Raw genomic sequence first — 44,389 nt, forward strand, 5'->3', positions numbered from 1 at the left:
CCACGAGCGCATGGACGATACCATCATCCTTGATGGCGCCAGCCGCCGTAACCTGGAACTGGACACCAACCTTGCCGGTGGCCGCGACAACACCCTGCAATCGGTGATGGACCGCTGCCAGACCGCCATGGGCACGCGCCTGCTGACCCGCTGGTTGAACCGTCCCTTGCGCGACCTGAACATCCTGCTGGCGCGGCAGAGCTCGATCCGCTGCCTGCTGGAAAGCTACCGCTTCGAAAAGCTGCAACCGCAGCTCAAGGAAATCGGCGATATCGAGCGGATCCTTGCCCGGATCGGCCTGCGCAATGCTCGGCCCCGGGACCTGGCGCGCCTGCGCGATGCCCTAAGCGCCCTGCCCGAGCTGCAAGTGGGCATGACCGAGCTGGACGCCCCGCATTTGCAACACCTGGCTACCACCACCAGCACCTATCCGGAATTGGCCGACCTGCTGCAACGCGCGATCATCGACAATCCGCCTGCGGTGATTCGCGATGGTGGCGTGCTGAAAACCGGCTACGACGCCGAACTCGACGACCTGCAATCGCTGAGCGAAAACGCCGGGCAGTTCCTGATCGACCTGGAAACCCGGGAAAAGGCCCGCACCGGCCTGGCTAACCTGAAAGTCGGTTATAACCGTATCCACGGTTACTTCATCGAGCTACCGAGCAAGCAGGCTGAACAGGCGCCCGCTGATTACATCCGCCGCCAGACCCTCAAGGGCGCGGAGCGCTTCATTACCCCTGAGTTGAAAGAGTTCGAAGACAAGGCGCTGTCCGCCAAGAGCCGCGCCCTGGCCCGGGAAAAAATGCTTTACGAAGCCTTGCTGGAGGACTTGATCGGCCATCTGGCGCCCTTGCAGGACACCGCGGGCGCTCTCGCCGAACTGGATGTGCTCGCCAACCTGGCCGAACGCGCGCTGAACCTGGATCTCAATTGTCCGCGTTTCGTCGACGAGCCGTGCATGCGCATCGACCAGGGCCGGCATCCGGTAGTCGAGCAGGTCCTGACCACGCCTTTCGTGGCCAATGATCTGGCCCTGGACGACAGCACCCGCATGTTGGTGATCACAGGTCCGAACATGGGCGGTAAATCCACCTACATGCGCCAGACCGCTCTGATCGTGCTGCTTGCCCATATCGGCAGCTTCGTTCCGGCCGCCAGTTGCGAACTGTCCCTGGTGGATCGCATCTTCACCCGCATCGGCTCCAGTGACGATCTGGCCGGCGGGCGTTCGACCTTCATGGTGGAGATGAGCGAAACCGCCAATATCCTGCACAACGCCACGGACAAAAGCCTGGTGCTGATGGACGAAGTCGGCCGCGGCACCAGTACCTTTGACGGTTTGTCCCTGGCCTGGGCTGCGGCGGAATGTCTCGCCCAGTTGCGCGCCTATACCTTGTTCGCGACTCACTATTTCGAGCTGACGGTTCTGCCGGAAAGCGAGCCCCTGGTGGCCAACGTCCATCTCAATGCCACCGAACACAACGAACGTATCGTCTTCCTGCACCGGGTACTGCCGGGGCCGGCCAGCCAGAGCTACGGCTTGGCCGTGGCCCAACTGGCGGGGGTTCCAGCCCGTGTCATCGGTCGCGCCAAGGAGCATCTGCAGCGCCTGGAAACCACCAGCCTGCCCCACGAGCAGCCGAAAGCCAAGCCAGGGAAACCGGCAGTTCCGCAACAAAGCGACCTGTTCGCCAGCCTGCCGCACCCGGTGCTGGAGGACTTGAGCAAGGTCAAACTCGACGACCTCACGCCGCGTCAGGCACTAGAGTTGTTGTACACATTACAAACTCGCCTGTGACGCAACCGGTTACAAGCTGTTAGAATCCCGCGCGGTTTGGGAAGCTGACAGCTTTTAGCCTGGCTGAGCAGATGATCCAAGCCGCGTGATGAGCGGGCGAACCAAGGGCGTGGCGCAATAGCGCTGGCCAAAAGCCTGTTTTTCATACGGTACGGGGACTCCCGAATCTAGCAGCCCCACCCGTAGGGGCCTTGCTGCCGCCGCCTGAGGAGAGAATTAGAAATGACCTTCGTCGTCACCGACAACTGCATCAAGTGCAAGTACACCGACTGCGTAGAAGTCTGTCCGGTGGACTGCTTCTACGAAGGCCCGAACTTCCTGGTGATTCACCCGGACGAGTGCATCGATTGTGCGCTCTGCGAGCCTGAATGCCCTGCCAACGCGATCTTCTCCGAAGATGAGATACCGGCAGGCATGGAAAACTTCATCGAGCTCAACGCCGAGCTGGCTGATATCTGGCCCAACATCACTGAAAAGAAAGAAATGCTGCCCGACGCGGCGCAGTGGGATGGCAAGCCAGGCAAGATCGCTGACCTGGAACGCTGATTGGCGTCGCCATGAAAAAAGGCCCGTAAAAACGGGCCTTTTTTATATTCGGGAGATCCTCTGCAAGCGATCTCCCGAAAGAGAGAAGGGGCGGAGTGATCCGCCCACATTTTTTCCTTAGTCCCTTTAATCCTTTTTCATCATCCTGATGAATCGCATCCTGCGACGTCCTTGACTGTCATCCTTGACGGCCTGTGCCTATCCGTTGGCACAGTTCTGATATTAGTGATTTCTCAGCAGAGAGCAACTATACGGACGGGTAAAAACCATACCGTATGTAACGCACATATAATTTTATAATTCTTTCAAATCAATAAGTTAAAATTAATTTACGTATCACGATCGTAATAACCTCAAGACACTCAGCCCAAAAACTTACAACCCTCGTAAGTAAAGGCTGACATGAATAATCCCGTCCTTCTTAAATGCACTATCTTATTAATATCATCATACTTCCCGACAAGTCGTCATAGGCCAGAAAAACAAAAACACCCCATGCGGAGTGTTTTTGTATGCGTCTAAAACTGTAAAGAGTAAACGCTTTTACTGAAACAGCGACTCACTCGACAAGCCGTTCTTTTCGAGGATCTCCCGCAGGCGCTTGAGACCCTCGACCTGGATCTGCCTGACCCGCTCACGGGTCAGCCCGATTTCCAGCCCTACATCCTCCAGCGTACTGCTCTCATGCCCGCGCAGGCCAAAGCGGCGTACCACCACCTCACGCTGCTTATCGGTCAGCTCCGACAGCCACTGGTCGATGCTCTGGGACAGATCATCGTCCTGCAGCAGCTCACAGGGGTCCGTAGGCCGGTCGTCGGTCAAGGTGTCGAGCAGCGTCTTGTCCGAGTCCGGCCCAAGAGACACATCGACCGAAGACACACGCTCATTGAGACCAAGCATGCGCTTGACCTCGCAGACCGGCTTCTCGAGCAGGTTGGCGATTTCTTCAGGGGAAGGCTCGTGGTCGAGTTTCTGGGTCAGCTCGCGAGCGGCACGCAGATAGACATTGAGCTCTTTGACCACATGAATCGGCAGACGAATGGTGCGGGTCTGATTCATGATGGCGCGTTCGATGGTCTGGCGAATCCACCAGGTGGCATAGGTCGAGAAGCGGAACCCACGTTCAGGGTCAAATTTCTCGACAGCCCGGATCAGGCCCAGATTGCCCTCCTCGATCAGGTCGAGCAATGACAACCCACGATTGACATAGCGCCTGGCAATTTTCACCACCAGCCGCAGATTGCTTTCAATCATGCGTTTGCGCCCGGCCGGATCACCACTTTGCGACAACCGCGCAAAGTGCACTTCTTCTTCCGGGGAGAGCAAAGGAGAGAAACCAATTTCATTGAGATACAACTGAGTCGCATCAAGCGCCCGGGTGTAATCAATGTACTTGTGCTGCTTGAGTGCGGTGGAGTTTTTGGCCTTGGACCGAGCCGAGGAGGCAGGTTTCTGCTTTTCCTTCGGTGCAGCTTCCAGAGTGATGCCGGCCTCCATCAGGAGAACCTCATCATCTATGTCAAACTCCGGCGCTTCGTTGATGAGAGCCATTTTTTAGTCCTTTGGTGAGTTCGACCTCAAGCTCCAGCATCGCCTGATTTCCGTGGCAATGCGTGAGCCTGTCCCTCTACGCAAGGAACAGGCTGGCAACAATCAACGACGTGGCAAGAATTGCAGCGGATCGACTGGCTTACCCTGGCGGCGAATCTCAAAATGCAGCTTCACCCGGTCAGTTCCAGTTGAACCCATCTCGGCAATTGTCTGCCCAGCCTTGACCTGTTGCCCCTCCCGTACCAACAGCCTACGGTTATGACCATAGGCACTGACGTAGGTATCGCTGTGTTTGATGATTACCAATTCGCCGTAGCCCCGCAAGCCACTCCCGGCGTAAACAACCGAACCATCAGACGCAGCTAAAACAGGCTGTCCCAAATCCCCGGCGATATCAATTCCTTTATTCAAACTACCGTTTGAAGAGAATTTACCGATCAAAACACCGGCCGACGGCCAGGTCCAGCCACTCGGAGAACGTCCGCCATCATCGGCCGGAGAGCCGCCGGAAGGCGGTATTACCACCGGTACAACCCCGACTGGCTTGGAGATAACCGTGGTCTTGAGCGAGCCCGAAGGGCTGGTGGTGGTGCTCGTCGTGGTACCCGAACGCGGCGGTGTGGTCGGCGTGCCGACGACCGCTACAGGCGTTGAGGCGGACGGCTGACTGGAAACACCGTCGAAGCGAATCGTGCGCCCCGGATGAATGGTATAGGGCTCAGGAATCTGATTGCGTGCAGCCAGGGCCTTGTAGTCCCAGCCGTAACGGAAGGCGATGGAGAACAGCGTATCGCCCCGCTTGACCACATATTGCCCGGTGGTCACCACAGGGCGCTGAGGCGTCGCCGCGCTGCCATTGCGATCGACCACACGCACGCCGCTCGACGGACTGCTGGAACAGCCTACCAACAGGATACTGAGGGCAATGCCAATCATCAGCCGCTGAAAACTTATTGAAGACATACGCTGCCGAATGACTGTGCGACTCACCCGCCACTCCCTTTACCGGTGACTGAATTTGAAAGGTGCCTATTGTGCCGTATTAACGGCAGGCAGTTATTGCTAAACGATGTCAAAGTTCGCGCGCCGCACTGAATAAACACCTACCGGGTTCCTGTACCAGAGAAAGACAGGAGATAGACCCGCAGTGCCTGACAGAATTCAGCGGCGATGCAAAAGCTCAGGCCAGGGGGCCATTGAGCAAGGGCACGAAACGGACAGCCCCCAGCACATGCCGGGAAAAACCGTTCTCTTCACGAATGATCAGCATCAGTTGCTGTACCTCGCCGGAGCCGACCGGTATGACCAGTCGCCCACCCGGTGCCAGTTGATCGAGCAAGGCCTGTGGCACATCCGTGGCCACTGCCGTGACAATGATGCCGTTGTAAGGTGCCAGCGCCGGCCAGCCTTCCCAGCCATCGCCCCAGCGAAACACTACGTTACGTAAATTCAGCTCGACCAGACGCTCTTTGGCGCGATCCTGCAAAACCTTGATCCGCTCCACCGAGAACACTCGCTCGACCAGCTGCGCCAGCACTGCGGTCTGGTAGCCCGAACCGGTGCCGATTTCCAGCACCTTGTCCAGCGGCCCTGCCGCCAATAGCAGCTCGCTCATGCGCGCCACCATATAGGGCTGGGAAATGGTCTGGTTATGGCCGATCGGCAGCGCCGTGTCTTCGTAGGCCCGATGCGCCAGGGCCTCATCGACGAACAGATGGCGCGGTGTCTTGCGAATCACCTCCAGTACCTGGGCGTTGGACAGCCCCTCCTCGTACAGGCGCTGGATCAAACGCTCACGGGTGCGCTGGGAGGTCATGCCAATCCCGCGTCGTAACAGATCATCTTGCTCGCGTGACATCAACCCAGCCCCTCCAGCCAACGGTTCAGGCTGCTGAAGCCTCCTTGATAGGTACGATCAAGCTGCAAGGGCGTAATCGAGACGAAGCCCTGCATGACTGCGTGAAAGTCCGTGCCTGCCCCGCCGTCTTCGGCATCTCCGGCGGCGGCGATCCAGTAACCGGCGCGACCGCGGGGGTCGACCACCTTGACGGGGGCCGCCGCACGGGCGCGATGGCCCAGACGGGTCAATTGTATGCCGCGAATGTTCTCGAGCGGCAGATTGGGAATATTGACGTTCAATACCGTGCGCGGCGGCAGGTCCAGTTGTTCATGGGCCTCGACCAGCAGGCGGGCATAATGCGCCGCCGTCGCCAGATTATCGGGCTGACGCGACAGAAATGAAAAGGCAAAGGACGGTCGCTCCAAGAAGCGTCCTTCCAGCGCCGCGCCGACGGTGCCGGAATACAGCACGTCGTCACCCAGGTTCGCGCCCAGGTTGATGCCCGAGACCACCATGTCCGGCGTCTGCTCCAACAGGCCATTGAGGCCCAGGTGCACGCAGTCGGTGGGCGACCCGTTGACGCTGATATAACCGTTGCTCAGCACATGCGGATGCAATGGCCGATCCAGGGTCAGTGAGCTGCTGGCGCCGCTTCGGTCCTGATCAGGCGCGACAATCACGCACTCACAGTAATCCGCCAACGCCGAATGCAGCGCAGCAAGACCGGGGGCCATTACCCCATCATCATTTGAAATCAGAATACGCATGGGCTGTCCGTCTGCCCAACCGGCACCAGATCGACGAGTTCACGCACCAGTACGGTGGCGAAGCATCCGGCCGGAAGGACGAATTCCAGTTGCAGAATGTCAGACTCGGGATAATGCCACGTCAACCGGCCAATGGGCAGCCGCAGGATGCGACGTTCGTGTTCCATTCCCGCCCTGATCAGCCAATCGCAAAGCACTGACTCACGTTGGGCGACGCTGTTTTCCAGCTCGGCGGTGATGCCCTGAGCTGGCGAAGGGCCTTGACCCCACTGCGGCCCGGTCGGGTGCAAGTCGAGAATGGCCAGGCGCGGGTCGCTGCATTCGGCTTCACCGGCAGGAAAAAAACTGCGGCTGTCGGTAAATGCCAACAGATCGCCAACCTGGGCGCGCTGCCAGCTGCCGTCGGCAACCCGGGCGGCCAGGACCTGATTGAATATGTAGCTGCGTGCGGTAGAAAGCAGACGCGAACGCACATTACGCTGCTCCGGCAGGGCCTGACGAGCCGCGTAATCGCGAGCCTCGCCGAGGTTGCCGCCGTCAAAGCCGAAGCGCTGGGCACCGAAGTAATTGGGGATGCCCTGAGCGGCGATGGCCTGCAGGCGCAGATCCAGGGCGGCCTTGTCTGCCGCAAGACCGGTCAGGCGCAGGGTGAAGCCGTTGGCGGCATGGGCGCCGCGCTGCAACTTGCGCTTGTGCCGACCACTCTTGAGGATCTTCAGGGTGTCGTTTTCCGCGCTGCTCATATCCGGATCGGCCTTGCCGGGCAACTGGATGCTGAACCATTGCCGGGTCAGGGCCTGACGGTCCTTGAGACCGGCATAGCTGACAGTGCGCAATTGCACACCGGCGGCACGGGCCAGACGGCGGGCCGCCTCTTCGGTATTCAGGCCGCGCTTCTCGACCCACAGCCAAAGGTGCTCACCGTCGCCGGACAGCGGGATATCCAGTACTTCGTCGACCTGAAAGTCTTCGGCGGTGGCCTTGAGTACAGCGCTGCCCAGGGATTGGCCGTAGGCGCGCGGGCCTAGCAGTTCGAGTTCAGTCATGGGCGCAGCAACAGAGCAACGGCGTGCACGGCAATGCCTTCTTCGCGGCCGGTGAAGCCGAGCTTTTCCGTGGTGGTGGCTTTTACGTTCACTTGATCGAGCTCAACTTGAAGATCCGCGGCAATCAAGGCGCGCATCGAATCGATATGCGGAGCCATTTTCGGCGCCTGGGCAACGATGGTGGCGTCGACATTGCCGACCTTCCAGCCTTTGGCATGGATCAGGCCCAACACATGACGCAACAGCACACGGCTGTCGGCACCCTTGAATTGCGGATCGGTATCGGGGAAATGCTTGCCGATATCACCCAGCGCAGCCGCGCCGAGCAGGGCATCGCTCAAGGCATGCAGAAGCACATCGCCATCAGAATGGGCCAGCAGGCCGAACCTGTGTGCAATGCGCACGCCGCCTAGGGTAATGAAGTCGCCCTCGGCGAAACGGTGCACATCGTAGCCATGGCCAATACGCATAAAAAAACGCCCTGAAAAAAGTCAGGGCGTGATTCTACCTACTTATTAGGCTTTCAAGGCGAGTGCGTGATGTCGCAGATGATCTTCCATGAAACTGGCGATGAAGAAATAGCTGTGGTCGTAACCCGGCTGCATTCTCAAGGTCAGTGGATGCTCTGCCGCTTTTGCCGCCTGGACCAGCGCCTCAGGCTTGAGCTGATTGGCCAGGAAGTCGTCACGATCGCCCTGATCGACGAGGATCGGCAGTTTTTCCGTCGCCTCGCTGATCAGTACACTGGCATCCCATTCGCGCCAGCGGGCACGGTCTTCACCCAGATAACGGGAGAAAGCCTTTTGTCCCCACGGGCAATCCATCGGATTGCTGATCGGCGAAAACGCCGACACCGACTTGTAGCGACCCGGATTGCGCAACGCGCAGACCAAAGCACCATGGCCGCCCATGGAATGACCGCTGACGCCACGCACATCGGATGCCGGGAAATGCGCCTCGACCAGGGCCGGCAGCTCGCTGACCACATAATCATGCATGCGGTAATGCTTGGCCCAAGGCTGTGCCGTCGCGTTAAGGTAGAAACCGGCGCCGAGACCGAAGTCCCAGGCGTTGTCCGGGTCACCGGGCACGTCCGGCCCGCGTGGGCTGGTGTCAGGAGCGACGATGATGATGCCGAGTTCTGCCGCGATACGCTGCACGCCAGCCTTCTGCATGAAGTTTTCATCGGTACAGGTCAGGCCTGACAGCCAATACAGCACCGGCAGCTTCTCGCCCTGCTCTGCCTGCGGTGGCAGATAGACGGCAAACACCATGTCGCAGCCGAGCACGTCGGAGCGATGCTTGTAGCGCTTCTGCCAGCCGCCGAAGCTTTTCTGGCAGGAAATATTTTCCAAAGACATGGGTCGTGGACTCCCAGCTTCAAGCTACGAGCTTCAAGCTGCAATCGGTCATCCCCACTTGCAGCTTGCCGCTTGTAGCTAGCAGCTGCTCTTAGAAGTGAATGACAGAACGAATGCTTTTGCCTTCGTGCATCAGGTCGAATGCCTTGTTGATATCTTCCAGGCCCATGGTGTGGGTGATGAAGGTATCCAGAGGGATTTCGCCGTTCTGGGCTTTTTCCACATAGCTAGGCAGCTCGGTACGGCCACGCACGCCACCGAATGCCGAACCGCGCCAGACGCGACCGGTCACGAGCTGGAACGGACGGGTAGCGATTTCCTGACCCGACGGCGCCACGCCGATGATCACCGACTCGCCCCAGCCTTTATGGCAGCACTCGAGGGCCGCGCGCATCAGGTTGACGTTGCCGATGCACTCAAAGCTGTAGTCAACGCCGCCATCGGTCAATTCAACGATCACGTCCTGGATAGGCTTGTCGTGTTCTTTTGGATTGATGAAGTCGGTCGCACCCAGCTCACGGGCCACGTCAAATTTCGCCGGGTTGATGTCGATGGCGATGATGCGCGAGGCCTTGGCCATTTTCGCGCCGATGATAGCCGCCAGACCAATGCCGCCCAGGCCGAAGATGGCCACGGTAGCGCCCTCTTCCACTTTGGCGGTGTTGAGCACGGCACCGATACCGGTGGTGACGCCACACCCGAGCAGGCAGACTTTTTCCAGCGGAGCTTCCTGAGGGATCTTGGCCAGGGAAATTTCCGGCACCACGGTGTACTCGGAGAAGGTCGAGCAGCCCATGTAGTGATAGACCGGCTGACCGTTGTAGCTGAAGCGGGTGGTGCCGTCAGGCATCAGGCCCTTGCCCTGGGTCGCACGGACTTTCTGGCACAGGTTGGTCTTGCCGGACAGGCAGAATTTGCACTCGCGGCATTCAGCGGTGTACAGCGGAATCACATGGTCGCCCACAGCCAGGGAAGTGACGCCTTCGCCGATCGCTTCAACAATGCCGCCGCCTTCGTGACCGAGGATGCACGGGAACACGCCTTCGGAGTCGGCTCCTGACAGTGTGTAGGCATCGGTGTGGCAGACACCGGAAGCAACGGTGCGAGTCAACACCTCACCGGCCTTTGGCGCTTCGACGTCGACTTCAACGATCTGCAGCGGTTGGTTAGGGGCAAAGGCAACGGCGGCGCGTGACTTGATCATCCATCTTCTCCAGCGAAGTAAAAACAAGACCTGGAGTGTAAAGCAGTGCCGATTGGTGAATAATCCAGGCAAAAGCAAAACATTATTGCTGCACAGGGATAATCAATGTACGCCAACCGCTGGGAAGGTCTGGATGAGTTCGTCGCTGTGGCCGAATGCGGTCAGTTCACTGCGGCAGCGGAACGTTTGGGTGTGTCGTCATCCCATATCAGCCGACAGATCGTCCGCCTGGAAGAACGCCTGCAGACTCGTCTGCTCTACCGCAGCACCCGGCGTGTCACCCTGACCGAAGCCGGGCAGACCTTCCTGCATCATTGCCAGCGCCTGCAGGACGGGCGCGAAGAAGCCCTGCGCGCGGTCGGCGACCTCAACAGCGAGCCCAAGGGCCTGCTGCGCATGACCTGCGCCGTGGCCTATGGCGAGCGCTTTATCACGCCACTGGTCACGCGCTTCATGGGCGACTATCCGCAGCTGCGCGTGGATATCGAGTTGAGTAACCGCACGCTGGACCTGGTGCATGAAGGATTGGACCTGGCCATTCGCCTCGGCCGCCTGCAGGACTCACGACTGGTGGCCACGCGCCTGGCGCCGCGACGCATGTACCTGTGCGCCTCGCCGTCTTACCTGGAACGCTACGGACGGCCTCACAGCCTGTCGGAGCTCAATCGGCACAACTGCCTGATCGGTGGCAGCGACACCTGGCTGCTGCAACAGAATGGTCGAGAGTTTTCCCAGCGGATCCAGGGCAATTGGCGCTGCAACAGTGGCCAAGCCGTGTTGGACGCGGCGCTGCAAGGGGTGGGGCTGTGTCAGTTGCCGGATTATTACGTGCTTGAGCACCTCAACAGCGGCGCGCTGATCTCCCTGCTCGAAGCCCATCAGCCGCCGAATACGGCGGTCTGGGCGCTGTATCCGCAGCAACGGCATTTATCGCCGAAGGTGCGCAAGCTGGTGGATTATCTGAAGGAAGGGTTGGCGATGCGGGATGAGTATCGGGTGTAGCGGCAAATACAAACCAGTACAGGCCATGTGGGAGCCGGCTTGTCGGATCGCCGCACCGTGGCGATCAAGTGCGAAGCGCTCGCAAACATGTCGGCGCCTGATCCGACGCCATCGCCAGCAAGCCGGCTCCCACATATCATTTCAATTCAGAAGGCAGCATCGTATTTAAGCCGCAACCGCAACCACTCAAGATCCTCGGGCCGGGTCACCTTGATATTGTCCGAGCGCCCTTCGATCAGACGCGGGGCTTGCCCGGCCCATTCCATGGCCGAAGCTTCGTCGGTAATGCTCACATTCGACACCAGGCCATCAGCCAGCGCCCGATGCAGCGCGCCGAGGCGGAACATCTGCGGCGTGTAGGCCTGCCAGATCAGGCTACGATCAACGGTTTCGCTGACCCGGCCTTCGCTGTCGGCACGCTTGAGGGTGTCACGGGCAGGCACGGCCAGCAGGCCGCCCACCGGATCGTTGACCAGTTCGCGCAGCAGGTTGTCCAGGTCTGTGCGAGACAGATTGGGCCGCGCGGCGTCATGCACCAGCACCCAGTCATCATCACCGGCGCCCTGGGCATGCAGATGCAGCAAAGCGTTGAGCACCGAGTCAGCGCGCTCCCTGCCACCATCGACCCGCTGTATACGTGAGTCGAGGGCACACGGCAGGGTCGGCCAGTAGGGATCATCGGGTGCGAGGCTGATCACCATGCCCTTGAGGCGCGGGTGATCGAGAAAACACAGCAGGCTGTGTTCAAGAATAGTCAGACTGCCCAGTTGCAGATACTGCTTGGGGCGGTCGGCCGCCATGCGAGCACCAACGCCCGCAGCGGGAATCACTGCCCAGAAGGCAGGAAGGGAATCGTTCACGTCATTGCGCCAGCTGATAGAGGGTTTCGCCATCCTTGACCATGCCCAATTCATGACGGGCACGTTCTTCGACGGTTTCCAGACCTTTTTTCAGTTCCAGCACTTCGGCGTCGAGAACACGATTACGCTCCAGCAGGCCTTCATTCTCGGCATGCTGATCTGCAATCTGCTGAGTCAGGCTGGCCACTTGCGCAAGGCTCCCGTTACCGACCCAAAGGCGATACTGCAAGCCGGCGAGGAGCAGAAGCAAGACAAGAAACAACCAGTTCGGACTGCGCATTGAATATCGGGACCCAGTAAAGACAGCAAGCATTCGAACAAACCACTAAGGGCATTAAGCCTGGCACGGGCCAGGCTCAATCACCGCGAACGGCAGAATCAGGCGAAATTATCGACTGTTCCTACAACGAACGCTGTCTTTTTACCATCTCCGACTCAGCCACGGAACTCGTCGCGACCACGATAGATAGCTTTAGCACCCAATTGCTCTTCGATACGCAGCAGTTGGTTGTACTTGGCGATACGGTCGGAACGGCTCAGGGAACCAGTCTTGATCTGACCGGCGGACGTGCCCACGGCCAGATCGGCAATGGTTGAATCCTCGGTTTCACCGGAACGGTGCGAGATCACGGCAGTGTAACCAGCGGCCTTGGCCATCTGGATGGCTTCCAGGGTTTCGGTCAGGGTGCCGATCTGGTTGAACTTGATCAGGATCGAGTTACCGATTTTCTTGTCGATGCCTTCTTTGAGGATCTTGGTGTTGGTGACGAACAAGTCGTCGCCCACCAGCTGGATCTTGTCGCCGATCTTGTCGGTGAGGATTTTCCAGCCTGCCCAGTCGGACTCGTCCAGACCGTCTTCGATGGAGATGATCGGGTGCTTGCTGACCAGATCGGCCAGGTAGTCGGCGAAACCGGCGGAGTCGTACTCGCCTTCTTCGCTCAGCACGTACTTGCCGTTCTTGTAGAACTCGCTCGCGGCGCAGTCCAGGGCCAGGGTCACGTCGGTGCCCAGCTTGTAACCGGCGTTGGCAACGGCTTCGGCGATGGCATCCAGCGCGTCGGCGTTGGAGTTCAGGTTCGGTGCGAAACCGCCTTCGTCACCGACCGCAGTGTTCAGGCCACGGGCCTTCAGCACAGCTTTGAGGTGATGGAAAATCTCGGTGCCCCAGCGCAAGCCTTCGGAGAAGGTCTTGGCGCCGACTGGCTGGATCATGAATTCCTGGATATCGATGTTGTTATCCGCGTGCTCGCCACCGTTGATGATGTTCATCATCGGCACCGGCATCGAGTAGACGCCTGGGGTGCCGTTGAGGTTGGCGATATGCGCGTACAGCGGCAGGTCCTGGTCCTGTGCGGCAGCCTTGGCGGCGGCCAGTGACACGGCGAGGATGGCGTTGGCACCCAGGCTGGCTTTGTTCTCGGTGCCATCAAGGGCGATCATGGCACGGTCCAGCGCCTGCTGGTCGACCGGATCCTTGCCCAGCAACAGGTCACGGATAGGACCGTTGATGTTGGCGACTGCCTTCAGTACGCCCTTGCCCATGTAACGGCTCTTGTCGCCATCACGCAGCTCCAGCGCTTCGCGCGAGCCGGTGGAGGCACCGGACGGCGCACAGGCGCTGCCGATGATACCGTTGTCGAGGAGCACATCTGCTTCCACGGTGGGATTGCCACGGGAGTCGAGAACTTCACGACCTTTGATGTCGACGATTTTTGCCATTGTTGTAAGCACTCCAAGATTGACGAAAACGACGCAGCAGAAAAAACCTTTATCGCCCCAGGCACGGAACAGCTGGCAGGCCTGAAACGAAAGCCTCTCCCGGCGCCCTGAGGACCGGGAGAGAACGGCAATGTAACGGAGAAACGCGGGTTACGCGGTTTCTACCGTCGGAAAACTTTTCACCAGTTCGTCCAGGGCCTTGAGCTGGGCCAGGAAGGGTTCCAGCTTGTCCAGACGCAAGGCGCAAGGGCCGTCGCATTTGGCATTGTCCGGATCCGGGTGTGCCTCAAGGAACAGCCCGGCCAGGCTCTGGCTCATGCCCGCCTTGGCCAGGTCAGTGACCTGGGCGCGACGACCACCGGCAGAATCCGAGCGACCGCCCGGCATCTGCAGGGAGTGGGTCACGTCGAAAAACACCGGGTATTCGAACTGCTTCATGATGCCGAAGCCGAGCATGTCCACCACCAGGTTGTTGTAACCGAAGCTGGAACCACGCTCACAGAGGATCAACTGGTCATTGCCCGCCTCTTCGCACTTGCTCAGGATGTGCTTCATTTCCTGGGGCGCGAGGAACTGGGCCTTCTTGATGTTGATCACCGCGTTGGTGCGGGCCATGGCCACCACCAGGTCGGTCTGCCGCGACAGGAAGGCCGGCAGCTGGATGATGTCGCAGACTTCGGCAACGACCGCCGCCTGCTCAGGCTCGTGGACGTCGGTGATCAGCGGGACGTTGAAGGTCTTTTTGATCTCTTCGAAGATCCGCATGCCCTCTTCCAGGCCAGGGCCACGGTAGGAGTGCATCGACGAGCGGTTGGCCTTGTCGAAACTGGCCTTGAACACGTAGGGGATACCGAGTTTCTCGGTAACCCGCACGTAGGCTTCACAGACCTGCATCGCCATGTCCCGCGATTCGAGCACGTTCATGCCGCCGAACAAGACCATGGGCTTGTCGTTGGCGATCTCGATCGAACCTACACGGATGATTTTCTGTGCCATGTCGTTGGGATTCCCGAATCAGCCGTTCTTCTGGTGTTGAGCAAGCGCCGCCTTGACGAAGCCACTGAACAGCGGATGGCCGTCGCGTGGTGTCGAGGTGAACTCCGGGTGGAACTGGCAGGCCACGAACCACGGATGGTCCGGCGATTCGACCACTTCAACCAGCGCGCCATCACCGGAACGACCGGAGATTTTCAGACCGGCTTCGATCAGGCTTGGCAGCAGCTTGTTGTTCACTTCATAACGGTGGCGGTGGCGCTCGACAATCACGTCCTTGGTGTAGCAGTCGTGAACCAGCGAACCCGGCTCCAGCAGGCAATCCTGTGCGCCCAGGCGCATGGTGCCGCCCAGGTCGGAGGATTCGGTACGGGTCTCGACCGCGCCGGTGGCATCTTCCCACTCGGTGATCAGGCCGACGACCGGATGGCCGCTGTTGCGATCGAACTCGGTGGAGTTGGCGTCTTTCCAGCCCAGCACGTTACGGGCGAACTCGATGACCGCCACCTGCATGCCCAGGCAGATACCCAGGTAGGGCACCTTGTTTTCGCGAGCGAACTGCACGGCGGTGATCTTGCCTTCCACACCGCGCAGGCCGAAACCGCCCGGTACGAGGATCGCGTCGACGCCTTCGAGCAGGGCAGTGCCCTGGTTCTCGATGTCTTCGGAGTCGATATAGCGCAGGTTGACCTTGGTACGGTTGGTGATGCCGGCGTGACTCATCGCTTCGATCAGCGACTTGTAGGCGTCCAGCAGCTCCATGTACTTGCCGACCATGGCGATGGTGACTTCATGCTCAGGGTTGAGCTTGGCATCAACCACCGCTTCCCACTCGGACAGGTCAGCGCTGCCGCATTGCAGGCCGAAACGCTCGACGACGAAATCATCCAGGCCCTGGGAATGCAGGATGCCCGGGATCTTGTAGATGGTATCGGCGTCTTCCAGCGCGATCACCGCACGTTCTTCAACGTTGGTGAACTGGGCGATCTTGCGACGCGACGAGATGTCGATCGGGTGATCGGAGCGGCAGACCAGCACGTCCGGCTGCAGGCCGATGGAGCGCAGCTCCTTGACCGAGTGCTGGGTCGGCTTGGTTTTGGTTTCGCCAGCGGTGGCAATGTAAGGCACCAGTGTCAGGTGCATCAGCATCGCGCGCTTGGCGCCGACTTCGAAGCGCAATTGACGAATGGCTTCGAGGAACGGTTGCGATTCGATATCACCGACCGTACCGCCGATCTCGACCAGGGCAACGTCGGCATCGCCTGCGCCCTTGATGATCCGGCGTTTGATTTCGTCGGTGATGTGCGGAATGACCTGAATGGTCGCGCCCAGATAATCACCACGGCGCTCTTTGCGCAGGACGTGTTCGTACACACGGCCAGTGGTGAAGTTGTTGTTCTGGGTCATGGTGGTGCGGATGAACCGCTCGTAGTGGCCCAGGTCCAGGTCGGTTTCGGCGCCGTCATGGGTGACGAACACTTCACCGTGCTGGAACGGGCTCATGGTGCCCGGGTCCACGTTGATATAGGGGTCCAGCTTGAGCATGGTGACCTTAAGTCCCCGCGCCTCCAGGATGGCCGCCAATGAAGCCGAGGCAATGCCTTTCCCCAATGAAGAAACAACACCGCCCGTGACGAAGATGTAGCGCGTCATGAAAAACCCTAGAAGTCTGCGTTAAAGCGGTCAGAGCCGCCGGGGAAAGCGAAGGAAGGCCGAAGCCCCCGATAACCGGTACAACTCACAGTGCACTCCCGAAATTGCTGCGTTGAACCTGACAGGCCGATGAAAGCCGTCGATGCGCGCCACATTTTTAGAATCGCCGAGTAAAGCTGGCTGGAAATCGGCAACTGCTGTCGATCTAAAAGAATCCACAGAAGCTGTATCAAGAAGGGAGCGTAGTCTACCGGAAAGGCGCTTTCAGCTCAAACCTTGATCGTTCGTCGGCGCCTGCCAATGAAAATTCCACTCGCCGAGGGCTCTGCCGTCGAGTCCGGGCAGGTTTGCCACGGCAATCAGGCGCTCGCCGGCATACAGCAGCGGCAATCGGTCGCGGACAAATAGCGGCACGCCCTGCTCGTTGAGCAGGCGCTTGAGATCACGGTGCCCGCGGTTCGGCAGCTGCATGACTTCACCGCCCTGGCGATAGCGCACTTGCAGCACCGCAGCAGGTCGGGCGCCGTCGATCAATACCTGGCCGTTACCCGGCAGCATCAGGGCAGGCTGTTGATCAGGCCACTCCAGTGATCCGGCGACGGGCCGCAGCCAGGCGCCGGACAACCACCACAGACGCCCGCCAACACGATGCAGTTCGCCGCCAGCCAGACGCCATACCGGCCTGCCCTCATGCCCGGCATCGCGCAGGTTTTGCCAACCGGTCCAATGCTCGCTGTCTGGCATTTGCGTCAGGGGTCGCAGCCAATGGCGCAGGAGATTACGCTGGCGCCGGTCAGACAAATCGACCAACGGTTGCATGACCAGAGATGGCAGGGGCAGCCAGGGCCAGGGTGATTCGCTGCGGGCGCGGGCCAGATCCTGCTCGGCCAGCTCGTCGAGCAGTTCCTGCGCCTCACTGAAATGTGCAGCAGCCCGGGCCATACTGGCACTCCCCTGGGGCCAGCGTGCATTCAACGCGGGCATGACCTGATGACGCAGGTAATTGCGCGCATAGTGGGCGTCGGCATTGCTTGGGTCTTCGATCCAGCTCAGTTGGTGCTGCTTGGCATAGACGAGCAACTCGGCCCGGGAAATATCCAGCAAAGGCCGTACGAGGCTGCCCTGCCCCAACGGACGATGAACCGGCATCGCCGCCAGCCCCCGCACTCCAGCGCCACGCAGCAGGCGAAACAACAGGGTTTCGGCCTGATCGTCACGATGCTGGGCGGTCAGTAGCACCTCACCGGCAGCCAGCAGGGACTGGAAAGCGCCATACCTGGCCTCACGAGCCGCGCGCTCCAGGCTCGCTCCCGGCTGTACCTGCACATGAATCACTTGCAAGGGCACGCCCAGGGCATCGCACACGGCCTGACAATGAGCCGGCCACGCATCAGCCGCCGTTTGCAGGCCATGGTGGATATGCACGGCTTTGATCGGGATCGTGGAGTGGGCTTTGAGCAGGTGCAGCAGGACGGTGGAGTCGAGGCCACCAGAGAAGGCGATGTACCAAGTTGGCGCGGATTGCCAGGGGGCCAGGGTGTCGAGCAGGCGCAAGGCCAGAGTTTTTTCGTACTTGCTCACGTTGACACCCAACTGTCGCGCAACAAACACGCACTCCGTAGGACCGGCTTTAGCCGGGAGGACGCCCTCGCGGCTAAAGCCGCTCCTACAGAAGGGACGCGTTTATCCGACGTCGATCAGAGACCGTAACTCATCAAACGCTCATAGCGACGAGCCAGCAGCGCCTCGTTATCAAACTTCTTGAGCATGGCCAGCTGGCTGATCAGTTCCTGGCGAATGCTCGCCGAGGCCAGTACCGGGTCACGGTGAGCGCCGCCCACTGGCTCGCCGATCACTTTGTCGACGATGCCCAGGCCTTTCAGGCGATCAGCGGTGATGCCCATGGCTTCGGCAGCATCCGGGGCCTTCTCTGCGGTTTTCCACAGAATAGAAGCACAACCTTCCGGCGAGATCACCGCATAGGTGGAATATTGCAGCATGTTCAGCTGGTCGCAGACACCAATGGCCAGCGCACCGCCGGAACCACCCTCGCCAATAACGGTGGCGATGATCGGGGTTTTCAGGCGCGCCATGACGCGCAGGTTCCAGGCAATCGCTTCGCTCTGGTTGCGCTCTTCGGCGTCGATACCCGGGTAAGCACCCGGCGTATCGATGAAGGTCAGGATCGGCATCTTGAAGCGCTCGGCCATTTCCATCAGGCGGCAGGCCTTGCGATAACCTTCAGGACGCGGCATGCCGAAGTTGCGGCGAACCTTCTCGCGCACTTCACGGCCTTTCTGATGGCCGATCACCATGACCGGCTGATCGTCCAGACGGGCAACGCCGCCGACAATCGCCGCGTCATCGGAGAAGTGACGGTCACCGTGCAGTTCGTCGAACTCGGTGAAGATGTGCTCGATGTAGTCCAGGGTGTAAGGACGACGCGGATGACGCGCCATGCGCGCGATCTGCCAACTGGTCAGGTTGCCGAAAATGCTTTCGGTGAGCGTATTGCTCTTCTCTTGCAGACGAGAGATTTCATCGCTGATGTTCAGCGAGTTGTCATTACCAACCAGGCGCAGCTCTTCGATCTTGGCTTGCAGGTCAGCGATCGGCTGTTCGAAATCCAGAAAATTCGGGTTCATAGGCATCCGTCTTGGGTCGACGGCCAGGCGGCCGACCGGTTGATCCGTAAGCGCCTTACCTTAAGGAAAAGGCGCATTCAGGTCGAGATTAAAAAATTCAGGGCTGAGGATAAGCGTTCAGCGATACTGGAGGAAGACGTTCTCACGTCCAAACTGGTCACGCAGTGCCTGAATCAGGCTATCTGCAGGATCAATTCGCCACTGTTCACCGAATTGCAGCAACGCTCGGGCATCCGGCCCCGTGTAATCGAGGGTGATCGGGCAGGCGCCGCGATGGCTCTTGCACAGATCTCCCAGCCAGCGCAGGCGGTCTCCCTTCAAGGCTTCGGCGCGCACCGTCAGGCGCAGGCTTTCGGCCAGATTGGTGCGGGCATCCTCGATGCTCATCACCCGCTTGGCGCGCAGACGCAGGCCGCCGGAGAAGTCATCGTTGCTGACCTCGCCTTCGACCACCACCATGGCATCGGTCTGCAGCAGCGAGCTGGCGGTATGGAAAGCCTCGGCGAACAATGACGCCTCGATCCTTCCAGAGCGGTCGTCGAGGGTGATGAAACCCATCTTGTCGCCCTTTTTGTTCTTCATCACGCGCAGAGCAATGATCAGCCCCGCGACGGTCTGGGTATCCCGGGCCGGCTTGAGGTCGATGATGCGCTGACGGGCGAAACGGCGAATCTCACCTTCGTATTCATCGATGGGGTGACCGGTCAGGTACAGCCCAAGGGTTTCCTTCTCTCCGCGCAGACGATCCTTGAGGCTGATCTCCCGGGCCTTGCGATGGTTGGCATAGACATCGGCATCTTCTTCGACGAACAGACCGCCAAACAGGTCGGCGTGACCGCTGTCATGGCTGCGCGCGGTCTGCTCGGCAGCCTGAATGGCTTCTTCCAGGGCGGCCAGCAGCACGCCGCGATTGCGGTCGATATTGGCTTGGTACGCCTTGGGCTCGGTCTCGAAGTACGGCCCCAGGACGTCCAGGGCACCACTGCGGATCAGGCCGTCGAGGGTGCGCTTGTTGACGCGTTTGAGGTCGACCCGGGCGCAGAAATCGAACAGGTCCTTGAACGGCCCGGCCTGACGCGCCTCGCTGATGGCTTCGACCGGGCTTTCGCCGACGCCCTTGATCGCGCCCAGGCCGTAGATGATGCGGCCGTCTTCGCTCACCGTGAACTTGAATTCGGACGAGTTCACGTCCGGCGCGTCGAGACGCAGCTTCATGGTGCGCACTTCTTCGATCAAGGTCACGACCTTGTCGGTGTTGTGCATATCCGCAGAAAGTACCGCCGCCATGAACGGCGCCGGGTAGTGGGTCTTGAGCCAGGCGGTCTGGTAGGACACCAGGCCGTAGGCGGCCGAGTGAGACTTGTTAAAGCCGTAACCGGCGAATTTTTCTACCAGGTCAAAGATGTTACCGGCAAGGTCAGCGTCGATATTGTTGGTCGCGCAACCTTCGATGAAGCCGCCGCGCTGCTTGGCCATTTCCTCGGGTTTTTTCTTACCCATGGCTCGGCGCAGCATGTCCGCACCGCCGAGGGTGTAACCGGCCATGACCTGGGCAATCTGCATCACCTGTTCCTGATACAGGATGATGCCGTAGGTCGGTGCCAGTACCGGCTTGAGGCCTTCGTACTGGTAATCGCTGTGCGGGTAGGCCAGTTCGGCGCGACCGTGCTTACGGTTGATGAAGTCGTCCACCATGCCCGATTGCAGCGGACCGGGACGGAACAGCGCCACCAGTGCGATCAAGTCTTCCAGGCAGTCGGGCTTGAGCTTTTTGATCAGCTCCTTCATGCCCCGGGATTCAAGCTGGAACACCGCCGTGGTCTCGGCTTTCTGCAGCAACTGGTAGGTCGGCGCGTCATCCAGAGGAATGAAGGCGATATCCAGCGGCTCCTGATCGACCTTGGCCCGGTCGCGGTTGATGGTCTTGAGCGCCCAGTCGATGATGGTCAGGGTCCGCAGGCCGAGGAAGTCGAACTTCACCAGGCCCGCCGCCTCGACGTCATCCTTGTCGAACTGGGTCACCAGGCCGTCACCGGCCTCGTCGCAATAGATCGGCGAGAAGTCAGTGAGCTTGGTCGGCGCGATCACCACGCCGCCGGCGTGTTTACCGACGTTACGCACCACGCCTTCGAGCTTGCGCGCCATCTCCCAGATTTCTGCCGCTTCCTCATCGACCTTGAGGAAGTCGCGCAGGATTTCTTCCTGCTCGTAGGCTTTCTCGAGCGTCATGCCGACTTCGAACGGAATCATTTTCGACAGACGGTCGGCCAGGCCATAAGACTTGCCCTGTACCCGCGCCACGTCCCGCACCACCGCCTTGGCCGCCATGGAACCGAAGGTGATGATCTGGCTCACCGCGTTGCGACCGTATTTCTCGGCCACGTAATCGATCACGCGGTCGCGGCCATCCATGCAGAAGTCGACGTCGAAGTCGGGCATGGAAACCCGTTCCGGGTTCAGGAAGCGTTCGAACAGCAGGTCATATTCCAGCGGATCAAGGTCGGTGATCTTCTGTACATAGGCCACCAGCGACCCGGCACCCGACCCCCGGCCAGGGCCGACCGGTACGCCGTTGCTCTTGGCCCACTGGATAAAGTCCATAACGATCAGGAAGTAGCCGGGGAAGCCCATCTGGATAATGATATCCAGCTCGAAATTCAGCCGGTCGACGTAGACCTGGCGCTTGGCTTCGTAGTCTTCGGTGGTGTCCTTGGGCAGCAGCACCGTCAGGCGCTCTTCCAGGCCGTCGAAGGAGACCTTGCGGAAGTATTCGTCGATGGTCATGCCATCGGGAATCGGGAAGTTGGGCAGGAAGTGGGTGCCCAGCTTCACATCGATGTTGCAGCGCTTGGCGATTTCGACGGTGTTTTCCAGCGCCTCGGGCAAGTCGCTGAACAGCTCGGCCATTTCCTCGGCGCTCTTGAGGTACTGCTGATCGCTGTAGTTGTGCGAGCGACGCGGGTCGTCCAGAGCGCGGCCTTCACCGATGCAGACGCGGGTCTCGTGGGCCTCGAAGTCTTCCTGCTTGATGAAGCGCACATCATTGGTCGCCACCAGCGGCGCGCCATGGCGATCAGCCAAGGCGACGGCGGCGTGCAGATGCTCTTCATCGTTGACGCGGTTGGTGCGCTGGATTTCCACGTAGAAGCGATCAGGAAAGACCGCCATCCATTCTTTGAGCAACTGGTCGGCGTCGGCCGGATTTGAGCCCAGCAGGGCCATGCCGATTTCGCCCTCCTTGGCCGCCGACAGCATGATCAGGCCGTCGTTGGCTTCGGCTACCCACTCACGCTCAATGATGATCTGACCGTTGCGCTGACCATCGATAAAGCCACGGGAAATCAGCTCGGTCAGGTTGCGATAGCCTTGCGGGTTCATCACCAGCAGGCTGATGCGCGACAGGGTTTCCTGATCCTTGCCCAGCAACCAAAGGTCCGCACCGCAAATCGGCTTGATCCCGGCGCCCATGGAGGCTTTGTAGAATTTGACCAGCGAACACATGTTGTTCTGATCGGTCACGGCCACCGCAGGCATATTCAGGCCGGTCAGGGCCTTGACCAGGGGTTTGACCCGGACCAGACCGTCGACCAGCGAGTATTCGGTGTGCAGGCGTAGATGAACGAAAGAAGCCGGCATGGTGATCCTATAGCGCTAGAACACAAAAAACGAAGGCAGGGATTGTACCGGGACGAAAGGCTTGTGTGCGCACGTCCGTCAGCTCAGCCCAGGAGCAAATCCGTATCAAGAGATTGACCCATGGCCTCACGCGCTTCATAGGCCGCGCGGACAGGGCCGAACGAACGCCGATGGATGGGCGTCGGCCCCAGGCGCGCCAAGGCTTCCAGGTGCACCGGCGTCGGATAGCCCTTGTGCCCGCCGATACCGTAGCCCGGATAGATCAGCTCAAAGGCGGCCATTTCCCGGTCGCGACTGACCTTGGCCAGAATGGAAGCGGCAGCAATGGCAGGCACCTTGGCATCACCCTGGATCACCGGCGCGCTGGGCACCGCCAGCTTGGGGCAACGGTTGCCATCGATCAACGCCAGTCTCGGCGTGATGCTCAGGCCCTCGACCGCGCGCTGCATGGCCAGCATGGTGGCATGGAGAATATTCAGGCGATCGATTTCCTCGACCTCGGCCCGGGCGATGCACCAGCACAGGGCCTTTTCCATGATCTCGTCGTAGAGCTTGTCGCGCTTAGCTTCGGTGAGTTTCTTCGAGTCGTTGAGCCCGAGGATCGGCCGGTTCGGATCAAGAATCACCGCCGCTGTGACCACGGCGCCACACAAGGGGCCGCGACCGACCTCATCGACCCCGGCTACCAGCTCTTCGACCAGACTGAAATCCAGACCCATTTGCATTGATCGCGTACTCATAGTGAAGACGTTTGGCCCAACAGCGCGAGCACGGCATCGGCGGCCTGATTCGAGGCGTCGCGGCGCAAAATATGCTGCAGCTCGGCGAAACCATCGGTCTGCGCCCGGCCGTCATTGAGCAATGGCAGCAAGGTTTGCGCCAATGCATCGGGGGTGGCCGCGTCCTGCAATAGCTCAGGAACCAGCAGGCGCTGGGCCAGCAGATTGGGCAGGGAAACGTAAGGACTTTTGACCAGGCGCTTGAGAATCCAGTAGGTCAGCGGCGCCAGACGATAGGCGACCACCATGGGCCGCTTGTACAGCAGTGCTTCCAGGGTCGCCGTGCCCGAGGCAATCAGTACCGCATCGCAGGCCGCCAGGGCCACATGGGAGCGACCATCGAGCAACATTACCGGCAGGTCACGGCCTTGCAGCTGTTGCTCGATCTGGGCGCGGCGATGGCTGTTGGCGCAGGGCAGAACAAAACGGATGCCCGGCCGCTGCGCCAGCATGCGCTGAGCAGCATCGAAAAACAGCGTGCCCAAACGCCCGACTTCACCGCCACGACTGCCCGGCATCAAGGCGACGACCGTCTCTTTGCCCAAGCCCAGTTCGACTCGGGCGGCGTCACGGTCAGCCTCGAGGGGAATGGTGTCGGCAAGCGGATGGCCGACGAAACGCACCGGCACGCCCTTCTCTTCATAGAAACGCGCTTCGAACGGCAGCAGAGTCAGCATCAGATCGCAGCCTTCGCGAATCTTCAGCACCCGCTTCTGCCGCCAGGCCCAGACCGACGGGCTGACGTAATGCACGGTCTTGATCCCGGCCTGACGCAGCTTGAGTTCGACATTGAGGGTGAAATCGGGGGCATCGATGCCAATGAAGACATCCGGCTTTTCGGCGATCAGGGTCTCGATCAGCAGCTTGCGTCGCCCCAGCAGCTCGCGCAGGCGACCCAACACCTCGACCAGGCCCATCACCGACAGGCGTTCCATGGGAAAGTACGAGGTCAGGCCTTCAGCTTCCATCAACGGGCCGCCGACGCCGATAAATTCGATGGCAGGATGACGGGCCTTGAGTGCCCGCATCAGACCGGAACCGAGGATATCCCCCGACGCTTCACCGGCAACCAGGGCGACACGCAATACACTCGTCATGGTCAGCGGGTGATGCCGCGGGTCGAACACTGGATGGACTGCAGGAACACGGCGACTTCAGGATACTGCGCAGCGGGCTCGGCCAGCTCGGCAATCGCCTGATCAACCGTCAGGCCCTGGCGATAGACCACTTTATAAGCCCGACGCAGCGCATGAATGGCTTCTTCGCTGAAGCCGCGGCGACGCATACCTTCGAAGTTCATGCTGCGCGCTTCTGCCGGGTTACCGAATACGGTAACGAACGCCGGAACATCCTTGCCAATGGCCGTGCCCATGCCGGAAAAGCTGTGGGCGCCGATATGGCAGAACTGATGGACCAGGGTAAAACCGGAAAGAATCGCCCAATCGTCAACATGTACATGGCCAGCCAACGCCGTGTTGTTGACCAGGATGCAATGGTTGCCGATGACACTGTCGTGGCCGATATGGGCATAGGCCATGATCAGGTTGTGATCACCCAGGGTGGTTTCAGCGCGGTCTTGAATGGTGCCGCGGTGAATGGTCACGCCTTCGCGGATGACGTTGTGATCACCGATCACCAGACGCGTTGCTTCGCCCTTGTACTTGAGGTCCGGGGTATCTTCACCCACGGACGAAAACTGGTAGATGCGGTTGTGCCTGCCAATTTTCGTCGGGCCACGCAGGATAACGTGCGGCCCGATGACCGTACCCTCGCCAATTTCCACATCGGCTCCGATGATCGACCATGGGCCGACCTCGACATCGTCAGCCAGGATGGCTGTCGGATCGATGATTGCGCGAGGGTCAATCAAACTCATAGTTTACGTTCCGCACAGATGATTTCTGCGGAGCATACAGGTTTGCCGTCGACCGAGGCCTGGCATTCAAACTTCCAGATCTGGCGCTTGCAGCTGATGAATTTGGCTTCAAGGATCAACTGGTCGCCCGGCGTTACAGGCTGGCGGAAGCGCAGCTTGTCGGAACCGACAAAGTAATAAAGGGTGCCATCAGCCGGTTTCACGTCGAGCATTTTGAAACCGAGAATACCGGCAGCCTGGGCCATCGCTTCGATGATCAGGACACCCGGCATGATCGGGTGCTGAGGGAAGTGGCCGTTGAAGAAAGGCTCGTTGATGCTGACATTCTTGTAGGCACGAATGCTTTTGCTCTCGACATCCAGCTCCACCACACGGTCCACAAGCAGGAACGGGTAGCGATGAGGCAGGTATTCGCGAATTTCTGTGATGTCCATCATTTCGAGGGGAAGCCTGTAGTAAAGATTGGGAGTGCGCGACGGACGCGCAGCATTCCTCTGCATATCAAGGACGTCGCTTATCGACTGATCGCACCTGATATGAAAAAAGTATCAGCCATCTGATGAAGCTTGGGCGCCTGAGGTCACTGTCTCGACAATCTTTTCCAGTTTCTGCAGGCGTCGTGCTGTTTCATCCAGTTTACGGATGCGTGCAGCACTTTTACGCCACTCGGCCGCTGGTTGCATCGCCGTACCCGAGGAATAGGCCCCTGGTTCGGTAATGGAATGCGTGACCATGGTCATGCCGGTGATGAAAACGTTGTCGCAGATCTCGATATGCCCGACCAGCCCGACGCCGCCTGCGAGCATGCAGTGCTTGCCGATCTTGCTGCTGCCGGAAATACCGACACAGGCCGCCATGGCCGTGTGATCGCCGATCTGTACGTTGTGAGCGATCTGGATCTGGTTGTCGAGCTTCACGCCATTGCCGATGCGGGTATCAGCCAGTGCGCCACGGTCGATGGCGGTGTTCACGCCAATCTCCACGTCATCGCCAATCAATACACCGCCGATCTGCGCGATTTTCTGCCAAATGCCTTTCTCGTTGGCGAAACCGAAGCCCTCGCCGCCCAGCACCGCACCGGACTGAATCACTACGCGCTCACCGATACGCACATCGTGGTAGAGGGTCACACGCGGGGCCAACCAGCCACCGGCACCGATTTCACAGCGGGCGCCGATAAAGCAGTGGGCACCGATGGTCACCCCGGCCGCAATCTGCGCGCCGCTTTCGATCACGGCAAAGGCACCGACACTGGCCATTGGATCAACCTGGGCATCAGCCGCGATCACTGCCGTCGGATGCACACCGGGGGCGGCCTTGGGCTTGGGATCGAACAGATGGGAAATCCGCGCGTAGGCCAGATACGGGTCCGGCACAAGCAGCGCATCCCCGGCAAAACCTTCGGCGTCAGCAGGCTTGAGCAAGACGGCTGAGGCATGGGTTTCGGCGAGGAATTTGCGGTACTGCGGATTGGCCAGGAAGCTGACTTGACCCGGGCCGGCCTCTTGCAGAGTCGCCAGCCCAGTGATGCCCCTGTCCGCAGCGCCACGGAGAGTGGCGCCGAGGAACTCGGCCAATTGGCCGAGCTTGATGGTTGCGCTCATGATTACTTCAGCTGGTTCATGCGCTCGATGACCTGGCGGGTCACGTCATACTGAGGCTTGACGTCGATCACCGCACCACGCTCGAACACCAGGTCATAGGCGCCTTTCTTGATAACTTCTTCTACTGCCTGGTCCAGCTTGGGCTTGAGTTGCTTGAGCATTTCGCGGTCAGCAACAGCTTTGGCTTCGTTCAGCTCCTTGGACTGGAACTGGAAGTCGCGGGCCTTTTGCTTGAATTCAAGCTCCAGACGCTCACGCTCAGGCTGGGCCATCTTGTCGCCACCGGCAACCAGACGATCCTGAATGCCCTTGGCGCTGCTTTCCAGGGTTTTGAGCTTGTTCAGTTGCGGGCCGAACTTCTTCTCGGCGTCCACGGCGTAGGCCTTGGCTGCGTCGGATTCAAGCAAAGCCATCTGATAGTTCAGTACCGCGATTTTCATGTCGGCAAAAGCCGGGGTCGCTGCCAGAACAGTTGCCAGCAGTACCAATTGAGTCAACTTACGCACAATACAACTCCTACGGAATTCGTTGTCATTATCAGGTCAGACACTTAGAACGTCTGGCCCAGGGAGAATTGGAAAATCTGGGTTTCGGCATCGCTGTCCGGCTTCTTCACAGGCATGGCCAGAGCGAAGCTCAACGGACCGAGCGCAGTGATCCAGGTCACGCCTACACCCACGGAACTGGCCAGGCCGGAGAGGTCAACGTTGCTGCACTTGACCTTCTCGCCGGTGCCGGTTCGGATGGAGGTACTGCAGTTACTGTCGAAGACGTTACCCACGTCCCAGAACAAAGAAGTACGCAGCGAACGCTGATCCTTGATGAACGGCAGCGGGAACATGACTTCTACACCACCCTGCACCAGGACGTTACCGCCGAACGGCAGCGGATCCTGATCCGGGTCGGCAAGAGTGCCTCGAGCAGCGTTGGCCTGGCTAGGCGTACTGCGTGGACCCAGGGTACTGTCCTTGAAACCACGAACCGAGTTGAAGCCACCGGCATAGTAGTTCTCGTAGAACGGCAGGCCCGACGTGGAACCATAACCGTCGCCATAACCCAGCTCGGTGTGCAGACGCAGGGTGTAGTCAGAGGTAATCGGGTGGAAGTACTGGGCGCGGTAGTCCAGCTTGTAGAAATACAGGTCGCTACCCGGAATCGTGGTTTCCAGCACCAGGCTTTGCGAATGACCACGAGTCGGCAGCGTCCCCTTGTTCAGGGTTGACTCGGACCAGCCGGCCGAAGCCTTGAAGTTGGTGTAATCCTTACCTTCCTTCTCTACGAAGTCGAAGATCTCTTCAACGGTGTAGGTACCGGTCTTGATCTGGTCGTGCTGTACGGTCAGGCCGAAGTTCAGACGCGAGGTTTCGTTGATCGGGTAGCCAAGGCTGACACCGGCACCGTAGCTGTCGACCGCATAGCTCGCAACGTCAACGTCGAGGTCTTTATAGTCGGTGGTGCGATAGAAGGCGTTATAGCCCAGGCTCACGCCATCCGGAGTGAAGTACGGATCGACATAGCTGAAGTTATAACGGCTCTGGTATTCGCTGCGGGTCAAACCGATGCTGACCTTGTTCCCGGTACCGAGGAAGTTGTTCTGGCTGATCGAACCACCGAGGATCAGGCCCGCACTCTGGGCGAAACCGACGCTGGCAGTGATCGAACCGGATGCCTGCTCTTCAACCGCGTAGTTGACGTCAACCTGGTCGTCAGTACCCGGAACAGCCGGAGTTTCAACCTTCACTTCCTTGAAGAAGCCCAGACGGTCAAGACGGGTCTTGGACTGGTCGATCAGGTAGGTCGAAGCCCAGCCACCTTCCATCTGACGCATTTCACGACGCAGTACGTCGTCCGCAGTCTTGGTGTTGCCACGGAAGTTGATGCGGTTGACGTAGGCACGCTTGCCCGGATCGACACCGAAAGTGATATCAACCGTGTGGTCTTCATCATGTGGAGTCGGCACGCCGTTGACGTTGGCGAAGGTATAGCCTTCGTTACCCAGACGACGGGTGATCAGCTCAGAGGTAGTGGTCATCAGCTTGCGCGAGAACACCTGGCCCGGCTTGACCAGCAGCAGGGACTTGACCTGATCTTCCGGCACTTTCAGGTCGCCGCTCAGGGCAACCGACTTGACGGTGTATTTCTCGCCTTCGTTGACGTTGACCGTGATGAACACGCTCTTCTTGTCCGGCGAAATCGAAACCTGGGTCGAGGCGATATCCATATTGATATAGCCGCGATCAAGGTAGTACGAACGCAGACGTTCCAGGTCACCGGAGAGTTTTTCCCGGGCGTACTTGTCGTCGTTCTTGAAGAAGGAAAGCCAGTTGGTGGTCTTGAGCTCGAACAGACCAATCAGGTCTTCATCCGGGAACACCGAGTTACCCACCACGTTGATGTGCTGGATAGCGGCAACGGTGCCTTCGTTGATGTCGATCTTCAGGCCTACACGGTTACGCGGCTGCGGTACGACTTCGGCCTTCACCTCGGCCGAATAACGACCCTGCGCCACATACTGGCGTTGCAGTTCGTTACGCACACCTTCGAGGGTCGCGCGCTGGAAGATCTCGCCTTCGGCGAGGCCCGACGACTTCAGACCTTTCATCAGGTCTTCTGTGGAGATTGCCTTGTTACCGTCGATTTCAATGCTCGAAACCGAAGGTCGTTCGACCACGGTGATAACGAGGACATTGCCATCGCGGCCGAGCTGGATATCTTGAAAGAACCCGGTTTTAAACAGCGCACGAGTGGCCTCGACCAGACGACTATCATCCGCTTGCTCGCCCACGTTCAGCGGCAAGGCGCCAAAGACACTGCCGGCGGAAACCCGCTGGAGGCCATTGACCCGGATATCGGAGATAGTGAAGGACTCGGCGTGAACTTCAGCGATCATCAGTACGGCGAGAACCGCAGTTAGCAGCAGACGTTTCATGAAGTCCTTTCTTATTCCAACTGGCAATAAACAAACTGCCGCAAAATGCGGCAGGTTCGCAACACAGCGAAGCTTTATAGTCGGCCCAGATCGTTGACCAGTGCGAGCAACATCACGCCCACCACCAGACTGATACCAATCTGAACCCCCCAACCCTGTACTCTTTCCGAGAGCGGGCGACCACGCGCCCATTCAATCAGATAGAACAAAAGATGCCCCCCATCCAACACAGGAATAGGCAGCAGATTCAGAACCCCCAGGCTTATGCTCAGGTAAGCAAGGAAATTCAGGAAATCACCAATGCCTGACTGGGCCGAAGCGCCCGCCACTTTAGCAATGGTTATCGGTCCACTCAAGTTTTTTACCGAGAGCTCGCCGAACAACATTTTGCGCAATGAATCGAGGGTCAGCACACTCATGGTCCATGTGCGCCTGGCCCCCTCTGCCACGGCGGCCACCGGGCCATAACTGACCTCACGAAGCATCTGCGGCGGCCAGTCTACAGGCTTGACGCCAGCGCCCATATAACCTGTCGCCGCCTTGCCCTCACCGTGCACGGCCAGGGTCAGGGGCACATCAAACTGTGCGCCGTCACGCTCTACCCGCAGCATGACCTTGGCATTGGGACGCTGACGCACCCAATCGACGATCTGTTGCCACTCATCAACCCCGTGACCATCGAGCATCACCAGGCGGTCACCAGTTTTCAGCCCAGCAGCCTGGGCCGGGCCTTGTGGATCGAGTTCTGCGAGCACCGGCGCCAGGGCCGGACGCCATGGGCGAATACCCAGGGACTTGATCGGATCCGGCTCATCAGCCCCTTTGAGCCAGTCATTGAGTTGCAGGGTGTGCGGGGTGGGCACTGTCGAACCCTGCTCCTGCACCATCACCGCAATCGAACCGCTTTCGCCGAGACGCCGCACCAACTGCAGATTCACCGCCGCCCAACCGCTGGTCGCCTCACCGTCGACCGAGACGATTTCCTGACCCGTACTCAACCCGGCCTGCTGGGCAATACTGCCCGGCTCGACCGCACCGATCACCGGACGCACCTGCTGACTGCCCAGCATCGCCAGTACCCAGAAGAAGGCAATGGCAAGCAGGAAGTTGGCAACCGGCCCGGCGATCACGATGGCGATACGTTGATAAACCGTCTTGCGGTTGAAGGCCTGATCGAGCAGCGCCTGAGGCACTTCACCTTCGCGCTCGTCGAGCATCTTGACGTAGCCACCCAAAGGGATGGCGGCCACTACATATTCGGTGCCCTGGCGATCACGCCAGCGGACCAGCGGTGTGCCGAACCCGACAGAGAAACGCAACACCTTGACGCCACAACGCCGGGCCACCCAAAAGTGACCAAATTCGTGAAAGGTTACCAGCACACCCAAAGCCACCAGGGTGCCGACAATCATATAGAGCGCGCTCATCAACTTTCTCCGGGGCACTGATTCATGGGGGTCAGCAAGACAACAGGTAAATGGCAGAGCCCCTGCCCCACCCGACTTGCACAACAACCAGCCCAGTCACCGTCTGTTTACTTACCGCCCGTGCCGGCCAAGCCATTGCTCGGCCAGCACGCGCGCTTTTGAGTCCACTTCGAATACCGTCTCCAGCTCATCCAGCGCAATGACCGACTGCTGACCGAGAACGTCCTCGATCATACTCGCGATCTCAAGATAACGGATGCGTCGATCAAGAAACGCTGCCACCGCCACCTCGTTTACCGCATTCAGAGTCGCGGGGGCACTGTCACCGGCCTCGGCCGCCTGACGCGCCAGGCGCAGGCAGGGAAAACGCCGTTCGTCGGGAGCATGGAAATCCAGTCTGGCGATACTGAACAAATCCAGCGGCGCAACCCCCGAATCAATGCGTACAGGCCAGGCCAGAGCATTGGCGATGGGCGTGCGCATGTCCGGATTACCCAACTGGGCCAGCACCGAACCGTCGACGTAATCGACCAGGGAGTGAATCACGCTCTGGGGATGGATCACCACCTCGACCTGGGCTGGCCGCGCATCGAACAGCCAGCAGGCCTCGATCAGCTCCAGCCCCTTGTTCATCATGCTTGCCGAGTCCACCGAGATCTTGCGGCCCATCGACCACACAGGGTGGGCGCAGGCCTGTTCGGGGGTGACGTCGTGCAATTCGGCCAGCGGTGTTTCGCGAAACGGTCCGCCCGACGCGGTCAGCAGAATCCGCCGTACACCCACAGCATTCAGGCCGCGGGAATAGTCGTTCGGCATGCACTGAAAAATCGCATTGTGCTCGCTGTCGATCGGCAGCAGCACTGCGCCATGCTGTCGCACGGCCTGCATGAACAGGCTGCCGGACATCACCAGCGACTCTTTATTGGCCAGCAACACCTTCTTGCCCGCCTCGACCGCCGCCAGCGTCGGCCGCAGCCCGGCCGCGCCGACAATGGCTGCCAGTACGGTATCGACCTGGGCGTGCCCGGCGACTTCGCAAAGGCCTTCTTCACCGACCAGGACACGGGTATCCAGGCCCGCAGCCACCAGATCATCCTGAAGCTTGCGCGCCACGTCCTGGGTCGGCACCACGGCATAACGCGGCACATGGCGCACGCACAGGGCCAGTAACTCTTTCAGACGAGTAAAACCGGTCAGGGCGAAGACTTGATAGAGATTAGGGTGACGGGCAATAACATCCAGAGTGCTGAGGCCTACCGAACCGGTAGCCCCAAGAACCGTAATCTGTTGGGCACGACTCACATCGCACCCCAGTTGGCAGCCCAGAGCAACACGGCAAATACCGGAATGGCAGCCGTCAGGCTGTCGATACGATCCAGCACACCGCCATGGCCCGGCAGCAGATTGCTGCTGTCCTTGATGCCGGACTGACGCTTGAACATGCTTTCAGTCAGGTCGCCGACAACGGAAATAAACACCACCACGGCCGCACCCAACAAACCGAACAGCAGCTCCGATGCCGACCAATGACGAAGCAGACCGACCACCAGGGTAATCATCAGGCTTGCCACCAGACCGCCGTAGACACCCTCCCAGCTCTTGCCCGGGCTGACCTTGGGCGCCAGCTTGCGCTTGCCGAAGGCCTTGCCGGAAAAGTAGGCACCGATATCAGCGCCCCAGACCAGCACCATCACGGCGAGGATCAGCCAGTTGCCCAGAGGCCATTGTTTGATCAGGACCAGACCTTGCCAGGCCGGAAGTAGAATCAGCAGACCGATCACCAGCTTGCTGGCAACACTGGCCCAGCGCTCACTGGAGGCCGGATAGGTCAACACCAGGTAGGTCGCCGCGACCCACCAGATCATCGCCACACCCAGTACCCACGGCGCCAGGCCTGGCAACAGGTTCAGCACAAACAGCAGGACCGCCACCAGTGCGGCATAGCCCACCCGGGCGGGCTGGGCGTTGAAACCGGCCAGACGCGCCCATTCCCAGGCACCCAGGGTGACTACAAAGCCGATAAACAAGGCAAAACCTGCGCCGGAGAGCAGGAAAAATCCGCACAGCGCGATCGGCAGCAGAATAAGTGCCGTAATGATTCGTTGTTTCAGCATTAAGCCCGGGCTCCAGCTTCGATCTGCTCGCTCGTTTTACCGAAGCGGCGCTGACGCGAAGCGAAATCTGCCAGCGCGGCGCGCATGGCATCGTGTTTGAAGTCCGGCCAGAACAGGTCGGAGAAGTACAGCTCGGCGTAAGCCAGCTGCCATAACAGGAAATTACTGATGCGGTGTTCCCCGCCAGTACGAATGCATAAGTCCGGCAGCGGCAAATCGCCCGTTGCCAGACAGGTCTGCAGCAGCTCCGGGGAAATATCCTCGGGGCGCAAATGGCCCGCCTGAACTTCTCGCGCCAGGCGTTGAGCAGCCTGGGCGATGTCCCACTGCCCGCCATAATTGGCGGCAATCTGCAGGACAAAGCGGTTATTGCCAGCCGTAGCCTGCTCGGCCTCACGCATCGCGGCCTGAAGCTCAGGGTGAAAACGCGAGCGATCGCCGATGATACGCAAGCTGATATTGTTTTCATTCAGACGCCGGGTTTCACGGCGCAAGGCCGTGAAAAACAGCTCCATCAGCGCACCGACTTCCTCAGCCGGGCGCTGCCAGTTTTCACTGGAGAAAGCGAACAACGTCAGCACCTCGACCTTGGCCTCGGCACACACCTCTATGACCGCGCGGACAGCGTCCACGCCCGCCTTGTGCCCGGCGACACCGGGCAGCAGGCGTTTTTTCGCCCAGCGGTTATTGCCATCCATGATGATCGCTACATGACGCGGCACCGATGAAAGTGCTGTCAGCTTGGTCTTTTCCATGAAAGCTTCCCGGCCCTTATACGGCCATCAGGTCCGCTTCTTTCTGCTTGGTAGCCGCGTCGATATCGGCCTCTGCCTTGTCGGTCAACTTCTGGATATCGGCAGCTGCGCGACGCTCTTCGTCTTCGCTGATTTCCTTGTCCTTGACCAGCTTCTTAACGTCGCCCAGGGCATCGCGACGAATGTTGCGCACGGCAACACGCGCATCTTCAGCAGCACTGCGCGCCTGCTTGGTGAAGCCCTTGCGGGTTTCTTCGGTCAGGGCCGGCATGGAGATCAGCAGCATTTCGCCTAGGTTGGTCGGATTGAGGTTCAGGCCTGCGCTCTGAATCGCCTTGTCGACTGCGGCGAGCATGTTGCGCTCGAAAGCCACGACCTGCAGGGTGCGAGAGTCTTTCACGGTGACGTTGGCAACGCCGCTCAACGGCGTATCAGCGCCGTAGTAAGGCACCATCACGCTGCCCAGAATGCTTGGGTGAGCCTTGCCGGTACGAATCTGGCCAAATGCATGGGCCAGGGACTCGAGGGACTTCTGCATGCGCTCCTGAGCGTCTTTCTTGATTTCGTTGATCATTGTTGAGCTTCCTCGATCAGTGTTCCTTCAGCGCCACCATGTACGATATTCAGCAGGGCGCCGGGCTTGTTCATGTTGAAGACCCGCAGGGGCATATTATGGTCGCGGCACAGGCAGATCGCCGTCAGATCCATGACACCCAGTTTGCGATCCAGCACTTCATCGTAAGTCAGATGATCGAACTTCTCTGCATGGGGGTCTTTGAACGGGTCTGCGGTGTACACGCCATCGACCTTGGTTGCCTTGAGCACGACGTCGGCGTCGATTTCGATGGCGCGCAGGCAGGCGGCGGAGTCGGTGGTAAAAAATGGATTACCGGTACCGGCCGCGAAAATCACCACTTCCTTGGAGTTGAGGTGACGCATGGCCTTGCGACGATCGTAGTGATCGGTCACGCCCACCATGGAGATCGCCGACATCACGATAGCCGAGATATTGGCACGCTCAAGCGCATCGCGCATCGCCAGGGCATTCATCACCGTAGCCAGCATACCCATGTGGTCGCCGGTAACGCGATCCATGCCGGCAGCACTCAGGGCTGCACCACGGAACAGGTTGCCACCGCCAATGACCAGGCCGACCTGAACGCCGATTCCTACCAACTGCCCCACTTCGAGTGCCATGCGATCCAGAACCTTGGGATCGATGCCGAACTCTTCGGACCCCATCAGGGCCTCGCCGCTCAGTTTGAGTAGAATGCGTTTATAGCGAGCCTGATGACCACTGCCCTGCTGAGCCATTGCGAATCTCTCCTGCGGCGTTTACTTGAAAAAAATCTTACAGGCTCTTTCAACCTGCGCTAACTCTAGCCTGACGCTGCTACAGCGTCACAAAGATGTCGCCTTGTAAGCTACATCTTCAAGGAAAACAAATACTTTTCCCTTTTGAAAAAGAGGCCGCGCGCGTAAGCGGGCAGCCTCTTCGGATCGACAGTCGCTAAACCGTCTTACTGCTTGCTGGCAGCTACTTGAGCAGCGACTTCTTCAGCGAAGTTGTCGACTGGCTTCTCGATGCCTTCACCCACCTTGAAGTAGGTGAACGAAACGATTTCAGCGCCGGCTTTCTTGGCCAGATCACCGACCTTGATTTCAGGGTTCTTGACGAACGCCTGCTCAACCAGACTTGCTTCAGCCAGGAACTTGGTGATGCGACCGCCCACCATTTTCTCGACGATTTCAGCAGGCTTGCCTTTGATCTTGTCTTCGTTCAGTTGCAGGAAGACGCCTTTTTCGCGCTCGATCGCTTCGGCCGAAACTTCCGAAGGCAGCAGGAATTCAGGGTTGCTGGCTGCTACGTGCATCGCGATGTCTTTGGCCAGCTCAGCGTCGCCGCCTTTGAGGACCACAACCACGCCGATCTTGTTACCGTGCAGGTAAGCATTGACCACATCACCTTCGATGTTGGCCAGACGACGGATGTTGACGTTTTCGCCGACCTTGGCAACCAGGGCGGTACGCGCAGTTTCTTGCGCTTCGATCAGCGGAGCAACGTCGGAGACGTTGTCAGCGAAGGCTTTTTCCAGGCTGGCGGTAACGAAGTTCTTGAAATCGTCCTGCAGAGCCAGGAAGTCAGTCTGGGAGTTGACTTCGATGATGATGGCACGCTTGCCGTCTTCGCTGACCTTGACGCCGATAGCGCCTTCAGCAGCAATGTTGCCGGCTTTCTTGGCAGCCTTGATGGCGCCCGAAGCACGCATATCGTCGATAGCTTTCTCGATGTCGCCGCCAGCCTTGGTCAAGGCCTTTTTGCAATCCATCATGCCTTCGCCGGTACGCTCGCGCAGTTCTTTGACCAACGCTGCAGTAATCTCTGCCATTTTAAAATCCTCTTTGGATAGGTCTTAAACCATTCCACCCGCAATGCGGGCGTTCAAAATTCTTGAAAGCACAGGCTGACAGCCAAACATGACAACAGGGTCACGATAACGTCAGCAACTGGTTTTCCAGGAGGCAAAAAGGGGGCCTAGCCCCCTTTTTGCGCACTGAGTAAGCGTCAGGCGCTAGCCTCTCAGCCTTCTACAGCAGCTGCTGGAGCTTCTTCGACGTAAACGTCGGTGCCGCCAGCAGTGTTGTTGCGACCACGGATAACAGCGTCAGCCATCGAACCCATGTACAGCTGGATAGCGCGGATTGCGTCATCGTTGCCTGGGATGATGTAGTCAACGCCTTCCGGGCTGCTGTTGGTGTCAACGACGCCAATGACCGGGATACCCAGTTTGTTGGCTTCGGTGATCGCGATGCGCTCGTGATCAACGTCGATGACGAACAGTGCGTCAGGCAGACCGCCCATGTCCTTGATACCACCCAGGCTACGATCCAGCTTTTCCAGATCGCGAGTGCGCATCAGCGCCTCTTTCTTGGTCAGCTTGGCGAAAGTACCGTCTTCGGCCTGGATTTCCAGGTCGCGCAGGCGCTTGATCGAGGCACGGATGGTTTTGAAGTTGGTCAGCATGCCGCCCAACCAGCGGTGATCGACGTACGGCGAACCGCAACGTGCTGCTTCTTCAGCAACGATCTTGCCAGCGGAACGCTTGGTGCCGACGAACAGAATCTTGTTTTTGCCCTGGGCCAGGCGCTCAACGAAAGTCAGAGCTTCGTTGAACATAGGCAGGGTTTTTTCAAGGTTGATGATGTGGATCTTGTTACGCGCGCCGAAAATGTATTTACCCATTTTCGGGTTCCAGTAACGGGTTTGGTGACCGAAGTGCACACCGGCCTTCAGCATATCGCGCATGTTGACTTGGGACATGATAGTTCCTTGATAAGTCGGGTTAGGCCTCCACGTATCCCAATGACCAACCAGCGGCTCGAGCCGCAGGCACCCAGGTCATCGTGTCGACACGTGTGTGGGTTTGTGCTTTCACGGGCGTACCCGGAAAGCGGCGCATTTTATACCACAAAAGGTTGGGAAACGGAACACGCAACACACGCCTTGTGACAGGCAGATTACGCCTTATATAGAAGACACGATAATCACCCGTCGCCGACGGTCTGATAGAATCAGCGTTTTCCGTATTTGCCGCGCGCACGCCGCGCCCGAGAGAGTTTGTATGACCGTCACCCTCAAAACCCCTGAAGACATCGAAAAGATGCGTATCGCCGGTCGCCTGGCCGCCGATGTCCTGGAAATGATCGGTGCCTACGTCAAGCCCGGAGTCACCACCGACGAACTGGATCGCATCTGCCATGACTACATCGTCAACGAGCAGAAGGCCATTCCTGCGCCGCTGAACTACAAGGGCTTCCCCAAATCCATCTGCACCTCGATCAACCATGTGGTCTGCCACGGCATTCCCAACGAAAAGCCGCTCAAGGACGGCGACGTGCTGAACATCGACGTGACCGTCATCAAGGACGGCTATCACGGTGATACCAGCAAGATGTTCCACGTCGGCAAGGTTCCCGAGTGGGCCGAGCGCCTGTCGAAGATCACCCAGGAATGCATGTACAAGGGTATCGAGATCGTTCGTCCGGGCGCGCGCCTGGGGGATATCGGCGAAGTGATCCAGAAGCATGCTGAAAAGAATGGCTTCTCGGTAGTGCGTGAATACTGTGGCCATGGCATCGGCAAGGTGTTCCACGAAGAGCCGCAGGTCCTGCACTACGGCAAGGCCGGTACCGGCATGGAACTGCAGGAAGGCATGACCTTCACCATTGAGCCGATGATCAACCAGGGCCGTGCCGAAACGCGCCTGCTGGGCGATGGCTGGACCGCGATCACCAAGGACCGCAAGTTGTCCGCTCAGTGGGAGCACACCATCCTCGTCACCGCCGATGGCTACGAGATCTTCACTCTGCGCAGCGACGACACCATTGCCCGCACCTCGGCGGCCTGACCGAGCGCACCGCCGGGCGGCCCGCAGTCAACTGTGCGCCGCCCGCACTGCCGCCAGAACGATATAAAGGAAAGCAGTTCCATGCCCCAGGTGGATCCCGATTTGTTCGACCGCGGCCAGTTCCAGGCTGAACTGGCCTTGAAAGCCAGCCCCATTGCGGCCTTCAAGAAAGCCATTCGCCATGCCCGCGACGTCCTCGACGAACGCTTCCGTTCGGGCCGTGACATTCGCCGCCTGATCGAGGACCGTGCCTGGTTCGTCGACAATATCCTGCAACAAGCGTGGGACCAGTTCGACTGGAGCGAAGAAGCCGATATCGCCCTGCTCGCCGTCGGCGGCTACGGGCGCGGTGAACTGCACCCGTATTCGGACATCGACCTGCTGATTCTCCTCGACAGCGCCGATCACGAAGTATTCCGCGATTCCATTGAGCGCTTTCTGACCCTGTTGTGGGACATCGGCCTGGAAGTCGGTCAGAGCGTACGTTCGGTGGACGAATGCGCCCAGGAAGGCCGCGCTGACCTCACGGTCATCACCAACCTGATGGAAAGCCGCACCATTGCCGGCCCCGAGCGCCTGCGTCAGCGCATGCTCGATGTCACCAGTACGGCAAACATGTGGCCAAGCAAGGAGTTCTTCCTGGCCAAGCGCGCCGAGCAGAAGACCCGCCACCACAAGTACAACGACACCGAATACAACCTGGAGCCCAATGTAAAAGGCTCCCCGGGCGGCCTGCGCGATATCCAGACCATCCTTTGGGTAGCCCGTCGCCAGTACGGCACCCTGAACCTGCACGCCCTGGCCGGTCAGGGCTTTTTGCTGGAAAGCGAAAACAACCTGCTGGCCTCCTCCCAGGAATTCCTGTGGAAAGTGCGCTACGCCCTGCACATGCTCGCCGGGCGCTCGGAAGACCGTCTGCTGTTCGATTACCAGAGCACCATCGCCGGGCTGCTGGGCTACCAGGACAGCGACGCCAAGCTGGCCATCGAACGCTTCATGCAGAAGTACTATCGCGTGGTGATGAGCATCGCCGAGCTCAGCGATCTGATCATCCAGCACTTCGAAGAAGTGATTCTGTCGGCGGACGATGGCGACAATACTCAGCCGATCAACTCGCGCTTCCAGTTGCACGATGGTTATATCGAAGCGACCAACGTCAACGTGTTCAAGCGCACGCCATTCGCCATGATCGAGATCTTCGTGCTCATGGCCCAGCATCCGGAAATCAAGGGCGTACGCGCCGACACCATCCGCCTGCTGCGCGAACACCGCCACCTGATCAACGACGATTTCCGCAACGATATTCGCAACACCAGCCTGTTCATCGAGCTGTTCAAATGCGAGATAGGCATCCATCGCAACCTGCGCCGGATGAACCGCTACGGCATCCTCGGCCTGTACCTGCCGGAGTTCGGCCATATCGTCGGGCAGATGCAGCACGACCTGTTCCACATCTACACCGTGGACGCCCACACGCTGAATCTGATCAAACACCTGCGTAAGCTTCAGTACACCCAGGTGTCAGAGAAATTCCCGCTGGCCAGCAAGATCATGGCCCGGCTGCCCAAGCCGGAGCTGATCTACCTCGCCGGGCTGTACCACGACATCGGCAAGGGTCGCGGCGGCGATCACTCGGAGCTCGGCGCAGTGGATGCCGAAGCCTTCGGTATCCGCCATCATCTGCCGACCTGGGACACGCGCCTGATCGTCTGGCTGGTCAGCCATCACCTGGTCATGTCCACCACTGCCCAGCGCAAGGATTTGTCTGACCCCCAGGTGATCCATGATTTCGCCCAGTTCGTTGGCGATGAAACCCATCTGGATTACCTCTACGTGCTGACCGTCGCCGATATCAACGCGACCAACCCGACCCTGTGGAACTCCTGGCGCGCCAGCCTGCTGCGCCAGCTCTACACCGAGACCAAGCGCGCCCTGCGCCGTGGCCTGGAAAACCCGGTTGACCGCGAAGAACAGATTCGCCGCACACAGATTGCCGCCCTGGATATCCTCGTGCGCAACGGCACCGATCCGGACGACGTCGAGCAATTGTGGTCCGGCCTGGGTGACGACTATTTCCTGCGCCACACTGCCGGTGACGTTGCCTGGCACAGTGACGCCATCCTTCAGCAACCGGCCGACGGTGGCCCGTTGGTGCTGATCAAGGAAACCACCCAGCGCGAGTTCGAGGGTGCGACGCAGATCTTCATCTACGCCCCCGACCAGCACGACTTCTTCGCCGTGACCGTGGCCGCCATGGACCAATTGAACCTGAACATCCATGACGCGCGCATCATCACATCCAGCAGCGCCTTTACCCTCGACACCTATATCGTCCTCGACAGCGATAACGGCTCGATCGGCAAGGACCCAGAGCGTATCGAGCGAATTCGTAAAGGCCTGAGCGAAGCCCTGCACAACCCGGACGACTACCCGACGATCATCAAGCGCCGGGTGCCACGCCAGCTCAAGCATTTCGCCTTTGCGCCCCAGGTGACCATCCTCAACGATGCCCAGCGCCCGGTGACCATTCTCGAGCTCTCAGCACCGGATCGCCCTGGCCTGCTGGCACGGATCGGCAAGATCTTCGTCGAATTCGACCTGTCCCTGCAGAACGCCAAGATCGCCACGCTGGGCGAACGGGTGGAAGACGTGTTCTTCGTCACCGATGCCAATGGCCAGCCGTTGTCCGACCCGCAGCTGTGCAGCCGCCTGCAGGACGCGATCGTCGAGCAGTTGAGCGTCAGCCAGGAACCCGGCGGCGAGATGCGCCTGAGTATTTGAATCGACTTGAGAGCGCCTGTAACAAAGGCGCCCGGCTATTGAGAAAGCACCCCCATGAATGATGCCCTGCAAAACCTGCAACCCTACCCGTTCGAGAAACTGCGCGCCCTGCTCGGCAGCGTGACGCCCAATCCCGACAAGCGCGCGGTCGCCCTGTCCATCGGCGAGCCCAAGCATCGCTCGCCGGATTTCGTCGCCAAGGCCTTGGCCGACAACCTCGATCAAATGGCGGTCTACCCCACCACCCTGGGCATCCCGGCCCTGCGCGAAGCCATCGCCAGCTGGTGTGAACGCCGCTTTGACGTGCCGACAGGCTGGATCGACCCGGCGCGCAACGTGCTGCCAGTCAATGGCACCCGCGAGGCATTGTTTGCTTTCACCCAGACCGTGGTCCAGCGCAGTGACGACGGCCTGGTGATCAGCCCGAACCCGTTCTACCAGATCTACGAAGGCGCAGCCCTGCTCGCCGGCGCCAAGCCGCACTACCTGCCGTGCCTGGCTGAGCACGGTTTCAACCCGGATTTCGACGCGGTCTCGGCGGATATCTGGAAACGCTGCCAGATCCTCTTCCTGTGCTCGCCGGGCAACCCGACCGGCGCCCTGATTCCCCTGGAAACCCTGAAGAAACTCATCGGCCTGGCCGACCAGTACGACTTCGTGATCGCCGCCGACGAGTGCTACAGCGAGCTGTACTTCGACGAAGACACCCCGCCACCAGGCCTGCTGAGCGCCTGCGCCGCACTGGGCCGTGAGGACTTCAAGCGTTGCGTGGTGTTCCACAGCCTGTCCAAGCGCTCCAATCTGCCAGGCCTGCGTTCGGGCTTCGTCGCCGGTGATGCCGAGATCCTCAAGGCGTTCCTGCTTTACCGCACCTACCACGGCTGCGCCATGCCAGTACAAACCCAACTGGCCAGTATCGCAGCCTGGAACGACGAGGAGCACGTACGCGCCAACCGCACTCTGTATCGGGAAAAGTTCGACGCCGTACTGGACATCCTCGCCCCGGTCATGGACGTGCAGCGTTCGGACGGCGGCTTCTATCTGTGGCCGAATGTCGGCACCGATGACGCCGCGTTCTGCCGCGACCTGTTCGTCGACCAGCATGTCACCGTCGTGCCGGGCTCCTACCTGTCACGGGAAGTCGACGGTTTCAACCCTGGCGCCGGTCGCGTGCGCATGGCCCTGGTTGCACCACTGGCCGAATGCATCGAAGCCGCCGAGCGGATTCGCGACTTCGTCAGCAAGTAAACGCCAGCCTTTGCCGCAGCACGCAATGTGCTGCGGCAGCATCGGTACGAATTTGTATCAAGTCTGATACGGATTGGCCGATACTCCCTGAACTCATAAAAAATCAGGGAAGACCTTATGAATCCGCTTTCGAATCTGCTCAATACTTTCACGTCAGCTTATAAAAGCGTCGATGCCGCCAGTCGCACCAGCGCCAGCAGCCCCAACGCTGCCTCCGCCGCAGTCACCGGGCAGGATGAAAAAGCGCCGGGCGCCGACAGCCTGACCCTGTCCAGCACCGCCGTCGAACTGAGCCAGAAGACCTCCTACGCCGCACCCTACTTCCCGACTCGCGCGAACATGAGCGCCAGCGCGCTGATGATGGCCGTGGCCAACCCGGGCCTGGTCTCCAGCTCAAAAGGCCTGTCCTTCGCCGACGTCGCCACTGCCGCCCGCAAGAGCCTGGACGACAAGTACGCGCAGATGAAAGCCAGCGGCAGCCCGTATGACGCCAACAGCCCGGAAGGTCGTGACACCAATTCCCTGCTCGGCGACCTCGACCGTCGCTCGCTGTATGCGATCAGCAGCAACCAGGGCGGTTTGTTCACCAAGGACGAGCAGGACGCGGCCGCCAACGCCATGAGCCAGCAGATCTCCCTGGCCATTGGCATCTATAAAGGCCCGAGCAGCCAGGCCGGCAACTTCGTCGACCCTTACGCTGGCAACGACGCCGCCCGCCTCAACGCCGCGCTGAGCTTCCTCACGAGCGTCAGCCCGGAAGAGCGCAACTCCACAACCTGGCTGCAACAGCGCCTGGCGGTCGAGAATGGCATCGCCAGTATCAAGAATCCGGCTGCCGACAACAAAATCCCGGCGACCCTGTTTGAAGTGCTGGCCCAGACGAGCGACGAGCCGGACGCTGACGACGAGGACCCGACCCAGATCAAGGCCGGGATTGCCAATAACACAACGGCGGCGAAGGCCCCGACCATCAACCCGACCAAGACTTCGGCGGGCTGATAGGCCATACCCATAACCGGCTGAATGAAATCGGTATGCGTAGGAGCAACTGTCTTCAGTGCCTTTGATCACGACTAATTATCTCAGGGCGTCGTAGGTCCTGCCCCGCCGAGCAAGTCGGTGTCTTTCTGGCCTCAGCAAGGCATCGACGGCGAATCAGATAGCTTCAGAACGCCAGGGCGTGCCATCACGCAGCATGGCATTCAAACGGACAATCAGCACCCGCATACAAGCTACGATCGCCACCTTCGCGCACTTACCTCGTTCTCGTAAGCGTTCGTACCTCGCCTTGAAGCCAGCGTCATACCTGACCATGACCCACGCGGCCATGTACAACACCCGTCGTATCTTCCCTCGACCGCCTCTGACATAACGGGGCTTTGATCCTTCACCGCTGTCACGATTAAGCGGCGCAACGCCCACAAGCTTGGCTATCTTGCCTCGGCTCAGGCTGCCCAGCTCTGGCAAATAGCACACAAGGTTCGATGCTGTAACAAGCCCGATTCCCTTGATTGCCATCAAGCGCTTGACCGTCTGGTCGTCCATTTCCTTCATCGTTCTAGCGATGAGGCTCTCTAAATCCTTGATCTGTGCCTGCAGGAAGTCGATATGCGCCTGGTAGCGGTCTATTACCACTGGTGTTGAGGATTGCTGGCATCGCCGCTTGTCATCGTCGCGATGCTGAATAAAGCGATCACGCTGTTTGATCTGCTCACTGAGTTGATCATGTTCCACGCTGAACGGCACGGCTTTGTACACCTTCAAGCTGGCAGCAAACTCTGCCAGAACCTGAGCGTCGATCTTGTCGGTCTTGGCCTCCATTCCCATCGCCTCGGCAAAA

39 protein-coding genes (1 of these 39 only partly in view) are annotated in these 44,389 nt (G+C 59.5%); 7 read left to right on the forward strand and 32 right to left on the reverse strand.

What is annotated here, in order from left to right; all coding sequences use genetic code 11:
* Both mutS and fdxA read left to right on the forward strand, forming a co-directional pair.
* Positions 1-1,801, forward strand: partial view of a DNA mismatch repair protein MutS gene (gene mutS, locus M2401_RS31025; protein ID WP_259109960.1) — the 3' portion only. The gene continues 767 nt to the left of window position 1, outside the view; 1,801 of the gene's 2,568 nt are visible here — the last part of the coding sequence; the start codon falls outside the window, past its left edge; it ends in the stop codon at positions 1,799-1,801.
* Positions 1,802-2,023: 222 nt separating this feature from the next.
* Entirely contained in the window at positions 2,024-2,347 is a 324-nt protein-coding gene (gene fdxA, locus M2401_RS31030) for a ferredoxin FdxA (RefSeq protein WP_259109866.1), read from the forward strand.
* A gap of 543 nt (positions 2,348-2,890) precedes the next feature.
* Here fdxA and rpoS read toward each other — a convergent pair.
* The 8 genes from rpoS to M2401_RS31070 form a co-directional block, all read right to left on the reverse strand.
* Positions 2,891-3,898, reverse strand: a complete 1,008-nt coding sequence (rpoS, locus tag M2401_RS31035; RefSeq protein WP_259109868.1) for an RNA polymerase sigma factor RpoS — start codon at positions 3,896-3,898, stop codon at positions 2,891-2,893.
* A gap of 102 nt (positions 3,899-4,000) precedes the next feature.
* Positions 4,001-4,888, reverse strand: coding sequence for a peptidoglycan DD-metalloendopeptidase family protein (locus tag M2401_RS31040; protein ID WP_259109870.1), 888 nt, complete (start codon positions 4,886-4,888; stop codon positions 4,001-4,003).
* A 190-nt stretch (positions 4,889-5,078) separates the two neighbouring features.
* Positions 5,079-5,714: a protein-L-isoaspartate(D-aspartate) O-methyltransferase gene (locus tag M2401_RS31045; protein ID WP_259109962.1), complete on the reverse strand. Its 636-nt coding sequence runs from the start codon at positions 5,712-5,714 to the stop codon at positions 5,079-5,081.
* A 41-nt stretch (positions 5,715-5,755) separates the two neighbouring features.
* Complete coding sequence (surE, locus tag M2401_RS31050) at positions 5,756-6,505, reverse strand: 5'/3'-nucleotidase SurE (protein WP_259109872.1); 750 nt, start codon at positions 6,503-6,505, stop codon at positions 5,756-5,758.
* A complete protein-coding gene (truD, locus tag M2401_RS31055) occupies positions 6,493-7,551 on the reverse strand; it encodes a tRNA pseudouridine(13) synthase TruD (protein ID WP_259109875.1) in 1,059 nt (352 codons plus the stop codon). The genes surE and truD overlap by 13 nt, the downstream gene beginning before the upstream one ends.
* Positions 7,548-8,021, reverse strand: a complete 474-nt coding sequence (gene ispF / locus M2401_RS31060) for a 2-C-methyl-D-erythritol 2,4-cyclodiphosphate synthase (protein ID WP_259109877.1) — start codon at positions 8,019-8,021, stop codon at positions 7,548-7,550. The genes truD and ispF overlap by 4 nt, the downstream gene beginning before the upstream one ends.
* A gap of 45 nt (positions 8,022-8,066) precedes the next feature.
* Entirely contained in the window at positions 8,067-8,912 is an 846-nt protein-coding gene (gene fghA / locus M2401_RS31065; RefSeq protein ID WP_259109879.1) for an S-formylglutathione hydrolase, read from the reverse strand.
* Between the two features lie 91 nt (positions 8,913-9,003).
* The gene (locus M2401_RS31070) at positions 9,004-10,116 is read right to left on the reverse strand and encodes an S-(hydroxymethyl)glutathione dehydrogenase/class III alcohol dehydrogenase (protein WP_259109881.1); all 1,113 of its coding nucleotides are present in this window, start codon (positions 10,114-10,116) and stop codon (positions 9,004-9,006) included.
* A 105-nt stretch (positions 10,117-10,221) separates the two neighbouring features.
* Between M2401_RS31070 and M2401_RS31075 the strand changes: the two genes are divergently transcribed.
* Positions 10,222-11,118, forward strand: a complete 897-nt coding sequence (locus M2401_RS31075) for a LysR substrate-binding domain-containing protein (protein WP_259109883.1) — start codon at positions 10,222-10,224, stop codon at positions 11,116-11,118.
* 146 nt (positions 11,119-11,264) lie between these two features.
* Here the strand turns inward: M2401_RS31075 and ispD are convergent, their stop codons facing one another.
* The 23 genes from ispD to rpsB form a co-directional block, all read right to left on the reverse strand.
* On the reverse strand, positions 11,265-11,978 hold the full coding sequence (ispD, locus tag M2401_RS31080; protein ID WP_259109885.1) for a 2-C-methyl-D-erythritol 4-phosphate cytidylyltransferase: 714 nt from the start codon (positions 11,976-11,978) through the stop codon (positions 11,265-11,267).
* Between the two features lies 1 nt (position 11,979).
* Positions 11,980-12,258 (reverse strand): cell division protein FtsB, encoded by a 279-nt coding sequence (gene ftsB / locus M2401_RS31085; RefSeq protein ID WP_259109888.1) that lies wholly within the window; start codon positions 12,256-12,258, stop codon positions 11,980-11,982.
* A 155-nt stretch (positions 12,259-12,413) separates the two neighbouring features.
* On the reverse strand, positions 12,414-13,700 hold the full coding sequence (eno, locus tag M2401_RS31090) for a phosphopyruvate hydratase (protein ID WP_259109890.1): 1,287 nt from the start codon (positions 13,698-13,700) through the stop codon (positions 12,414-12,416).
* A gap of 150 nt (positions 13,701-13,850) precedes the next feature.
* Positions 13,851-14,696, reverse strand: a complete 846-nt coding sequence (kdsA, locus tag M2401_RS31095) for a 3-deoxy-8-phosphooctulonate synthase (protein ID WP_259109892.1) — start codon at positions 14,694-14,696, stop codon at positions 13,851-13,853.
* An 18-nt stretch (positions 14,697-14,714) separates the two neighbouring features.
* Positions 14,715-16,346 carry a CTP synthase gene (locus tag M2401_RS31100; protein ID WP_259109894.1) on the reverse strand — a complete coding sequence of 544 codons (1,632 nt, stop codon included), beginning with the start codon at positions 16,344-16,346 and terminating at the stop codon, positions 14,715-14,717.
* Between the two features lie 264 nt (positions 16,347-16,610).
* Complete coding sequence (gene tilS / locus M2401_RS31105; protein ID WP_259109896.1) at positions 16,611-17,927, reverse strand: tRNA lysidine(34) synthetase TilS; 1,317 nt, start codon at positions 17,925-17,927, stop codon at positions 16,611-16,613.
* 116 nt (positions 17,928-18,043) lie between these two features.
* Positions 18,044-18,991 (reverse strand): acetyl-CoA carboxylase carboxyl transferase subunit alpha, encoded by a 948-nt coding sequence (gene accA / locus M2401_RS31110; RefSeq protein ID WP_259109898.1) that lies wholly within the window; start codon positions 18,989-18,991, stop codon positions 18,044-18,046.
* 117 nt (positions 18,992-19,108) lie between these two features.
* Positions 19,109-22,627 carry a DNA polymerase III subunit alpha gene (dnaE, locus tag M2401_RS31115; RefSeq protein WP_259109901.1) on the reverse strand — a complete coding sequence of 1,173 codons (3,519 nt, stop codon included), beginning with the start codon at positions 22,625-22,627 and terminating at the stop codon, positions 19,109-19,111.
* An 83-nt stretch (positions 22,628-22,710) separates the two neighbouring features.
* Entirely contained in the window at positions 22,711-23,352 is a 642-nt protein-coding gene (gene rnhB / locus M2401_RS31120) for a ribonuclease HII (RefSeq protein WP_259109964.1), read from the reverse strand.
* A gap of 11 nt (positions 23,353-23,363) precedes the next feature.
* The gene (gene lpxB / locus M2401_RS31125; RefSeq protein WP_259109903.1) at positions 23,364-24,503 is read right to left on the reverse strand and encodes a lipid-A-disaccharide synthase; all 1,140 of its coding nucleotides are present in this window, start codon (positions 24,501-24,503) and stop codon (positions 23,364-23,366) included.
* Positions 24,504-24,505: 2 nt separating this feature from the next.
* Positions 24,506-25,282, reverse strand: a complete 777-nt coding sequence (gene lpxA, locus M2401_RS31130) for an acyl-ACP--UDP-N-acetylglucosamine O-acyltransferase (protein ID WP_259109906.1) — start codon at positions 25,280-25,282, stop codon at positions 24,506-24,508.
* A complete protein-coding gene (gene fabZ / locus M2401_RS31135) occupies positions 25,279-25,719 on the reverse strand; it encodes a 3-hydroxyacyl-ACP dehydratase FabZ (protein ID WP_259109908.1) in 441 nt (146 codons plus the stop codon). Before fabZ ends, lpxA begins: the two co-directional genes overlap by 4 nt.
* Before the next feature lie 111 nt (positions 25,720-25,830).
* On the reverse strand, positions 25,831-26,886 hold the full coding sequence (gene lpxD / locus M2401_RS31140; RefSeq protein WP_259109910.1) for a UDP-3-O-(3-hydroxymyristoyl)glucosamine N-acyltransferase: 1,056 nt from the start codon (positions 26,884-26,886) through the stop codon (positions 25,831-25,833).
* A 2-nt stretch (positions 26,887-26,888) separates the two neighbouring features.
* Positions 26,889-27,392: an OmpH family outer membrane protein gene (locus M2401_RS31145; RefSeq protein ID WP_259109912.1), complete on the reverse strand. Its 504-nt coding sequence runs from the start codon at positions 27,390-27,392 to the stop codon at positions 26,889-26,891.
* Positions 27,393-27,436: 44 nt separating this feature from the next.
* Positions 27,437-29,815, reverse strand: a complete 2,379-nt coding sequence (bamA, locus tag M2401_RS31150; RefSeq protein ID WP_259109914.1) for an outer membrane protein assembly factor BamA — start codon at positions 29,813-29,815, stop codon at positions 27,437-27,439.
* A 74-nt stretch (positions 29,816-29,889) separates the two neighbouring features.
* A complete protein-coding gene (gene rseP / locus M2401_RS31155; protein ID WP_259109916.1) occupies positions 29,890-31,242 on the reverse strand; it encodes a sigma E protease regulator RseP in 1,353 nt (450 codons plus the stop codon).
* A 111-nt stretch (positions 31,243-31,353) separates the two neighbouring features.
* Positions 31,354-32,544 (reverse strand): 1-deoxy-D-xylulose-5-phosphate reductoisomerase, encoded by a 1,191-nt coding sequence (ispC, locus tag M2401_RS31160; protein WP_259109918.1) that lies wholly within the window; start codon positions 32,542-32,544, stop codon positions 31,354-31,356.
* Complete coding sequence (locus tag M2401_RS31165; RefSeq protein WP_259109920.1) at positions 32,541-33,356, reverse strand: phosphatidate cytidylyltransferase; 816 nt, start codon at positions 33,354-33,356, stop codon at positions 32,541-32,543. Before M2401_RS31165 ends, ispC begins: the two co-directional genes overlap by 4 nt.
* Positions 33,356-34,111 carry a polyprenyl diphosphate synthase gene (gene uppS / locus M2401_RS31170; protein WP_259109922.1) on the reverse strand — a complete coding sequence of 252 codons (756 nt, stop codon included), beginning with the start codon at positions 34,109-34,111 and terminating at the stop codon, positions 33,356-33,358. The genes M2401_RS31165 and uppS overlap by 1 nt, the downstream gene beginning before the upstream one ends.
* A 16-nt stretch (positions 34,112-34,127) precedes the next feature.
* Positions 34,128-34,685, reverse strand: coding sequence for a ribosome recycling factor (frr, locus tag M2401_RS31175; RefSeq protein ID WP_259109924.1), 558 nt, complete (start codon positions 34,683-34,685; stop codon positions 34,128-34,130).
* Positions 34,682-35,425, reverse strand: a complete 744-nt coding sequence (pyrH, locus tag M2401_RS31180; protein ID WP_259109926.1) for a UMP kinase — start codon at positions 35,423-35,425, stop codon at positions 34,682-34,684. Before pyrH ends, frr begins: the two co-directional genes overlap by 4 nt.
* 206 nt (positions 35,426-35,631) lie before the next feature.
* Positions 35,632-36,501: a translation elongation factor Ts gene (tsf, locus tag M2401_RS31185; protein WP_259109928.1), complete on the reverse strand. Its 870-nt coding sequence runs from the start codon at positions 36,499-36,501 to the stop codon at positions 35,632-35,634.
* 191 nt (positions 36,502-36,692) lie between these two features.
* A complete protein-coding gene (rpsB, locus tag M2401_RS31190) occupies positions 36,693-37,433 on the reverse strand; it encodes a 30S ribosomal protein S2 (protein WP_259109931.1) in 741 nt (246 codons plus the stop codon).
* A 301-nt stretch (positions 37,434-37,734) separates the two neighbouring features.
* Here rpsB and map point away from each other — a divergent pair, with 301 nt between their 5' ends.
* The 4 genes from map to M2401_RS31210 all read left to right on the forward strand — a co-directional run bounded on the left by map (position 37,735) and on the right by M2401_RS31210 (position 43,548).
* Entirely contained in the window at positions 37,735-38,520 is a 786-nt protein-coding gene (map, locus tag M2401_RS31195) for a type I methionyl aminopeptidase (RefSeq protein ID WP_259109933.1), read from the forward strand.
* Positions 38,521-38,601: 81 nt separating this feature from the next.
* Positions 38,602-41,301, forward strand: a complete 2,700-nt coding sequence (locus M2401_RS31200; RefSeq protein ID WP_259109935.1) for a [protein-PII] uridylyltransferase — start codon at positions 38,602-38,604, stop codon at positions 41,299-41,301.
* Positions 41,302-41,355: 54 nt separating this feature from the next.
* Positions 41,356-42,549, forward strand: a complete 1,194-nt coding sequence (dapC, locus tag M2401_RS31205) for a succinyldiaminopimelate transaminase (protein ID WP_259109937.1) — start codon at positions 41,356-41,358, stop codon at positions 42,547-42,549.
* 117 nt (positions 42,550-42,666) lie between these two features.
* Positions 42,667-43,548, forward strand: coding sequence for a hypothetical protein (locus M2401_RS31210; RefSeq protein ID WP_259109940.1), 882 nt, complete (start codon positions 42,667-42,669; stop codon positions 43,546-43,548).
* A 156-nt stretch (positions 43,549-43,704) separates the two neighbouring features.
* On the opposite strand, the gene M2401_RS31215 is transcribed toward M2401_RS31210, so the two are convergent.
* A partial coding sequence (locus M2401_RS31215; protein WP_259109942.1) for a transposase occupies positions 43,705-44,389 on the reverse strand: 685 nt, incomplete at its 5' end.

Source organism: Pseudomonas sp. JUb42 (assembly GCF_024807945.1).
In the GTDB taxonomy this organism is placed as follows: domain Bacteria; phylum Pseudomonadota; class Gammaproteobacteria; order Pseudomonadales; family Pseudomonadaceae; genus Aquipseudomonas.

Coding starts and splice junctions, on each gene's coding strand:
- fdxA (WP_259109866.1), top strand. CDS start 2,024: ATGACCTTCGTCGTCACCGACAACTGCATCAAGTGCAAGTACACCGAC.
- rpoS (WP_259109868.1), bottom strand. CDS start 3,898: ATGGCTCTCATCAACGAAGCGCCGGAGTTTGACATAGATGATGAGGTT.
- M2401_RS31045 (WP_259109962.1), bottom strand. CDS start 5,714: ATGACCTCCCAGCGCACCCGTGAGCGTTTGATCCAGCGCCTGTACGAG.
- surE (WP_259109872.1), bottom strand. CDS start 6,505: ATGCGTATTCTGATTTCAAATGATGATGGGGTAATGGCCCCCGGTCTT.
- truD (WP_259109875.1), bottom strand. CDS start 7,551: ATGACTGAACTCGAACTGCTAGGCCCGCGCGCCTACGGCCAATCCCTG.
- ispF (WP_259109877.1), bottom strand. CDS start 8,021: ATGCGTATTGGCCATGGCTACGATGTGCACCGTTTCGCCGAGGGCGAC.
- fghA (WP_259109879.1), bottom strand. CDS start 8,912: ATGTCTTTGGAAAATATTTCCTGCCAGAAAAGCTTCGGCGGCTGGCAG.
- M2401_RS31070 (WP_259109881.1), bottom strand. CDS start 10,116: ATGATCAAGTCACGCGCCGCCGTTGCCTTTGCCCCTAACCAACCGCTG.
- M2401_RS31075 (WP_259109883.1), top strand. CDS start 10,222: ATGTACGCCAACCGCTGGGAAGGTCTGGATGAGTTCGTCGCTGTGGCC.
- ftsB (WP_259109888.1), bottom strand. CDS start 12,258: ATGCGCAGTCCGAACTGGTTGTTTCTTGTCTTGCTTCTGCTCCTCGCC.
- eno (WP_259109890.1), bottom strand. CDS start 13,700: ATGGCAAAAATCGTCGACATCAAAGGTCGTGAAGTTCTCGACTCCCGT.
- kdsA (WP_259109892.1), bottom strand. CDS start 14,696: ATGGCACAGAAAATCATCCGTGTAGGTTCGATCGAGATCGCCAACGAC.
- M2401_RS31100 (WP_259109894.1), bottom strand. CDS start 16,346: ATGACGCGCTACATCTTCGTCACGGGCGGTGTTGTTTCTTCATTGGGG.
- accA (WP_259109898.1), bottom strand. CDS start 18,991: ATGAACCCGAATTTTCTGGATTTCGAACAGCCGATCGCTGACCTGCAA.
- dnaE (WP_259109901.1), bottom strand. CDS start 22,627: ATGCCGGCTTCTTTCGTTCATCTACGCCTGCACACCGAATACTCGCTG.
- rnhB (WP_259109964.1), bottom strand. CDS start 23,352: ATGCAAATGGGTCTGGATTTCAGTCTGGTCGAAGAGCTGGTAGCCGGG.
- lpxB (WP_259109903.1), bottom strand. CDS start 24,503: ATGACGAGTGTATTGCGTGTCGCCCTGGTTGCCGGTGAAGCGTCGGGG.
- lpxA (WP_259109906.1), bottom strand. CDS start 25,282: ATGAGTTTGATTGACCCTCGCGCAATCATCGATCCGACAGCCATCCTG.
- fabZ (WP_259109908.1), bottom strand. CDS start 25,719: ATGATGGACATCACAGAAATTCGCGAATACCTGCCTCATCGCTACCCG.
- lpxD (WP_259109910.1), bottom strand. CDS start 26,886: ATGAGCGCAACCATCAAGCTCGGCCAATTGGCCGAGTTCCTCGGCGCC.
- bamA (WP_259109914.1), bottom strand. CDS start 29,815: ATGAAACGTCTGCTGCTAACTGCGGTTCTCGCCGTACTGATGATCGCT.
- rseP (WP_259109916.1), bottom strand. CDS start 31,242: ATGAGCGCGCTCTATATGATTGTCGGCACCCTGGTGGCTTTGGGTGTG.
- M2401_RS31165 (WP_259109920.1), bottom strand. CDS start 33,356: ATGCTGAAACAACGAATCATTACGGCACTTATTCTGCTGCCGATCGCG.
- uppS (WP_259109922.1), bottom strand. CDS start 34,111: ATGGAAAAGACCAAGCTGACAGCACTTTCATCGGTGCCGCGTCATGTA.
- frr (WP_259109924.1), bottom strand. CDS start 34,685: ATGATCAACGAAATCAAGAAAGACGCTCAGGAGCGCATGCAGAAGTCC.
- pyrH (WP_259109926.1), bottom strand. CDS start 35,425: ATGGCTCAGCAGGGCAGTGGTCATCAGGCTCGCTATAAACGCATTCTA.
- tsf (WP_259109928.1), bottom strand. CDS start 36,501: ATGGCAGAGATTACTGCAGCGTTGGTCAAAGAACTGCGCGAGCGTACC.
- rpsB (WP_259109931.1), bottom strand. CDS start 37,433: ATGTCCCAAGTCAACATGCGCGATATGCTGAAGGCCGGTGTGCACTTC.
- map (WP_259109933.1), top strand. CDS start 37,735: ATGACCGTCACCCTCAAAACCCCTGAAGACATCGAAAAGATGCGTATC.
- M2401_RS31200 (WP_259109935.1), top strand. CDS start 38,602: ATGCCCCAGGTGGATCCCGATTTGTTCGACCGCGGCCAGTTCCAGGCT.
- dapC (WP_259109937.1), top strand. CDS start 41,356: ATGAATGATGCCCTGCAAAACCTGCAACCCTACCCGTTCGAGAAACTG.
- M2401_RS31210 (WP_259109940.1), top strand. CDS start 42,667: ATGAATCCGCTTTCGAATCTGCTCAATACTTTCACGTCAGCTTATAAA.